55 protein-coding genes and 2 other annotated features (1 of these 57 cut by a window edge) are annotated in these 57,671 nt (G+C 43.4%); of the genes, 11 read left to right on the plus strand and 44 right to left on the minus strand.

The window, feature by feature from the left end; all coding sequences use genetic code 11:
• Together nadC and nadB are read right to left on the minus strand one after the other, a co-directional pair.
• Window positions 1–335, minus strand: the 5' portion of a protein-coding gene (gene nadC, locus AB685_RS05545; protein ID WP_047969480.1) for a carboxylating nicotinate-nucleotide diphosphorylase. It extends 508 nt beyond the left edge of the window; 335 of the gene's 843 nt are visible here — the first part of the coding sequence; the start codon lies at window positions 333–335; the stop codon falls past the left edge of the window.
• Complete coding sequence (gene nadB, locus AB685_RS05550; protein WP_047969775.1) at window positions 292–1,917, minus strand: L-aspartate oxidase; 1,626 nt, start codon at window positions 1,915–1,917, stop codon at window positions 292–294. The genes nadC and nadB overlap by 44 nt, the downstream gene beginning before the upstream one ends.
• A gap of 155 nt (window positions 1,918–2,072) precedes the next feature.
• On the opposite strand from nadB, the gene AB685_RS05555 reads away from it, so the two are divergent.
• Together AB685_RS05555 and AB685_RS05560 are read left to right on the plus strand one after the other, a co-directional pair.
• On the plus strand, window positions 2,073–3,218 hold the full coding sequence (locus AB685_RS05555; protein ID WP_198530467.1) for an IscS subfamily cysteine desulfurase: 1,146 nt from the start codon (window positions 2,073–2,075) through the stop codon (window positions 3,216–3,218).
• A gap of 3 nt (window positions 3,219–3,221) precedes the next feature.
• Window positions 3,222–3,758, plus strand: a complete 537-nt coding sequence (locus AB685_RS05560; RefSeq protein ID WP_047969482.1) for a transcription repressor NadR — start codon at window positions 3,222–3,224, stop codon at window positions 3,756–3,758.
• A gap of 319 nt (window positions 3,759–4,077) precedes the next feature.
• On the opposite strand, the gene pheA is transcribed toward AB685_RS05560, so the two are convergent.
• From pheA to AB685_RS05610, 10 genes are all read right to left on the minus strand, one after another.
• Window positions 4,078–4,950, minus strand: a complete 873-nt coding sequence (gene pheA, locus AB685_RS05565) for a prephenate dehydratase (RefSeq protein ID WP_047969483.1) — start codon at window positions 4,948–4,950, stop codon at window positions 4,078–4,080.
• Window positions 4,951–5,014: 64 nt separating this feature from the next.
• Window positions 5,015–5,458, minus strand: a complete 444-nt coding sequence (locus tag AB685_RS05570) for an ACT domain-containing protein (RefSeq protein WP_047969484.1) — start codon at window positions 5,456–5,458, stop codon at window positions 5,015–5,017.
• A gap of 218 nt (window positions 5,459–5,676) precedes the next feature.
• Window positions 5,677–6,960 (minus strand): GTPase ObgE, encoded by a 1,284-nt coding sequence (gene obgE, locus AB685_RS05575; RefSeq protein ID WP_047969485.1) that lies wholly within the window; start codon window positions 6,958–6,960, stop codon window positions 5,677–5,679.
• Between the two features lie 70 nt (window positions 6,961–7,030).
• The gene (locus AB685_RS05580; protein WP_047969486.1) at window positions 7,031–7,561 is read right to left on the minus strand and encodes a Spo0B C-terminal domain-containing protein; all 531 of its coding nucleotides are present in this window, start codon (window positions 7,559–7,561) and stop codon (window positions 7,031–7,033) included.
• A 224-nt stretch (window positions 7,562–7,785) separates the two neighbouring features.
• Entirely contained in the window at window positions 7,786–8,076 is a 291-nt protein-coding gene (gene rpmA / locus AB685_RS05585; protein ID WP_047969487.1) for a 50S ribosomal protein L27, read from the minus strand.
• Between the two features lie 12 nt (window positions 8,077–8,088).
• Window positions 8,089–8,415, minus strand: coding sequence for a ribosomal-processing cysteine protease Prp (locus tag AB685_RS05590; RefSeq protein ID WP_047969488.1), 327 nt, complete (start codon window positions 8,413–8,415; stop codon window positions 8,089–8,091).
• A gap of 15 nt (window positions 8,416–8,430) precedes the next feature.
• Entirely contained in the window at window positions 8,431–8,739 is a 309-nt protein-coding gene (gene rplU / locus AB685_RS05595) for a 50S ribosomal protein L21 (protein ID WP_047969489.1), read from the minus strand.
• Between the two features lie 15 nt (window positions 8,740–8,754).
• Window positions 8,755–8,843: a sequence feature (ribosomal protein L21 leader region), on the minus strand.
• Window positions 8,844–8,901: 58 nt separating this feature from the next.
• Complete coding sequence (locus tag AB685_RS05600) at window positions 8,902–10,350, minus strand: Rne/Rng family ribonuclease (protein ID WP_053073733.1); 1,449 nt, start codon at window positions 10,348–10,350, stop codon at window positions 8,902–8,904.
• 82 nt (window positions 10,351–10,432) lie between these two features.
• Complete coding sequence (locus tag AB685_RS05605; protein ID WP_241773243.1) at window positions 10,433–11,302, minus strand: M50 family metallopeptidase; 870 nt, start codon at window positions 11,300–11,302, stop codon at window positions 10,433–10,435.
• Complete coding sequence (locus tag AB685_RS05610) at window positions 11,295–12,077, minus strand: M23 family metallopeptidase (RefSeq protein WP_047969490.1); 783 nt, start codon at window positions 12,075–12,077, stop codon at window positions 11,295–11,297. The genes AB685_RS05605 and AB685_RS05610 overlap by 8 nt, the downstream gene beginning before the upstream one ends.
• A 194-nt stretch (window positions 12,078–12,271) precedes the next feature.
• On the opposite strand from AB685_RS05610, the gene AB685_RS05615 reads away from it, so the two are divergent.
• From AB685_RS05615 to AB685_RS05625, 3 genes are all read left to right on the plus strand, one after another.
• Window positions 12,272–12,646: a type II secretion system protein gene (locus AB685_RS05615; protein WP_047969491.1), complete on the plus strand. Its 375-nt coding sequence runs from the start codon at window positions 12,272–12,274 to the stop codon at window positions 12,644–12,646.
• 91 nt (window positions 12,647–12,737) lie between these two features.
• Window positions 12,738–13,172: a hypothetical protein gene (locus AB685_RS05620; protein WP_198530455.1), complete on the plus strand. Its 435-nt coding sequence runs from the start codon at window positions 12,738–12,740 to the stop codon at window positions 13,170–13,172.
• 13 nt (window positions 13,173–13,185) lie between these two features.
• Window positions 13,186–14,550, plus strand: a complete 1,365-nt coding sequence (locus tag AB685_RS05625; protein ID WP_047969493.1) for a prepilin-type N-terminal cleavage/methylation domain-containing protein — start codon at window positions 13,186–13,188, stop codon at window positions 14,548–14,550.
• A 35-nt stretch (window positions 14,551–14,585) separates the two neighbouring features.
• Here AB685_RS05625 and AB685_RS05630 read toward each other — a convergent pair whose 3' ends face one another.
• The 20 genes from AB685_RS05630 to AB685_RS05735 form a co-directional block, all read right to left on the minus strand.
• Entirely contained in the window at window positions 14,586–15,560 is a 975-nt protein-coding gene (locus AB685_RS05630; RefSeq protein WP_047969494.1) for a glycerophosphodiester phosphodiesterase family protein, read from the minus strand.
• A 65-nt stretch (window positions 15,561–15,625) separates the two neighbouring features.
• Window positions 15,626–16,426, minus strand: coding sequence for a septum site-determining protein MinD (gene minD / locus AB685_RS05635; protein ID WP_047969495.1), 801 nt, complete (start codon window positions 16,424–16,426; stop codon window positions 15,626–15,628).
• 3 nt (window positions 16,427–16,429) lie between these two features.
• Window positions 16,430–17,149 (minus strand): septum site-determining protein MinC, encoded by a 720-nt coding sequence (gene minC, locus AB685_RS05640; protein ID WP_047969496.1) that lies wholly within the window; start codon window positions 17,147–17,149, stop codon window positions 16,430–16,432.
• A gap of 287 nt (window positions 17,150–17,436) precedes the next feature.
• Entirely contained in the window at window positions 17,437–17,958 is a 522-nt protein-coding gene (gene mreD, locus AB685_RS05650; RefSeq protein ID WP_047969498.1) for a rod shape-determining protein MreD, read from the minus strand.
• Window positions 17,955–18,839, minus strand: coding sequence for a rod shape-determining protein MreC (mreC, locus tag AB685_RS05655; RefSeq protein ID WP_047969499.1), 885 nt, complete (start codon window positions 18,837–18,839; stop codon window positions 17,955–17,957). The genes mreD and mreC overlap by 4 nt, the downstream gene beginning before the upstream one ends.
• Window positions 18,840–18,853: 14 nt before the next feature.
• Entirely contained in the window at window positions 18,854–19,870 is a 1,017-nt protein-coding gene (locus AB685_RS05660) for a rod shape-determining protein (RefSeq protein WP_047969500.1), read from the minus strand.
• A gap of 194 nt (window positions 19,871–20,064) precedes the next feature.
• The gene (radC, locus tag AB685_RS05665) at window positions 20,065–20,736 is read right to left on the minus strand and encodes a DNA repair protein RadC (RefSeq protein WP_047969778.1); all 672 of its coding nucleotides are present in this window, start codon (window positions 20,734–20,736) and stop codon (window positions 20,065–20,067) included.
• 76 nt (window positions 20,737–20,812) lie between these two features.
• Window positions 20,813–21,370 carry a Maf family protein gene (locus tag AB685_RS05670; protein WP_047969501.1) on the minus strand — a complete coding sequence of 186 codons (558 nt, stop codon included), beginning with the start codon at window positions 21,368–21,370 and terminating at the stop codon, window positions 20,813–20,815.
• Window positions 21,371–21,948: 578 nt separating this feature from the next.
• Window positions 21,949–23,049, minus strand: coding sequence for a hypothetical protein (locus AB685_RS05675; RefSeq protein WP_047969502.1), 1,101 nt, complete (start codon window positions 23,047–23,049; stop codon window positions 21,949–21,951).
• 165 nt (window positions 23,050–23,214) lie between these two features.
• On the minus strand, window positions 23,215–23,925 hold the full coding sequence (locus AB685_RS05680) for a hypothetical protein (protein WP_047969503.1): 711 nt from the start codon (window positions 23,923–23,925) through the stop codon (window positions 23,215–23,217).
• The gene (locus AB685_RS05685; RefSeq protein WP_128755800.1) at window positions 23,922–24,554 is read right to left on the minus strand and encodes a PilN domain-containing protein; all 633 of its coding nucleotides are present in this window, start codon (window positions 24,552–24,554) and stop codon (window positions 23,922–23,924) included. The genes AB685_RS05680 and AB685_RS05685 overlap by 4 nt, the downstream gene beginning before the upstream one ends.
• Window positions 24,551–25,534 carry a pilus assembly protein PilM gene (pilM, locus tag AB685_RS05690; protein WP_047969505.1) on the minus strand — a complete coding sequence of 328 codons (984 nt, stop codon included), beginning with the start codon at window positions 25,532–25,534 and terminating at the stop codon, window positions 24,551–24,553. Before pilM ends, AB685_RS05685 begins: the two co-directional genes overlap by 4 nt.
• Window positions 25,535–25,563: 29 nt before the next feature.
• A complete protein-coding gene (locus AB685_RS05695; RefSeq protein WP_047969506.1) occupies window positions 25,564–26,313 on the minus strand; it encodes an A24 family peptidase in 750 nt (249 codons plus the stop codon).
• A 20-nt stretch (window positions 26,314–26,333) separates the two neighbouring features.
• Window positions 26,334–26,828: a prepilin-type N-terminal cleavage/methylation domain-containing protein gene (locus tag AB685_RS29680; protein WP_053073734.1), complete on the minus strand. Its 495-nt coding sequence runs from the start codon at window positions 26,826–26,828 to the stop codon at window positions 26,334–26,336.
• Between the two features lie 95 nt (window positions 26,829–26,923).
• Entirely contained in the window at window positions 26,924–28,132 is a 1,209-nt protein-coding gene (locus tag AB685_RS05705) for a type II secretion system F family protein (protein WP_047969507.1), read from the minus strand.
• Complete coding sequence (locus AB685_RS05710; protein ID WP_047969780.1) at window positions 28,125–29,171, minus strand: type IV pilus twitching motility protein PilT; 1,047 nt, start codon at window positions 29,169–29,171, stop codon at window positions 28,125–28,127. The genes AB685_RS05705 and AB685_RS05710 overlap by 8 nt, the downstream gene beginning before the upstream one ends.
• A gap of 9 nt (window positions 29,172–29,180) precedes the next feature.
• Window positions 29,181–30,848 carry an ATPase, T2SS/T4P/T4SS family gene (locus tag AB685_RS05715; RefSeq protein WP_047969508.1) on the minus strand — a complete coding sequence of 556 codons (1,668 nt, stop codon included), beginning with the start codon at window positions 30,846–30,848 and terminating at the stop codon, window positions 29,181–29,183.
• A 24-nt stretch (window positions 30,849–30,872) separates the two neighbouring features.
• Window positions 30,873–32,351: a VanW family protein gene (locus tag AB685_RS05720; RefSeq protein ID WP_047969509.1), complete on the minus strand. Its 1,479-nt coding sequence runs from the start codon at window positions 32,349–32,351 to the stop codon at window positions 30,873–30,875.
• A gap of 802 nt (window positions 32,352–33,153) precedes the next feature.
• Window positions 33,154–34,890 carry a sensor domain-containing diguanylate cyclase gene (locus AB685_RS05730; RefSeq protein WP_053073735.1) on the minus strand — a complete coding sequence of 579 codons (1,737 nt, stop codon included), beginning with the start codon at window positions 34,888–34,890 and terminating at the stop codon, window positions 33,154–33,156.
• Window positions 34,891–34,994: 104 nt separating this feature from the next.
• Window positions 34,995–36,290 (minus strand): folylpolyglutamate synthase/dihydrofolate synthase family protein, encoded by a 1,296-nt coding sequence (locus AB685_RS05735; protein ID WP_047969511.1) that lies wholly within the window; start codon window positions 36,288–36,290, stop codon window positions 34,995–34,997.
• Window positions 36,291–36,446: 156 nt separating this feature from the next.
• Between AB685_RS05735 and AB685_RS05740 the strand changes: the two genes are divergently transcribed.
• From AB685_RS05740 to AB685_RS05750, 3 genes are read left to right on the plus strand one after another with little or no spacing between them, the layout of a single operon-like run.
• Window positions 36,447–37,346, plus strand: coding sequence for a RimK family alpha-L-glutamate ligase (locus AB685_RS05740; protein ID WP_047969512.1), 900 nt, complete (start codon window positions 36,447–36,449; stop codon window positions 37,344–37,346).
• Window positions 37,343–38,224: a RimK family alpha-L-glutamate ligase gene (locus AB685_RS05745; RefSeq protein ID WP_157860701.1), complete on the plus strand. Its 882-nt coding sequence runs from the start codon at window positions 37,343–37,345 to the stop codon at window positions 38,222–38,224. The genes AB685_RS05740 and AB685_RS05745 overlap by 4 nt, the downstream gene beginning before the upstream one ends.
• Window positions 38,221–39,555 (plus strand): Mur ligase family protein, encoded by a 1,335-nt coding sequence (locus AB685_RS05750; protein WP_047969514.1) that lies wholly within the window; start codon window positions 38,221–38,223, stop codon window positions 39,553–39,555. The genes AB685_RS05745 and AB685_RS05750 overlap by 4 nt, the downstream gene beginning before the upstream one ends.
• Window positions 39,556–39,882: 327 nt before the next feature.
• Here the strand turns inward: AB685_RS05750 and AB685_RS05755 are convergent, their stop codons facing one another.
• Entirely contained in the window at window positions 39,883–42,531 is a 2,649-nt protein-coding gene (locus AB685_RS05755; RefSeq protein ID WP_047969515.1) for a valine--tRNA ligase, read from the minus strand.
• A 231-nt stretch (window positions 42,532–42,762) separates the two neighbouring features.
• Window positions 42,763–43,008 (minus strand) — a binding site (T-box leader).
• Window positions 43,009–43,192: 184 nt separating this feature from the next.
• Between AB685_RS05755 and AB685_RS30165 the strand changes: the two genes are divergently transcribed.
• Entirely contained in the window at window positions 43,193–43,381 is a 189-nt protein-coding gene (locus tag AB685_RS30165) for a hypothetical protein (RefSeq protein WP_010195840.1), read from the plus strand.
• Window positions 43,382–43,525: 144 nt separating this feature from the next.
• On the plus strand, window positions 43,526–44,830 hold the full coding sequence (locus tag AB685_RS32340; RefSeq protein ID WP_047969517.1) for a globin-coupled sensor protein: 1,305 nt from the start codon (window positions 43,526–43,528) through the stop codon (window positions 44,828–44,830).
• Window positions 44,831–44,867: 37 nt separating this feature from the next.
• On the opposite strand, the gene ysxE is transcribed toward AB685_RS32340, so the two are convergent.
• The 8 genes from ysxE to hemA form a co-directional block, all read right to left on the minus strand.
• Window positions 44,868–45,908: a spore coat protein YsxE gene (gene ysxE / locus AB685_RS05770; RefSeq protein WP_047969518.1), complete on the minus strand. Its 1,041-nt coding sequence runs from the start codon at window positions 45,906–45,908 to the stop codon at window positions 44,868–44,870.
• Window positions 45,909–45,991: 83 nt separating this feature from the next.
• Window positions 45,992–47,224, minus strand: a complete 1,233-nt coding sequence (gene spoVID, locus AB685_RS05775) for a stage VI sporulation protein D (protein ID WP_047969519.1) — start codon at window positions 47,222–47,224, stop codon at window positions 45,992–45,994.
• Window positions 47,225–47,750: 526 nt separating this feature from the next.
• The gene (hemL, locus tag AB685_RS05780) at window positions 47,751–49,040 is read right to left on the minus strand and encodes a glutamate-1-semialdehyde 2,1-aminomutase (RefSeq protein WP_047969520.1); all 1,290 of its coding nucleotides are present in this window, start codon (window positions 49,038–49,040) and stop codon (window positions 47,751–47,753) included.
• A gap of 323 nt (window positions 49,041–49,363) precedes the next feature.
• Complete coding sequence (gene hemB, locus AB685_RS05785; RefSeq protein WP_047969521.1) at window positions 49,364–50,344, minus strand: porphobilinogen synthase; 981 nt, start codon at window positions 50,342–50,344, stop codon at window positions 49,364–49,366.
• Between the two features lies 1 nt (window position 50,345).
• A complete protein-coding gene (locus AB685_RS05790; RefSeq protein ID WP_047969522.1) occupies window positions 50,346–51,092 on the minus strand; it encodes a uroporphyrinogen-III synthase in 747 nt (248 codons plus the stop codon).
• The gene (hemC, locus tag AB685_RS05795; protein ID WP_047969523.1) at window positions 51,092–52,024 is read right to left on the minus strand and encodes a hydroxymethylbilane synthase; all 933 of its coding nucleotides are present in this window, start codon (window positions 52,022–52,024) and stop codon (window positions 51,092–51,094) included. The genes AB685_RS05790 and hemC overlap by 1 nt, the downstream gene beginning before the upstream one ends.
• 41 nt (window positions 52,025–52,065) lie before the next feature.
• Window positions 52,066–52,899 (minus strand): cytochrome c biogenesis protein, encoded by an 834-nt coding sequence (locus AB685_RS05800; RefSeq protein WP_047969524.1) that lies wholly within the window; start codon window positions 52,897–52,899, stop codon window positions 52,066–52,068.
• A gap of 15 nt (window positions 52,900–52,914) precedes the next feature.
• Entirely contained in the window at window positions 52,915–54,285 is a 1,371-nt protein-coding gene (hemA, locus tag AB685_RS05805; RefSeq protein ID WP_047969525.1) for a glutamyl-tRNA reductase, read from the minus strand.
• Window positions 54,286–54,536: 251 nt separating this feature from the next.
• Between hemA and AB685_RS05810 the strand changes: the two genes are divergently transcribed.
• Window positions 54,537–55,019: a DUF5668 domain-containing protein gene (locus AB685_RS05810; protein WP_047969526.1), complete on the plus strand. Its 483-nt coding sequence runs from the start codon at window positions 54,537–54,539 to the stop codon at window positions 55,017–55,019.
• 228 nt (window positions 55,020–55,247) lie between these two features.
• On the opposite strand, the gene AB685_RS05815 is transcribed toward AB685_RS05810, so the two are convergent.
• The 3 genes from AB685_RS05815 to AB685_RS05825 all read right to left on the minus strand — a co-directional run bounded on the left by AB685_RS05815 (window position 55,248) and on the right by AB685_RS05825 (window position 57,561).
• Window positions 55,248–55,979 carry an amino acid ABC transporter ATP-binding protein gene (locus AB685_RS05815; protein WP_047969527.1) on the minus strand — a complete coding sequence of 244 codons (732 nt, stop codon included), beginning with the start codon at window positions 55,977–55,979 and terminating at the stop codon, window positions 55,248–55,250.
• An 11-nt stretch (window positions 55,980–55,990) separates the two neighbouring features.
• The gene (locus AB685_RS05820) at window positions 55,991–56,653 is read right to left on the minus strand and encodes an amino acid ABC transporter permease (protein ID WP_047969528.1); all 663 of its coding nucleotides are present in this window, start codon (window positions 56,651–56,653) and stop codon (window positions 55,991–55,993) included.
• 128 nt (window positions 56,654–56,781) lie between these two features.
• The gene (locus tag AB685_RS05825; protein ID WP_047969529.1) at window positions 56,782–57,561 is read right to left on the minus strand and encodes a transporter substrate-binding domain-containing protein; all 780 of its coding nucleotides are present in this window, start codon (window positions 57,559–57,561) and stop codon (window positions 56,782–56,784) included.
• Between the last annotated feature and the right edge of the window lie 110 nt (window positions 57,562–57,671).

The raw sequence follows: 57,671 nt of genomic DNA on the forward strand, positions 1-57,671 counted from the left end.
AGAGTGGCAATCCCGCTGAGTCTCTGAATTAGGTTCAGCGTCACTCTCTCAGCTCCCAATAAAGCTCTCATATTACCTTCCACCGTTCCGAGTACATCCCCTTTCTCTATCCACTCTCCATCATTTTTGAAAAGTGTTACCTTACTGGCAGGATCTAGGATGCTAAAAGCTTGTTTCACTATTTGCTGTCCTACAAATATCCCGCTCTCTTTTGCCAGGAACGTACCTGCCCCCATCTCATTTTCATCAAAAAGCGCCTCCGAGGTTACATCTCTTTCTCCGATATCTTCTTTATAGAAATGACGCAGCATCTCTTGCAACATGATTGTATTCATCTGTAACCCTCTCCTCTATCCCCACGTTTTTTTCCATCTGTACATGCATGATTCTGTTTTGTCTCCACACTTCCTTGGATAACGGATGGTCAGATCGATAATGAGCACCTCTGCTTTCCTGTCTTTGGAGAGCTGCCTCAGTAATCAAATAGCATAGATGAAGCATGTGGATTTTTTCTATTTCTTCTATATCAAAAATTTCTGTTAGATGATCAATTGCTATCCAATAAGGTTGAAAGATTTGCAACCAGCATTTCAATTCCATTAAACCTTCCTCATTGCGGACAATTCCCGCATGCTTCATCATCATTTGTTGTATATCTGCTTTTGTCGGGAGTGGCATCGCCCGTTGCTGCAGCACATCCGTATCCTTTATAACATTTGCTCTTCGGCTCCAGAGCAGTAGCTGGTCAGTTGGTTTTAAAGTTAAAAGATGATCGGCAAGCGTTTTGGAAAATACGATAGTCTCCAACAGGGAATTGCTTGCGAGTCTATTGGCTCCGTGTACCCCATTGCAAGCGGCCTCCCCAACAGCGTACAGTCCAGGAAGAGTCGTATCACCGTGAATGGTTGTATGAATACCTCCCATATAAAAATGTGCGCCAGGGACAACAGGAATACGATTTGTTTTCAAATTGATACCATTCTTTTTGCAAAGGCTTGTAATTGCAGGAAACCGCTCTTCAAAATTTTCAACGTCTTTAATATTCAAGTAGACAGTTTCTCCCATGTCCAGCTCATGGAAAATCGCCCTTGAGACCACATCTCTTGGTGCCAAATCTTTTAATGGATGATTCGTTTCCATAAAACGGTCACCCTTGCCGTTTTGGAGGTAAGCACCCTCTCCCCGCACCGCTTCCGAGATAAGCCCTACCGCTTTTCCTTCCACCGAAAGCATTGTCGGATGAAACTGCATGAACTCAAGATCCGTCAGTGCCGCTCCGGCCTGATATGCCAGGGACAGGGCCATGCCGGTAATACTCTCATTATTCGATGTGTATGGGTAAAGAGCACCGGCTCCACCAGTGGCCAAAACCACATACGATGCAGAGTAATCTGTTCTCTCCCCGCTTCTGTTCATCGTTTGAACGCCATAACAGGTGTTGTTATCAACCAGAAGCCTGATAACGGTTTCATGCTCCACCATAAGTACTTTCTCTGAAAGCGTCGATTGAAGCCACTCCATCAGCTCTTTACCAGTTTGATCTCCCCCGGCATGTAGGATTCTCCTTTTTGAATGGGCCCCCTCCATTCCCAGGGAAAATTCTCCCTGCGAGTTTTGATCAAATTTCATACCTTTATGAATTAACGTTTGCAACTCTTTTGGACCAAGCTTTGTAAGGACTTCCACAGCCTCCTCGGCATTGTGGTAGCAGCCCGCCGAAAGGGTATCCTCATAATGCAATTGCCAAGAATCTGTATGTTCTATCGCACAAGCAACTCCACCTTGTGCCAGAAAAGAATTATTATCATTCTTGCTGGACTTTGTGAAAATAATCACATTCATATGCTCACTTAAATAATTTGCAGTCAGCAATGCGGACAGTCCGCTCCCGACTACAATGACATTGGGCTGTAAAATAGACACAAAAAAACCTCCTGTGTATATAAGTGTCTTGACACCTATATTTACATATTTCTATACTAATGACAAGAGATTTTTTTAAAGCTCTTTTAAAGAACAGAAGATTGCTAGATTAACCAGTTTGGCACACTTCTATGGGGAAGGGAGTTTATATTATGATTTATTTGGATTATGCAGCTACTACCCCAATGAGTAATGAAGCCTTGGAGGCTTATCAACAGGTGGCACGCCAATATTACGGCAACAGCAGCAGTTTACATGATTACGGGAGTACCTCTTCCAATATTCTTGAAACATGCAGAACTGAACTTGCCCGGATGATCTCTGGAAAAGCAGAGGGAATTTACTTTACAAGCGGTGGAAGTGAAGCTAACTACCTGGCTATCCGCTCTCTCCTGAGGGGAAACGAACATAAAGGAAAGCATATCATCACCACAGAGACAGAACACGCTTCTATCCATGCGCTTTGCAAGGCTCTTGAAAAAGAGGACTATGAAGTAACCTGGCTCCCTGTAGACTCGAATGGAATCATTGCTTTATCTCAATTAAAAGCGGCACTTCGGGAGGATACCTGCCTAGTCAGTATCCAACATGCCAATTCGGAAACAGGGATCCTGCAGCCGCTTGAAGCGATTGGCTCCCTTTTAAAGGAGAAAAACATTCTCTTTAATAGCGATTGTGTACAGACATTTGGTAAAATACCAATAGATGTTGAAAAGCTTCAACTGACAAGCCTGTCCATATCCGCCCATAAAATCTACGGTCCCAAGGGTGTGGGGGCATTATATATCAATCCAAAAGCAACCTGGAAATCGCCATACGAAGAAGCCAGCCATGAAAATGGTATGCGTCCTGGAACTGTAAACGTTCCAGGTATCGCTTCATTTGTGACTGCCGCTCAGGTGATGGAATCAATGATGTTGGATACGAAAGAAAAGTACGAGATGCTCCGGATCTATTTTTTGAGACAGATTCAGCAGCTATGGCTTCCGATTACCGTTGAAGGTGAACATGCCAAAGGTCTCCCGCATATTCTCGGCCTGAGACTTTCAGGGATGGAGGGGCAACATGTGATGCTTGAATGCAATAGAAAAGGCATCGCAATTTCTACAGGAAGCGCGTGTCAGGTCGGATCCCAATCCCCCTCACGCACCATGCTTGCTTCTGGGAAAACAGAGGATGAAGCACGGGAATTCATTCGCATCTCATTTGGTAAACATACTACTTTAAAAGATCTAGAGCTTGCTGTGCAGGCTTTGAAAGAAATCATAGAAGAATGGATGAAAAGGAGCGGCTGATTGATGACCCAAGAAAAAAAAGTACTAGGGGAAGAACGAAGAAACCTGCTGTTGCACTGGCTGCAGACGGAAGATAAGCCACTGACCGGCGGAGAATTGGCTGGACGGACCAATGTAAGCAGACAGGTTATTGTCCAGGACATCTCCCTTTTGAAAGCAAAAAACGAACCAATTTTGGCAACAAGCCAGGGCTACGTGTATATGAAGCCTTTTGGAGAACAGGTTAAAAAGGAGCGCATCATCGTCTCCTTTCATGAACCACACCACACAAAAGAAGAACTGTATATCCTGGTCGATCACGGTGTGACGGTGAAGGACGTGCGGATTGAGCATCCGGTCTACGGTGATTTGAACGCTTCTGTCATGGTTAGCAGCCGCGCCGAAGTTGATGCTTTCATCCGTAAGATTAAGCAGACCAACGCCTCCTATCTTTCACAGCTAACAGACGGAACACACCTGCATACCATAGAGGCGGATTCCGAGGAAAAGCTCGATGCGGCGTGCGCTGCTTTGAAGGAAGCTGGGATGATTGTGGAATGAAAGTGGGAGGGACTCAAAGCTCCTTTTTTTAGCTTTTTTCACGTGATGCCATTCATATACTATCGATCGCGGAGCTAAATACTGTCCAAACTTAGGAGCTAAAGCTAGTTTTTTTCCAAACTCCCATTTTTATTTTCGGTTACATTGATATTCGTGCCGAAATCGACTATTTATTTTCCGTAAAACGATAATAGGATCCAAACGGCAATAAATACGTGCCGTTCGACAAAAAACACCAAAGCTGAAACCCTACTTATCCAAAACAAAGGCCTGCCTAAACATGCACACATCTGCATCCTAGACAGGCCTTTCTATTGTCCTATTTTAATAAATAACTATTATATCTCCCCAACACCTTCACCGAACAGCCCAGCGCCTCCAGCTCCTCAATGGCTGGCGGGATCAGGGGGTGGTCCATTTCTTCATTCACATCAATGATGAAAAAATAATTACCTAAACCCGTTTTCATCGGTCTTGATTCAATCTTGGACAGGTTCAATTTTCTCCAAGCAAACACGGACAACACCTGATGTAGTGCACCGGATTGGTCGGTCGGAAGCGTCACCGTCATGGTGGTCTTCTCCCCTGCACTTTTGTATTCCCCATTATAAAGGTTCACCGTTTCATCCCGATGGAGAATGATGAACTTCGTATGGTTGTTTTCATAATCATGAATGTTTTCTTGAAGGATTTTCAGGTTGTATTCCTTTGCGGCAAGTGAGTTGGCAATACATGCAGCCTTTTTGGAAACCCTGTGATCAGAAATCAGTTTAGCCGCGGCAGCTGTGGACGATGTCGTTTCATAGACCGCATTTGGGTAATTCTTATGTAAAAATTTATGACATTGTGCAATGGCATGGGAATGCGAGTAAATCACTTCCAACTCTTCGCCATTATGAATATTTTCAGGGTGTACTAAAAGGTGCTGACTAATCGGAATCGTCAGTTCCCCCACTATTGGAAGAGGGCAATCATGAATCAGATAATCTAGTGTTACATTAACCGATCCTTCGATGGCATTTTCTAATGGAACCACCGCAAATTCAACCTTCCCCTCGAGCACCGCATCCATGCATTCCGGTATGGTGGAAAAGGCTTTTTTAGTTGATTTCGGGAAAAACTTCGTTACTGCCATATCAGTAAAAGTTGCTTTCGGTCCTAAAAACCCAATTCTTTGCTGTAATGGTGTCATTCTCTCTACTCCCCTATCTAAACTATGCTTACTCAGGGTAGCACCTTCCAGAAGGAATCCGGTATTAAGCGCCTGTCCCTAAGATCTCTACTTTATCTACAAATTCTAATCGCTTCAGCATCGAAAGTAAAGCGTTGATATCACCTTTTAATCCGGACATATCAAGGGAAAGTGTAACGTTTGCCTTACCTTGGAGCGGGATGGTCTGGTGAATAGTCAAGACGTTACATCCAACAGAAGCAACGGTTGCAAGAAGCTGCGACAACGCACCTGTCTGATCTTCGAGGTGAAAAAACAAGGTCATGATTTTTTCTTTTACCATGGTATGGAACGGAAAGACGGTGTCGCGGTATTTGTAAAAAGCACTGCGGCTGAGATCGACTTTCTGGACTGCTTCGGCAATGGAATCAACTTTCCCTCGAGCAAGCATTTCTTTCACTTCAAGCGACTTCTTCATCGCTTCGGGCAGTACATCTTCTCGCACTAAAAAGAACTTCTCCTCTAACATCGGATATCTCTCCTTTTTATAAGTATTCTATCTGTTGAATGGAGCATAGGGCGAAGACTCCTACGGGAGGTAGTGCTTAGCGGAGACCCCGCAGGATTGCCGAGGAGGCTCCGCAAGCGCCCCGTGGAAAGCGAAGCCCAGTGCGGAATTTAACAGCGGTGTTAAAAGAGCTATATGTAAAGAAGAGAGGATAAAATGAATTATCCCCTCCGGCCAATCTATTCTACAAATTCGAATTCGTATTTTTGAAGACGTACGATGTCGCCGTCTTTGGCGCCACGTGCACGCAATGCTTCATCGACACCCATTCCTCGAAGCTGACGGGCAAAGCGTTTGATGGACTCTTCATGATTGAAGTTGGTCATAACAAACAGCTTTTCAAGGTTTTCACCAGAAAGTACATATGCACCATCCGGATCTCTTGTGATTCTGAAATCCGCTTCTTCTTTTTCATGCTTGTACACAACACGTTGCTCAATCGCTTCTTCTTCATAAAGCGGATATTCTGGTGCATGCTCGAGCTCATCCGCCACTGCATACAATAGGTCGCGAAGACCGCTGCGAGTAAGGGCGGAAATAGGGAAAACCTTAACATCTTCGCCAAGTTGCTGCTTGAATGTTTCAAGATTTTCTTCTGCATCCGGCATGTCCATTTTATTCGCTACTACAATTTGGGCACGCTCTGTCAGACGCAGATTGTATTCCTTCAGCTCTTCATTGATCGTTTTGTAATCCTCGTAAGGATCACGGCCTTCCAATCCGCCCATATCTACCACATGGATGATAACTCTTGTACGCTCGATATGACGAAGGAATTGATGCCCTAGTCCTACACCTTCATGCGCGCCTTGAATCAATCCCGGTAGATCGGCCATGACAAAGCTTCGGCCGTCTTCCGTTTCTACTACACCAAGGTTAGGTACAATGGTTGTAAAATGGTATTCGGCAATCTTAGGTTTAGCAGCAGATACAACAGAAAGAAGTGTGGATTTTCCTACGCTTGGGAATCCAACAAGTCCTACATCAGCAAGCACTTTCAGCTCAAGTACAACATAGCGCTCCTGACCTGGTTCACCATTTTCGGCAACTTCCGGAGCCGGGTTTCTAGGTGTTGCAAAGCGCGTGTTACCGCGGCCTCCACGACCACCTTTTGCCACTACATATTGCTGACCATGCTCTGTTAGGTCTGCCAATGTTTCTTTTGTATCATCGTCCATGACCACTGTTCCTGGTGGAACCTTTACAATCATAGCTTCTGAATTTCTTCCGTGTTGGTTTTTGGACATTCCGTGCTCGCCACGGTTTGCTTTAAAGTGACGTTTGTAACGGAAATCCATCAGTGTACGCAGTCCTTCTTCTACTTGAAGAATGACGTTCGCACCTTTTCCACCATCACCACCGGCTGGTCCACCATCCGGAACATATTTTTCACGACGGAAAGCAACCATTCCGTTCCCACCGTCGCCACCTTTTACATAAATCTTGACCTGATCGACAAACATTGATTATTCACTCCGATATGTCAAAAGGCGTTATGACATTATTTGATTCCTCGCCTTTTGCGCTCATTTTTTATAGCTTGTAAGACACCTGGAGGGTACTCTCATCGGGCGTTATTTCTTGTCCCACCACTGAGAATCCATCCGGCTGTGTTTGCAGCCACTCCGTTAAAAAGTCTGTATCTTCTAGTATTCCATTTATATCAAAAAAGAAACGAACTTCCGCCTCTTCTACATTCAAACTTAAAAACAAATGGTTATCTGCTTTTTTGTTTACCGCATTTTCCAGGTCGGTAAACAAAGAAGAAATCCATTTGTACAATATCTCATCCACTTTTGACAAGTTCACAGGTTGCCCAATGACTTCGTATTCCATTGAAAACAGTCTCGGTTCCCAGTGGAAGGTGATTAAGAATTCCGCAAATGTCGGGGCGTGCAAATTTGTCAAGTTGGATTCATGATTGGCTTCCAGCACAATCTCATCTATCAAGTTATTCACCCGGTCAATACGCCCAAGCGACATATTCGCCTTAATCAACTGAATACTATTAAGCCAATCATGCCTCGAATGGCGCAACACATCCAACGTCCCTCTTTTTCTCATAATACCGTACTCCTAGTCCAAACTTTAGTTCCAAATCCTTTTTAACTATGTCGATTATAGCACAAAAAAGAGGAAAAAGGGCGAAAAAGGGGGTCAGACCCCTAAAGGATTTTGCTTGAGAACGTCGAATAGTATAGAGTTTTTCTTTTACAATAGTTCAGTACATTTGTCTGTTCCCAATAAAAAAACCCTAACCTAAAACTTAGGCTAGAGTTCCTTTGGAATTATGCTTCTTGAGCAACAGGATATACGCTAACTTGTTTGCGGTCACGGCCTAGACGCTCGAAACGAACGATTCCGTCAACCTTCGCGAACAATGTATCGTCTCCACCACGTCCAACGTTTGCTCCTGGGTAAATTTTAGTACCGCGTTGACGGTATAAAATTGAACCACCAGTTACTTGTTGACCGTCTGCACGCTTAGCGCCAAGACGCTTAGAGATAGAGTCACGACCGTTTTTAGTACTACCTACTCCCTTTTTGGAAGCAAAGAACTGAAGATCTAATCTTAACATGTATTCCACCTCCTACTTAGAAATGGTTATATAATTTCCATAGTCACGTTCAATCGTCTCTAAAGACACAACCATACCTTCTAGCAACAGCTGTACCTTCTCATGTGTCGATTCATCCAGGCTGGATGGTACCGAACACCTTAAAAATCCATCTGCACCCTGCTCAATATCAGGAGTGACCTGACATAATGACATGACCGCGTTTAAAGCACCGAATGATACGGCAGAAACTCCGGCACACACAATGTCCGCACCCTTTTTGGCAAAGTTAGCATGTCCAGTTATGGTAAACGATTGGATCAGCTTTTGATCGTCTCGCTTAATTGTAACTTTAATCATCTAATCACCTTAAGATTACAGGTTGATAGCATCAACAGTAACTTTTGTGAAAGGTTGACGATGACCTTGTTTTTTACGGTAGTTTTTCTTCGCTTTGTACTTGAATACAGTAATCTTCTTCGCACGACCTTGTTGTTCAACTTTAGCCGTTACAGTTGCTCCCGCTACTAGTGGGCTACCGACTTTAACATCGTCGCCACCAACGAAAAGAACTTTGTCGAAAGTTACTACATCTCCAGCAGCACCATCAAGTTTTTCGATGTAGATCGATTGACCTGCTTCAACCTTGATTTGCTTACCACCTGTTTCAATAATTGCGTACATTCTCTTGCACCTCCTCAATAGACTCAGACTCGCCAGTGTCAGGTATATGTAACGAATTCACGCCCATATTTAATGGAACCTGGACTGTGCGGTTGTAGCACGGGTGCTACAAACTAACAAAGAACATCTTAGCATATTCCAAACCCTTATGTCAATAAGGTTTCAGAGCGTTTTTAACCTTTCTGTCGCGTCCTCGACAGACCCGGCAAATCTCACCTCAAAACGGGGCACCCCGTCTTTTTTTACAAAATAAACCTCGAGACCCGTTCTTTCCATTATACCAGAAAAACTCATCAGTTTGTCGACAACTTCCTTACTTGCTTCCACTACCACTGCCTCGACATCGCTTCCCTTGTACTCCAGAAGTTCCCGCTCCAGCTGATAGGTGACTGTATCTAATGAGAACACCACACCTTTCCCGTCACAAGGTTGGCATGGCTGCAACAGCATTTTTGTTAACGGCTCTCGCACCTTTTTACGTGTCAGCTGCAGTAGATTCAATTCGGTAAAACCAATCACCCTCAAATGAGAACGGTCTTTTCGAACCGACTCTTGCACCGTGCGCAATACCTGCTCGCGCTCCACGTCATTTGCCATATCGATGAAATCAACAATAATGATTCCGCCGATCTGCCTTAGACGTAGCTGCCTTGCAATCTCGACTGCCGCCTCTAGATTGGTTTTCAGCACCGTTTCCTGCTGGCCCGTCTTTCCTATGTATTTTCCGGTATTCACATCAATCACCGTCATCGCTTCGGTGTGTTCAATGATGATGTAGCCTCCGCTTGGCAGCCACACTATCCGCTTCAATGCTTTCTCAAGCTCCTGCTCCATGCCCCTTCTTTTGAAGATGCCTTCCTTCCCTTGATAAAAACGGACAGGATAGCCTTTTCTTTTCATAAGTTGGGAGGTGTTGACCTCATCCACCTCAACGAGCTTCACCTCGTCAGGAGAGATCTCCCGGAGTATTTTGGATAAAAAATGATCTTCTTCATGAACTAGAGAAGGTACCTTGCCCGTGGCGAGTTTCTCCTGTACCTCTAGAAACTGTCTCTGCAGTTCAAGCAATTCCTCCTCCACCACCTCAGCCGGAACGTGCTCACTAGCCGTTCGTAAAATAACTCCCTCTTCTGAAGTCATCCATTCTTGGAGAAGCTTACGCCATTCCTGCCTTTTGGGTTCCGACATCTTTTTAGAAATTGCTTTGTATTTTCCGTAAGGCTGATACACGATATGTGTACCAGGAAACTCTAGAAGTCCAGTCAACTTTGCCCCTTTTGTTCCTTCCCCTTCCTTCACCACCTGCACAAGAATTGCTTCTCCCTGGTGGACAAAATGAGATATTCCTTTTTGCTCCTTTTCCGCTTTAGAAAGCTTGGAGGTTTGATAAGAACACAAATGGTCGCGGTGAAGATATCCTGGTTTCTTTTGCCCAAAATCAACAAAAGCGGCTTGCATGCCTGGCAGAACATTCACAACGCGACCCACATATATATTTCCTTCTATTGGATGAGATGTCGGCCTGTCAATCAGCAGCTCGACGATTTTATCATCCTCTTTTATCGCAACCCGTTTCTCGGTCGCTTTCATATCCATAATTAATTCTAACAATGAATTAGCCTCAGCTTTCGAAGTGAAGTTTTAGTAAGGCTCTTTTCTCAAACATTGTTGATACACCGTGTACGAAAAGAACCTAGTATGAATAAAGGATATCTCCTATATCAATTGTCGTCAACTTCTCCTTGAAATAAGCATGCAATAGCTCATTTTCATCAAGTGGGGGCTGTTTAGTGGTCCCCTTCATGACAATAATATTATGCTTGCAATCGCGCTTGAACTTTTGAAGAACCTGATGGATTTTCTCTTTCTCATCAACGATAATCGGAGTAATGGTCGAGAAAGAATTATTTTTTCCATAATACCGCTCCATCAGGAATCGCATAAACAAGAAATGCCTCTGCTTCCATTCCGTATAGAGAGAGAAAAATAAAAACACGGTAATAATCCAGACATTTATGTGTAATGGATCAATGAATAAATAAGTCGCAGTAAAAAGCGCCAAAAAGACAAAGGAAACCTTCAAAGTTCGCTCATGAGCCCCTGCAAAAGCGGAAAACCTGCTAAATAAGATCCCCATAATCTTCCCACCATCTAGTGGCCAGATCGGCAAAAGGTTCACAAGGAAAATCATCACATTGAAAGTAAAAAATAATTCCCACATCCCGACTGACAAATAACCAAGCTTAAAAAGAAGGAATCCCCCTGCTCCAAGCCATACGTGCTGTAACGGCCCCGCAAGTGTTACAACGAGTTCTTCTTTTAAGGGACGGTTCCCATGCTCCTCCATCTCGGCCACCCCACCAAACGGCAATAGCAGTACCTGTTTGATTCGCCAATTATAGTGTGTAGCCGCAATGCCATGGCCAAGTTCATGGACCAGCACAATGAAAAATAGAATCAGGAGCTCTCGGAAGTTTGCTGTCAGGATGGCCAGTCCAACCAAAAACCACATAAGTGGATGTACATGTATTTTTTGAAATAGAACCAGCCATTTATTATTCAAATGAAATCACCTGCATAGGGTCGATAAATTCATTGTCCTTCTGGATGGCAAAATAGAACATCCCTTTCGAACCATCTTCGAGCGCCGTCGTTTTTCCAAGCACATCGCCCGTCTCAATAAAATCAAAGAGCTTCACTTCTACTTCCCCAAGCTGCCCATACCACGTGTAGCTGTTATCCGAGTGCTGAATGATCACCGTCTTTCCTGTATCCTCCTTGTTCCCAACGAACGACACAAACCCTCCATTCATAGCTTCAACACTGGAATGAGCCTGCGTTTCCACCATTATTCCCTGCCCGTTTACTTCAAAGCTTTCGAACACTCTTCCGGAAGCTGGGATGACATAGTCCTCGGAATTCACATTTGGCTGTCCGCTATTGTTCGGTAATGGCAAAAGTGCCAATGACTTTCCGAACTGCTCCTCATACCAGTTGGAGAAAGCTGCGAACTGAAAGCTCTGCTCCATCGTTTTTGAGACAAATTGACGCGGCTTTTCAAACGAACTGGAAGGATTTTGAAACATGATCGCCACCACCAACACAAGAATGGCAGAGGCCAAAATCTTGAACAGGAACAGCTCCTTGTTGAATAGCGGATGTCCCCCATTCCCATCCGGTCCGCCTTCATAGGAGGTATAGCTTGAACCTCCATACCGCTCTTCATCGCGCATAATGTGTTGTGTTGACCCCAAGTTGCTACGTTTTGGCAGCTGATTCTGACGCTGCCGTCTTCTTTTTGCGGCTCTCCTTTTTATCTCCGCTATCCGATCATTCATACAAACACCCTTCCCGCAAATAGGTTTGTACCAGTTTATGACTTGTCCGGGGAGGATATGACGGGTTAACCAATTGCTTTTAAAATCTATTATTTTTAGGAAAAGATATATTAACTTTTACAAGTTTTAGTATAATAGGATGTAGTAATAAAGTAGGGGTATAAAAAACTCCGTTTGAAAAGAAGGGGAATTTAGTGAAAACAAAACAAAACATACATAATCAAAAAGGACTGACTCTGATAGAAATTCTGGCTTCCATTGTTATTTTAGGCATCATTCTTACTGGTATGCTAGGATTTTTCTCTCAAATGGTAAAGTACTCCTCTCATGCTGATAATAAAATCACTTCTATAAATTTGGCTGAAAAAATGTTATCTGAATACAAAACGACCAATTCGTATGGCTCAGAGCACACTATAAACGGGAAAAACTATTACGTTGAAATTACTGATCTCTCCGCTCATCAATCTATGGAGTTGATGCCACTGGTTGTTAAAGTGTATACCGATCCCTCTTTTTCACCTGCGTCTTTAACTACGGAGATCTATAGTTATAGGGAGGGAAATTAATTTGATGCTACCCAATTACTCCCAAAGAGGTTATGCACTTCTATACGTCTTAATAACTATTGTACTGATCGGGCTGTTTATCCCACCTTTAATGAATTCTATACTTACAAGTAATGTCCAATACAAAAAAACAGAAGAAAATCTTCAGCATGAAAAGCTAGCAGAAATGGGAACCGTATATTTTGAAAGAATCGTAATTGATATACTGGAAGATTGGGAGTTTCCTGAAGATTGGACTCCTGAAGATAGAGAAGGTTGGGAAACAAAGTCCCCTGCGGAGAAAAATGACAATCTAAACGATTATGTCCTGCTAAATGTAAAAAGCAAAATAGAGAAAGAACACAACTCCATTTTTTTGGAAACAGATGGATATAAAATTGAGCTTACTAATATTCGTGTCATGCAAGCAACCGGAACCATTAGCTATCAAATTACTACTTCCCTAAATAGAGGATCAGTGAAAGATTTTTCAAAAGAAATGTCTATTCCCGTAATAAATTTTGACCTAGAAGAAAATTCTTTATAGGAGATTATTACTCATGAAAAGAAAAATAATTTTAAATCAATCCGGAGTCACTCTATTAGAAGTACTTGTCTCACTTGCTATTCTTGCATTCTTAGGAACTTTAACTTTCAGTGTTCTTATTACAACAATAAATCATGAAAAAACAACAAGTTCACATATTAATTTAAGACAAGAATCCAATATCATTATCTCAACCATAAGACAAGATCATCAGAAACCTTCGCCTACCTATTCCTTATGCCCTGGAAACTTAGTATCCAACAACGAGTTGGGATTCATGGATTTCTCTATTAATCAAACCATTATAGAAGAAAATGATTGTATGGAAGTTAATACGTCTGAACAAATAGATGTTGATTTTACACTAGTTGATACATTCAACAAAACTTTTAATGTAAGTACGACGCTAGAACCCAGCCAGGTTCACAGTGCAATCAATAATATATACAAAGACGCACCAAGTTTCGAAGAACCTCCACCTACAATATACGATTCTTTTTTATATGAAAATATTTTTATATTCGGCTCTGATTTCGGTATATACGGCTCAACACCTGTAAACGGTGTACCAAAAGAAAAGCTTGGTACTATTCTAATTAACAATTACAATAAAAAGGATTTAAGATTTACCGGAAACAACCAAGTAGTGGTACATAGAATTATAATTGATAAAAAAGGGAATGCCGTTACGTTCGATAGTAGTACCAAACTTGGGAGAATGGGAACAACTGAGATTATTCATATTAATGGAAATGTGAACTTAAATAACGGTGGATCGGAAATCAATGCAGATACCGTTGTTATTAATGGTAGCGTGCACTTTGGAAGTAGTGGAAAAATCACTGCAAAAAAAGTATTTATAAGTGGGGATGTTAATTTCGGAAACTGGTCCGCGCTTATACAAGCAGATGAGGTTTATATTGCAGGAAAGATTACTGAGCGGCATAGCGGGAATGTTGTAGGAAATATAAAAACATACAATGCAGGTGAAGTACCTTCTAATGAAGATCTATTTGATAATGTCATGCCTGTGTTAAAAGAAGATAGTTGGTATCAAAACAACAGCTATGTTTCTGGTGGAGTCCTACAAGAAAACACAAAAATCTTTACTAATAATTACTATTCCACTGCCTACAACCACAACAACCTCAATAATGTTGTTGTGGTAAGTAAAGGAGACATTACTATTACAGGATTAGGCGCAAAAGGTTTAAAAGGAATTCTTATAGCCCCTTACGGAAAAGTAACATTTGGTGGTGCATCATTCGAAGGAATTGTTATTGCTAGAGACGGTTTCTATACACAAACAAACCCATCAATTACATTCAACAATATTGAGAACTTTTTCCCAAATGAAAATGCACTTCCGTTTGAATAGTAAAAGCTGCTCACTAAACCTGAGCAGCTTTTACTTTATTCATTAAATACTACATCTATCCGGTTCGTCCAAATATATCCCGAGAAATTATCCGGAATCCTCTTCAGGTCCGCAATCGAATCAAAACCTTCCGAGAATCCCCCATTTCCAGCAACTATGATGACCTTTGTGTCCACCTTTTCCATACGTTCCTGAAATTTACCGGACCATCCCCATAGAAACGGGCCAATCTTTTCTGGGATATGGAGCTGGGTCCCTTCGCAGGCTTCTGGAACAAAGCCTGTCCAACCAATAGCCAGGTACGGAATGAGGCAGCTCTTCATCGTCACTTTGGACATTACCTTCAATTCAGGCATTCTATCTTTCAGTACAGAGATTGGTAGATCTCCCCCATATACTGCCAATTGATCAATGTTTTTAATTGGGTAGCTTTCCAAGTAATTCGCTAGTAGCTCCCCTTCTTCCGGATCATCACTTTTAATATGAATTAGCAGCTCCTGTTCTTGGTCCGGAAATTGTTCCAGTACTTCGGCAAGCGTCGGAATTAACCCGACTCCTTTACCATGGAATGGGTAGGTCTTTCCTCCATCCGTCGTATAGCCATACCCGACATCCAATTGTCGGAGCTCTTCCATGGAGTGTTCACGTGTTACTCCTTCACCGTCCGTTCGACATTCCAATGTCCAGTCATGAAATACTGCGAATTCTCCGTCTGTGGTGGGATGCACGTCTAGCTCCACCACAGACGCTCCTAGTCGGAAGGCCTCTTCCATGGATGCAATGGTGTTTTCTATGTAAGAATGCTCTGGCTCGTAGATTTGTTCTGCAGTACAGGATTCGCCCGTGATCATTTCCATTGAGAAGGTTTGATGTACTCCTCGATGGGCGAGGAATGACGCCTTTCCACTCTCCTTCGACATGAAAAGCGATGTGTTGTTGAGAAACATGAATCCTAGTAAAATTATCAAAACCCCTCCGGCATACCTTAGGACCATTTTAACTTTTTTCATATGGTTTATCTCCTTTTCATCCAAAACAAAGCCGTCCCTATTTAAGAGACGGCTGAATTAATTCTTTAGCGTACACCAAAGAATTTTTTAATTTTAAACATAACGCCCTTGTTTTCATCTTCAAGGGATTGCAATGGAACGGATTCACCAAGGATGCGTCGCGCGATGTTTCGGTATGCGATGGACGCTTTGCTCGTTGGATCCATGACGATTGGTTCCCCGCTATTGGAGGCACGGATGACACTGTCATCATCCGCAACAATACCGATAATATCGATTGCCAGGATGGATACGATTTCATCCACATCGAGCATTTCCCCGTTTTTCACCATATGGTTTCTAATACGGTTGACAACCAGTCTTGGTGGTTGGATGTTTTCCTCTTTTTCAAGCAGTCCGATAATACGGTCTGCGTCACGTACGGAGGATACTTCAGGTGTTGTGACGACGATGGCTCTGTCTGCACCGGCGATGGCATTTTGGAAGCCTTGCTCGATTCCTGCAGGGCAATCTATGATGATATAATCATAGTCTTGCTTCAGCTCCATGATGAGCTTCTTCATCTGTGCAGGATTCACAGCCGACTTGTCACTCGTTTGGGCAGCCGGCAGGAGCTTTAAGCATTCAAAGCGTTTATCATTGATCAAGGCCTGATGCGTTTTGCAACGTCCTTCAACAACGTCGACTAAGTCATAAATGATACGGTTTTCGAGTCCCATGACAACATCGAGGTTTCTAAGCCCGATATCTGTATCTACTAAACATACTCTTTTTCCTTGTAAAGCAAGAGCCGTCCCTATATTTGCAGAAGTTGTCGTTTTGCCGACTCCACCTTTACCGGAAGTAATTACGATAGCTTCTCCCACTTGTTACATTCTCCTTTCAAGCCGTGTTAACATCGGTCTTAGATGTGAAAGCAATTGTAAGCGGTCTATGACAATTTGATCTTGGTCATCTATATAGGCGCATTCCATTTCACTGCTTCCTTCTAGTTGCTCACTTAAATCTGGAGCGCGGTTTATCGTGTTATCTATTGAAAGCAAAGAAGGCTTCATCAGACTTGCTGCAATGATGGCATCCTTTTTCCCTTGGAGCCCGGCGTAGGCGCTTCCTCGCAATGCACCCATAACAAACACATTGCCACCAGCTTTTACCGTGCCACCAGGGTTGACATCCCCTATCAGTAGGAGATCTCCCTCCACCTCAAGCACCTGTCCGGAACGAATCATCCGTGCAACCGGAACGATCTCAGATTCCTTTTTCCACTGGTTTGCCTGTTCTTTTGTGACCACATTGCTCTCAATGTCCTCCACAATAAAGTTTTTCTTGCTTCGTATTACATTTCGTAATTTTTCCTGCTGCTTATTGGTTAAATAACGATTCCCGACTCTTAGACGGACTCCCAAGAGTGGCGTTTCGTCAGGATTGCTATTCGACGTTAATTTTGCTTCTATTTCAGCTAAAAGCTCTGGAAACGAGCATGTATCATCGAGATGCAGGGTTAGGCCCTCTTTTGTGCCCTTAATGGTTACATACTGTTGTTTTTGTCTATTCACGGCGTTCACCTCAACAAGTATATAATTCGACATCGTCCTTGTATTTCCTTTTTCCTATATCCATAAAATATAAAAAGATTGCTAGATTTTTTATGTAATGGAAAAGCCCGTCCCTTGGTTGGGGATGGGGCTTTTGAATAGTTAAATATCTCTTACAGCTCCGCTGTTGGTTTACGCTGCAGGTATTCGCTTTCCGCGGGGCGGTGCTTGAGCCTCCTCGGCAAGCCTGCGGGGTCTCAAGTCTACCGCTACCTCCCGCAGGAGTCTCATACCTTCCGCTCCAACCAACAGCTAGAGACAGAATAGTCTTCCGGTTGTTTTTAAAGTTCATCCTTCTGTTCGATTGCTAGGCGTTCCATGAACAGCTTGATTGGAAATAACAGCAGTAATGCAATGATGGCATTAAAGGCTAGTGTCGGCACTACTCGCATGGATAAAAAGTCGGAATGTGTCATCTGAGTTGTTCCGATTAGGGAATGGATTCCAAATACGAGGTGCTCCATGATGGTAATGGACAGCAGCACCATTAAAAAGGATATTAGGTAATTCGTGTTCACAAATCTTAGGATTCCGGAGATGATATAAACCGACACTCCGAATGCAAACAGATAGACACCAAGAATTTCTGTATAGACTACATCATATAGAAAGCCGAATAGCATGGCGCAGATCAGTCCTACAAATGGGCTCGTGTAGATGGCACATAGGACGATGACGATCAGCATATACCTTGGCACGATAATCCAGTCTTCCCGTATTCCGTGAAGTCCAAAGAAATCGATGCTCATACTTTCCAGTATAAACAAGAAAAGAAGCAGGACTGGTAAGACATATTTTCTCACTCAGAGCCCCCCTCTTCGGAAGCTTCTGTCGTTTCCTCTTCTTCAGATATAATTGTTCGTTTTACAATCATCACCTGACTGATATTATAGAAGTTGGCTGCAGGTTTGACATAGGCCATCTGCGTCAAGCCATATTCATCGGCTACAACCTCTGTGACTTCCCCGATCATCAAGCCTTCAGGGAATACACCACCTAGCCCGGAGGACAATACGGTTTCCCCTTCTTTCACTTCCGCTTGGTGAGGGATACGCTTTAACAGCAGGGCACCCTTCTCTTCGTCATATCCTTCGATCAGCCCGAATATATCCTCTTCCCCTTGTATGTATGCAGAGATACGGTTCTTAGGATCCAATGAGCTTAGAAGCTGCACGGTGGAGGTGAATGCATTGGCATGCTTGACCTTTCCGATCAGTCCACCTGACGTGATAACTGCCATGTCCTTTTCCACGCCGTTTTGCTTACCCTTATTTACTGTAATCTGCTCAACCCATTGATCAGGATTTCTGCCAATGACAGTGGCTGGCTTTGGTTCATAGTCACGAAGCGAATCGAGCTCCCCGATCACTTCACGAAATTCTTCATTTTCTTGTTCCAGCTTCTGGACTTTTGTTTCTAAAAGAGCATATTCTTCTAGTCTAGCACGCAACAATTTATTCTCTTCATACGTATCTTTTAGATATCCTACATTATCAAAGAAGCCCGCGACAAAATGTGCGGGCCTATAAAAGATAGATTGGACAAAACCTGTCGAGTCCTTTACAAACTGTTCAGGCCATGTCAAATCGTCCCGTTCTTTTAAAGAGAAACCAATCAATGCCACTAGAAAAATCAAGCTCACCAACAAAATAATCAACCTTTTATTGAGGAAAAATTGTGGCATGACTTAACACCTACTTAGCGATAATCTCTTGATTTCTTTTTAAACTCATCAATATAATCCAATGCTTTACCTGTTCCGATTGCTACACAATCCAAAGGATTTTCGGCGATAATTACTGGCATTTTTGTTTCATCACTGATTACTTTATCAAGGTTACGCAATAAAGCTCCGCCACCTGTCAGCACAATGCCTCTGTCCATAATATCAGAAGCCAGTTCCGGCGGTGTGCGCTCCAATGTCGCCTTAACAGAATCTACAATGGCTGTTACCGTATCCTTCAGAGCTTCTCCCACTTCTTTGGCAGTGATTTCCACCGTTTTCGGGAGTCCTGTCAGTAGGTCACGGCCACGGATATCCATTGGCTCAATGCCTTCCGGATCTCCTGCAGAACCGACCTCAAGCTTCAACGCCTCAGCTGTACGTTCCCCAATCATCAGGTTGTAGTTCTTGCGAATATAGGCAATGATTGCATCGTCCATTTCGTCCCCTGCAACACGGATGGATTGGCTTGTAACAATCCCTCCAAGTGAAATGATGGCAACTTCCGTCGTACCGCCTCCAATATCCACAACCATGCTCCCAGTCGGTTCCCATACAGGAAGATTGGCACCGATAGCTGCCGCAAATGGCTCTTCAATCGGATAAGCATCGCGTGCACCGGCTTGACGTGTTGCATCAATTACCGCTCTCTCTTCGACCGCAGTGATTCCCGATGGAACACATACCATCACATATGGCTTGCGTGAGAAGTAGCTTTTGTTTTTCAATGCTTGTTTAATATAATATTTCATCATAATTGCGGTTGTTTCATAGTCCGCAATGACCCCATCTTTCATCGGACGCAGTGCGACAACATTCCCCGGAGTACGACCGATCATGTTTTTGGCATCGTTACCTACAGCGACAATCTGCCTGTTATCTGTCTGCAATGCCACAACGGATGGCTCACGCACCACAATTCCTTTTCCTTTAATAAAAACTAATGTATTGGCTGTTCCCAAGTCAATACCAAGATCTCTCGTTCCAAACATATAAGTGTATCTCCCTTTCTGATACTAATGCGTAATAGTGGTAAATGAAAAGTGATAAAACGGACGAAGCATGCCCATATATTTTCATCAACAAGTGGATAATATTTTTTTGTAGAAATTTGATGGATTAGGAAGGTTGGCCTTCCAAACTCATGAGTAATATTATAGCGTAGGATAAGAAAAATGCCTAGTACTTACACATAGCCTTTTTCTTTTAAACTGATGAATTTCTGATCACCGATGATCAAATGGTCCAAAAGCTCTATGCCTATTAGCTTTCCACATTCACTTAACCGTTTGGTCACATCGATATCCTCACGGCTCGGCGCAGGGTCTCCGGATGGGTGATTATGGATGCAAATGAACGATGCGGCAGAACGCCTGAAAGCTTCCTTGAAGACCTCGCGTGGGTGTACGATGCTAGCATTCAGGCTCCCGATGAAGATGGTCTGTTGATGGAGAACCTGATTTTTCGTATTCAAGTAGAGGCAGACAAAATGCTCTTGAGATAAAAAGCGCATGTCTTCCATCACGAAATTCGCAGCATCTTCGGGAGAACGGATTACATAGCGATCTTCATATTGCAGGCGGTGAATTCTTCTACCGAGTTCCACAGCTGCCATTATTTGGACCGCTTTTACCTTTCCAATCCCTTTCGTATCCGTAATCTCTTCGATGGAAGCATCCTTTAGCAGGCGCAGCCCTTCAAAATTTATCAGGAGCTTATTTGCCTGCTGGAGGACCGATTCCTCCTTGGATCCTGTGCGAAGCAGAATGGCGAGCAATTCATGGTTGGACAGGCTTTTCGGTCCGTCCTGTATCATTCGTTCTCTTGGCCGTTGATCTTCTGGGTAGTCTTTGATCATCAATGTGGTGGTTTTGGTGGATTCCAATTTTTTCTTCCTCCTCTTTTTACGGATGGAGGGTCATGCAACGACCATTCTATTGAAAACTTTTCAATTCACGAATCGTTCTTGAAAGCGGAAGCCCCACAATAGAAAAATAGTCTCCTTTAATCTCTTTTACAAACAACGCTCCGACTTCTTGGATACCATAGGAACCAGCTTTGTCCATCGGTTCTCCTGACTTAATATAGAACTCGATATCCTCGTCGGTCAGTTCCCAGAATGTGACTGAAGTTTTTTCAAAAAAAGTCACCTGTTTTTCTTCACTTAGAATGGCAACGCCACTTATTACATGGTGTGTGTTCCCGCTTAGAGTCCGAAGAGTAGCCCTTGCCTCATCTTCGTCTTTTGGTTTTCCAAGCACTTGGTCACCCAGGACAACGATGGTATCGGAACCTATGACAATTGCATCCTGATTTTCCTGAAAAACATTCTGGGCTTTCTGGTAGGCAAGGGTAGTTGCTATTTCCTCCGGTACCAGGGCTGGGTCGAAGGTTTCTTCGATGTTGCTCACCTTCACTGTAAAGGGGAGATGGACTTGTTGGAGAAGTTCCTTTCTTCTGGGGGATCCTGAGGCTAAGATAAGAGGTTTCATGTTTTATCACCTTCCGCTAGTAGTCTTAAAATGAGAGATACATTTTAATCCTATCACATAGGAAGTGGGCTGACCAAACATCTTCCCACGAACTGGGAAAATTGTTTTTCGAACAGAAAAAAGGTCCTAAAATCTTGTTTTAGGACCTTTATCTATTGAATATTGGTAATAAGTTTGACGTTGCTTTTCGCTTTCGCTACAGTCACTTGCTTTCCGCTGGCGGTCCTGGAGCCTCCTCGGCAAGCCTGCGGGGCACTGAAAAACTGAAAACGAATTGTTTTTAATGGTTTCTAGCTGTGGATTGGAGCAAATAGCGTAGACTCCTGCAGGGGAGTAGCGACAATCTTGAGACCCCGCAGGGCGCAGCCCGAGGAGGCTCAAGGTCGCCCCGCGGAAAGCGAAGCTATTTGCGGAAATCAACAGCGGTGTTTACCCAAGAACTAAAATTCAGTACTTTTTCAGTTGCCTCCACGCTTCAGGGGTCTCCCCTGTCCCTTCCTCCCGCAGGAGTCAAGTGACTTTCGCTTCAATCCACTAATCTACATCAATTTCAAAACTATAAGGACACAACCCTTGAATTAATACAAGAATTTGGTCGCATCTAAAAGTTTTTGTTGGGCATCCCATAAAGCTTGGTTGTTATTGGACTGCTGATGGGATTGTAGGCTTTCATAGGCTCCAGAGAGTGAGGCCTTCCACTCTTTAATAGATTCGGTCAGTTCTGAGTCTTGGATGGCGGCTACTTTGTCGAAGGATGCTCCAAGCGTTTCAGCGGTTGCAGCATCCAAAGTGCTACCCTGTAACAGAAGTGCCGTTGCAACGGTAAGCTGCTTGTACAGTACCTGTCCGTCCTGAAGCAATTGAATATCCTGTTCCGTGAGGGAGTTCACCGTTTTATCTGATAGAGAGAGTTCTTTTGCATAAGGTTCAAATCCCTTTGCTTGTGCTTCTCCTGCAATCTGCTTCATCCCCTCTACGTTCTGTCCGACTGCCATGAAGACATAAGTAGGATCAGAACTTACAGCTACTGCTGGGAAACCGGCAGCCTTTAGACGTTCGATTTCAGCGCTTGCTCCTTCTGCCGTTGTAAAGGCACCAGCTTGGAGGACTGAAATTGTTTGAGCGGAAACGGTAGCACTTCCGTCACCACTTACTGCCGGAGTTTCTGGTGTTTCAGTCGTTTCGTTTGTAACTGGGGCAGACGCTGGCACTTCTGGATTAACTGGTGTACCGGACATATTCATGACTGCAAGGATAAGAAAGCCTAAACATGTACCGATACCTATAGCCATTCCTATGGATAATAGCAGTTGCTTTGAGAAAGACGGTGGTGCAAGTTTTTTCTTTTTTCCAAAAGGGGTTGGACGAACTTTTGTTCCTTTGTCCTTATTCAGCTGACGAAGATCTTCAATGTATGTGGTATTCTCTGTTGACTCTTTAGCATCTTTAGGGGGCTCTTTCGGTAGCACCCATTCAAACTCGTCTTCTTTTTTCTCGGCTGCTGCGGCTGACTCGTCCACAATAATGATAGGCAGATCATCTTCCGGAAAATTATCCTTTATTGGCGTATTGTTTTGCTGGGACGACACATTTTCCTTGGCGTTCTTTTTTCTCTTCTTTCCATTACCGTACGATTTTTCTTTCCCATTTATCTTTATCTTCACTTGGTGATTGTCCACTTTCCCCACCTCCGTTTACGTTTGACAAATTTTGTCTTGGTTAGATTTGTTTTAGCCTATCATAGGCAACAAAAAAAAGAACAAGACTTTTGTCGTCTTGTCCTAATTCTTTTCCGACACATTATCTAACTCATAGATAAATTCGACTATTTCCACGGAAATAAACTAATTGTTGTCGATAAATGGATTGGTTCTATTACTTGGCTCAGGGACGGACAATGGTGGGAGATCTTCCATCAGATCATTCAGTTCTGGGTGATAAAATGCAGACAGGGTTACCGAATAAGTCAAAGGTCCCATTTCCTGCTCAGTGGAAGTCACTTCCGGTTGACCGGAAAAACTAACAGATTCAATCTGTGTGATACGTGTCAGCTTTTCTAAGGAAGAAAGGAATGTAGTCAGGTCTTCATATACATCCGATTCAACAGACAGGTTGACTGTAAGCTTTTTCAGGCCTTCTGGTAGATATGCTTCCTCCTGTACCGTTCCTTCTTCCTCTTCGTGTATGTTCTCATATTCTTCCAAGGTATTGCTAGCAGGGAGGAATTCCCCCTCCCCGAAAGACATGCTTAAAATTCTACTATCAGCAAGGACTTCCGCCTTCTCCAATTCCAGAATAAGCTGCTCCAAATAAGGGGTAACAGGAATCTTTCGCTGAAGTTCAACTGTTGTATTTCCAGTTGCATTAGCTGTTTCTTCCTGCTGCTCCAACACTTGGATTAGCTGTTCCTCAATCCTTTTTTCTTCCTGAAGCTGTTCTGCTCTAGCCTCTTTTGGTGCATAGGATAAATAATAGAAGCCGGCAATGCCCAATACGATAAGGAGGACACAAGAGCTAAGCAGGATGTAGTGTTTCTTTTCCAGTTCAATCATCATAGCTCTTCGTCCTCCTCCTCTTCAGTAACGGTACCGTCTTCCTCTTCAGCTTCTTCTTCATCGACTGCCTGGAATGCATTACGGTCAAAGCCAAGTGTATATTGTCCGATATACCTTGGCAGCACACCGACCGTTTCTTCCGTTCCAACGTCTACAGTGGATATCGATGAAAGATCGATAGAATGGTAGAGTGGAGATTCATTCAAATGATAAAGAAAATAGGCAGCATCCCTGGATTCGTCGAATTGGACCGATAAATTCAAAAGTCCTGTTTCGTCATAGGTGAAGCTTTGAATGAATCCTCTTTCTGGCAACAGCCTGATAAGGTCTTGCATGACCGGTACCATCTCTAGAGGATATTCCTCCGCCCACACTACCGTATCCTCGAGGCGCTGTGCAGAAGAAGAATTTTGCGGTCGATTCATCGCCTCTTCTTTTGCAATCCGCAACTGCTGGACCATTTCCAGATCCTGTTCCGCCGTCTGGACATCGTTTTTAACCATATTGGTGAACGTAAGGAGAATAATGGCAACAAATAAAAGAAAGAACGCACAGATGCCATACACAAGAGGCGTTGTAATATTTCGAGATTTCCTTTTCGGTAATAAATCAATATCTACTAACATCATTGCACCTCTTTTAACGCCAACCCTATGGAGTAGAAATATTTCGGGTCAACCACCTCTTGGTCTTGTGTATAGACATCCTGTTCGAACGTATCCACTTTCACAGTAGTCTTCTCTTTCAACTTTGCTAGTATCATCGGCAAGTTCGGATGGTCACCGTATAAAAGAATCCGGTTAATCTCCTCATTCCCCTGGTTTAAGGAATAACGGAAAAAGTTCATGATGCGTTCCACTTCAATGATGAAGTCTTCCAAAAACACATTGAACTGTACAATATCCCCCGCCCACTCAAGCTGAGTGTTTGTAACAGATACTTCCCATACCTTCATGTCCTGCGGAAACGCAACGGTACGCATGAAGACAGGAACATGATTCATAAAGATGCTCAGGGTGATACAGCTCACATCAAAATGGATCACTAATAGGTGGTCCTGTTCATTCCGCTGACCAAATTCATAGTATAGGCGATATAAACAAAGGGACGAGACATCAGCTGCCGCCGGTTTGAGTTTGTTCTCTTCAAGTATTGTGGACATCTCGGTGACCACCTCCTCCGGTGAAGCAAAGAGCACGAGCTCCGTCTTTTCCGAGCGATGGAGTACATGTACATCAAACACCGGATCCTCAAACGGCAGATGGATGGTCGATCCTAATTCCAAATACAAATGACCGATGATTTCGTCATCCATGATGTTGGAAGGGATCATTAGTTTTCGGGTGACAACGTACTGATCCGGTACGACAAAGCGGACATGCTTCCGTTTCAATCCCCAGTCTTCTACACATTCTTCTAAAATGAGACGAAAAATATTTTCATCGACAATTTTACCATCCCGAATGATATTTGGCGGCAAATATCGCTCATTTGTGCGTTTGACGGTCAGTGGATTCAAACTCTTCAACTCTACCATTCGAATGACATGGTCACGGATAATCAAATTTATGAAATTGTTTTGCTTTGGTTGCAGAAACGAAAATTCCATCCAGAAAGCTCCTTATGTAAAATGATTTGCTAAAAGAGTAAGGAAAAATACCAGTTCAGTACCTGCTCCCCTTTAAAATAAGTAATAAGTGCAGCAAGTGCGATAGAAGGTCCGAATGGAAACGGTACTCCCCTTTTTACTTTTCCTAGCAGCATTCCGATGAGGGCTGCAATCATGCCGATGAGTGCTGCAAGGAAAAACGTCAATATGACAAGCTCCCATCCAAGAACAAACCCCAGTACGGCAAAAAGCTTCACATCTCCCCCACCCATTCCGCCTTTTGAAATGATAGCAACTAAAAAGGGGATGAGAAACCCTACTGCCATGCCTATCAGGTGGTCCTGTATAGATTGGTAGGGAATGAAAAATCGTTCGATAATGAATAGGCCAAAGAAGAAAAGCAGGATTTTGTTCGGGATAATCATATAATGCAAGTCCGATATGACAATGATAATGAGCATGGAAATGAAGGTCCAAGCGACAATCAATTCATAGGACCAACCTATCAGAAATGGAGCTAGTACAAAAAGCACAGCCGTCAAAAGCTCGAATAATGGATAAATAGGAGACACGGACTTTTGACAGTGCCGACATCTCCCTCTAAGAAATACATATGAAAGGACGGGAACTAAATCTAGCCCCGTCAATGTGGTCTTGCAATTCGTACAATGTGATCTAGGTGTGACTATTGATTCACCCTTTGGAATCCGAAGGCCTACTACGTTGTAGAAGGAGCCTAGGAGGAGGGCGAAGATTCCAATAAATAAGTAATTTATCATATCAATATTATACAAATCTATTAGGGATTAGCTGTTACTGCAGTATTATTGATATTCAGATTACCATTAGAAGCTGTAGCTTCAACCTTTTTCTTAGAAGCAAATATTTTAACCTCAGTAGGTTTACCTTCAGTTAATTGCACATAAGAACTAGTAGGGGCTGAATTAAGAGCACTAGTAAGCTCCAGAGTATTGGCACCACCAGTAGTATAACTATTTGACTTATCATCCGGGTCTTGAATTTTCTCTAAGTACCCTGCTTGGAGTAAAAACTCTAAAGATATATACTTTGTACCAACACTTAGTGAAGATTCGCTTGTAGCCGCTAGCCTTGCAGCATTCACAACTTGTTGCGCATTCGCAACATGTGCATCATTTCTACTCTTTTCAATAATATTCCCAATACTCGGTATAGCAATCGCAGCAATAATCCCCAAAATAACAACAACAGCAAGTAACTCGATAAGCGTTAATCCTTTTTCGTTCCGAAGCATTTTTCTACATTTTTGTAACATCGTAATTTTCCTCCCATTATGGAAATATGTAGTAATCTATCTACATATCATTCTATTATACTATCTTTCAAAACTCAATAAGATTTTACATGATTCTACATTTGGATGTGGTTAAAAATATCAAACATTGGAACTAGTATAGATGTGACTATAGTCCCGACTATGACAGCGAGCACGACAATCATTAGTGGCTCGATTAAACTCTTCAGCCGATCGGTTGCATAGTCGACTTCTTTTTCATAGAATTCGGCTATTTTGTCCAGCATGGAATCAAGCGAACCTGTGCTTTCCCCGATAGTAATCATCTGTGTGACAAGTGGTGGGAAGGCCCAATGCTCTTTCATTGGTCCAGTAAGTGATTCGCCTTTTTCTAGTTCTATTTTACTACGAGCCAATACTCGTGCTATGACTTCGTTTTCGACAATTTTTTCCACAATGGAGATGGCCTGTAATATCGGTACGGAACTTGAAAATAAAGAGCTGAGTGTCCTGGTCAGCCTCGCAATGACCGCCTTCTGCAATAATGGTCCGAAGATTGGCATCCGCAATAAAGCATAGTCGATGTAATATTTCGTATGCTTCTGCTTGTTCATTGCCATCAGTCCCATTATCGCTCCCAAAACTATGAGAAGAAACAGCCACCAGAAGCTTTGCATCCATTCACTTGCACCGAGTACGAATCTGGTAATCAATGGCAAGTCCGCTCCAAAGTCGCTGAACATAGACACGAATGTTGGAACCACCCCTACAAGTAGAAAGATGACAACTCCGATTGCGATGACTCCAAGCACCAATGGATAGGTCAAAGCGGAAACAATTTTCTGTCTAGTCTCGTTCTGCTTTTCAAATTGTGTGGCAAGGCGGTCCAGCGTGTCGTCCAGCGCTCCACTTGCCTCCCCTGCCTTAATCATGTTAATGAACATGGTGGAAAAAACCTTTGGATGCTTGGCAGCCGCCTCTGAAAGCGGATTCCCTTGTTTCAATTCTTCCTCGACATCAAATAGTACGCGTTTCAATGCCTTACTCGTTGTCTGCTGTGCCAGGACATTAGTTGCTTCTACCACTGAAATTCCAGCGCGGATTAGAGTAGAGAATTGGCGAAGAAAGATAACGAAATCCCTCAACTTGACCGGGTTCCCGATAGTTATTTCCTTTGTAAATATGGATTCCGGGACTTCCTCCAGGTTCATCACCCGAATCCCTTTTTCCTTCAGCATCACAAACGCTTCACGGCGGGAGCTGCTTGTGATATTTCCTGTTTGCTTGCCTGCCGTATTTCTGCCAGTATAGGTGAACCTAGGCATTTTGCATCGACTCCTGTAGGAAGCTCTCGGCGGATATCCTGCTTATAACGCCTTGTTGGATGAGCTGTTTAATACTCATTTCCAGCGTATGCATACCAAGCGCACGGCTTGTCTGCATAACATTCTGGATTTGATGGATCTTTTCATTGCGGATCAGGTTGGCCACTGCCGGTGTATTGACGAGAATCTCTGTCGCCACCTTTCGTCCTTGTCTATCGATAGTCGGAAACAGTCTTTGTGAGACAATGGAAACCAAGACGGAAGCAAGCTGAATCCGAATCTGTGCCTGTTGAGGCCCAGGAAACACATCAATAATCCGGTCAATGGTGGATGGTGCACTTGTCGTATGTAAGGTACCTAATACTAGATGTCCTGTTTCCGCTGCAGTGATGGCAGTCTGTATCGTTTCCAGATCGCGTAGCTCTCCCACCAGAATAATGTCGGGATCCTGTCGCAACGAAGCGCGTAAGCCTGTGGCAAAGGTTTTTGTATCAAAGCCGACTTCACGCTGGTCAATGATGCACTGATTATGGCGGTGCAAATATTCAATCGGATCTTCAAGCGTGATGATATGCTTTTTTTGAGATCTGTTCATAAAATCGATCATTGATGCAAGAGTCGTTGATTTCCCACTCCCTGTAGGGCCGGTAACGAGTATCAATCCTTGAGGCTTGTCCATCATTTTCTGAAGAATGGATGGTAGCTGCAGCTCCTCCAGTGATGGTATCCTTGTTGGAATGATCCGTATCGCAATCGCAACTGAATTTCGTTGCCTGTATGCATTAACACGGAAACGCGAGATACCGGGGACACTATAGGAGAAGTCCAGTTCGCCTTTTTCTTCAAATCTGTTCCACATAAATTCAGGAATCATCTGCTTGGCAAGTGTTTCCGTATCTTCTGGGGTCAGAATGTCCTCCCCGTATCGTTTCAGTTCCCCATTGATACGGAAAACAGGGGTCACTCCGACGGATAGATGGATATCGGATGCTTTGTATTCGTAAGCTGCATGAAGCCAATCATTTATTTTTTCAATCATCACATTCACCTACTCCAATAAAGCGACACGCAAGATTTCCTCGGTCGTCGTCAATCCTTTTTTCACTTTTTCCAATCCATCGTCTATTAAAAAGACGGTGTCCTGTTCGTACGCTAGTTCACGAATGGTGGATACGGGTTCATTGTTCATGATGAGCTTTTTCATCTTGTCATTGATGACCAAAAGCTCGTGGATGGCAAGACGGCCCTTATATCCCGTCATATTGCAAGTTCCACAGCCCTTTCCTCTTGGTACCTTTTCCACCGTCAAGCCGCGCTTTGCAAAGATCTCGATCTCTCTCGCTGTCGGCTCTTCCATTTTGGAGCAGTCACGGCACACTTTTCTGACGAGACGCTGTGCAAGCACTCCATTGATGGAGGAAGCGACAAGGAAAGGTTCGACCTTCATATCAATCAATCTCGTAATTGTACTAATAGAATCATTGGTATGTAGTGTACTGAGAACAAGGTGACCTGTTAAGGACGCACGTATGGCCACTTCCGCCGTTTCCCTGTCACGGATCTCCCCTACCATGATGACGTTCGGGTCCTGTCGGAGAATGGCACGAAGTCCCTTGGCAAAAGTCATCCCGACATTTGTGTTCACTTGGATCTGGTTGATTCCCTCTAGCTGATATTCCACGGGATCCTCAACGGTAATGATGTTAACCTCTTCACTGTTTAAATGATTGAGGGCAGCATAAAGGGTCGAGGATTTACCAGAACCGGTTGGACCGGTTATCAGAATAATCCCTGTCGGTCGATGGATCAGATCCATGAACCGCTCGCTGTTTTTTTGGTTGAAGCCTAGCTGGGCAATATCGTTCAATGCACTGCTCATATCAAGGATACGCATAACGATTTTTTCGCCGAAGACCGTTGGCAATGTGGATACACGGACATCAATAGGATGAAAGTCGATATTGGTCTTGATCCGGCCGTCCTGTGGAACTCGGTGCTCGGTAATATCCATTTTGCCTAAAATCTTGATTCTGGCGATTAGCACGTTTTGAGTATGCTTAGGCAATGTCCGTTCTGTCCTAAGTACCCCGTCAATACGGTAGCGCACGACCACCTTTGTTTCATGAGGGTCGATATGGATATCACTTGCCCGCTGTTGTACGGCATTTTGAAGAAGCTGGTTCACAATCCGCACAATTGGAGAGTCATCTTCTGTGATGCTCTCTTCCTGCACCTTCACTTCCACATTCGGTTCAAAGCCATCCAAAAGCTCGTCCATGGAATCGGTCGTTTCATAATATTTATTGATGGATCGCAGAATATCGTCCTTTGTAGCGATCACTGGCTCCACTTCGAATCCAGTGGATAGACGAAGGTCATCCATGGCAAAAAAGTCCATCGGATCTGCCATGGCAACAAACAGCTTATCCTGTTCTTTTTTGAGCGGAATAATCAAGTTTCTTTTTGCAAAATTCTTGGAAATCAGATGTACCAGCTTCTCATCAAGCGGATATCGGTATAGGCTCACATGGGGAATACCCAGTTGGAATTCGAGCACTTCTATCAGCTGTTGCTCAGTTATATAGCCTTTTTGAAGCAATACATCTCCAATCTTCTGTTCACGTGTTTTCTCTTTTAAAGCGCTTTGCAATTGGCTTTCTGTGATGATCCCGGCATCTACAAGCAGGTCACCAAGTCTCTTTCTAGTTTGAACCATATTGAGATCATCCTTTTACTTCACTTATTTGCCTGTACTCCCAGAACCAGTCCCCGGACCTTTGTCATCATCGTCATCATTATTGCCGTTTCCTGTGCCTGGGTTCGTCGTGTTATTGGACCCACCGTTGTTATTGTTTTCCCCTCCGGTTGTATTGGATGGGTTGGTATTGTTATTCGTACCTGTGTTGGTGTTTGTATTCGTATTTGAACCGGTATTTGTGTTAGTACCTGTATTAGTGTTGTTTCCTGTATTGACATTGGTATTTGTACCAGTATTTATACCAGTATTTGTCCCTGTATTCGTACCCGTATTAGTTCCAGGTGTATTGGTATTGTTATTATCTACAACAACTGGAGGCTTGGTCAGAGCGTGCAGTTCGACACGCTGGATAGGGGCATAGAAATCCTCACTGTACACGAGTGTTTCCATGACTTTGCCTGCAACGTCAGTAGATGTGCGGACCATCTGGATATAGGAGCCGTTTTTACCCGCTTCCTTTACCTGCTTTCCAGTACCAGGGACCGTTGCAGAATACTGAACGACCGTTTTGGGTGAAAGTGTCTGCGTCTCCACCTGTTTCACGTCATACACATAAGGTAGTGGCCCGCCATTCAACTCTCCGGATAGGGAGCTTGAATCAGCGGATAGTGTGATAATAAAATCGCTGCTATTTGGATTGGTAAAAGCGAAATCCATCTTTTCCATTTGAAAGCGTGCTTCATATCCAGCAGTTGCCCAGGCAGGTAATTCCTTTGAAATATGACGCTCCACGATTCCAAAGTTGGTTGGCGCTATAAGCTCGAACAACATCGAGGCAAACATGCTTGCCGCCTCATCCGATAATGTCACCTCTTCATTGGTCAACCATGTTTCCACGGAAAACATTTCATTGCCTCGAAGCTTTATCTCTTTTCCGTTCAATGCTGCATTCAGTTCCGCTCCGGCAGTCTGTCCGAATAGATTCAGTTTCACTTGGAGAGCGGTCTGATTCATTACTTCTTCATCGACGAGATAGTTGGAAAAGGAAAAAGTATGATCGCCCTCTTTCAGTTGGGACGCCACTTCCTCCAGATCCTTTTTTAATTTTTCCGTATCCATGGCAGAAAAAATGTCACTTGTCTGGGAGAGCGCTTCAATCTGCTCCAGCAGCGTTCCATTAGGAAGTTCCACTTTTAACTTGTTCTGGGAGCCATCCACGGCATATTCCACCGATTCGGATATGTAATAAGTAAAGGCATCTTTAGGAAAGGGCTGTATTTCCCCCGCCCATTCAAAATAGATGGTTCCAGTGGTTAACCATGTGTTTTTAGCTGCCTCCATTTTTTCCGTCGCATCCGGTTTGGATGTGTTGCTCACCTCTTCATTCGCAATAAGTGTCGCCTCCGCGAACGAATTGGTGTGTGGAAGCCACTGATTGGTTACCAAGGTTCCAACCTGGGAAAATCCAAATATAAATACTGTACATACGAGCAAAGCAACTAGCAGCTTCAGACTTTGCATCCTGTTCCCTCCAAATTTTCGATCAGCTCATCGGACAGTTCTTCAAGTGCAGGCTTGCTTCTTGAAGCTTTTGAAGAATGGGCTGATTAGGTGATTCTATTTTTTTGTTCCATTGTATTCTGAGATTGAATAGTTTCTGTTTCTTTTGAAGTAATGAATAATGGTAATCGTTGAAGTAGGATAGCGGTTAGCAGTAGAAGAAGTACCATTGATAGTATGCTATGCCATAAAGTGAGAAGTTCAAATATGTATATTCCTAATACGCTGACTAGAAAAGCGATCACTGGAATGACCCATTTTCCTATTTTAGAAAATTTCATTGGAAACAAAAAGAAGAGTGCCGTCAGTAAGAGAAGTGCCAGTCCGGCAAATAGATAATCCCCCAAAGTCTCACCGCTTTCTATGTATTTTTTACGGAATTTGTAGAGCGAAGTAGACTATTATTATTGTATAATAAAGCCAGGTAATTTGAAATAGTAGATTACAAGATAAGACATTTTATTAAAAAAATGTTTTTCCTCTCTATTACTTTTCCTTCCCTTAAATCCCCTTTTATAAAGAGAGTTTTCCCGTCGAACTCCCTGTTTTCTTCCGTTCCAGGTGTTCGCTTTCCGAGGGGCGGTGCTTGAGCCTCCTCGCTTTGCTGTGGGGTCTCAAGCTACCGCTATCTCCCTCCGGAGTCTCACACCTTGCACTCCAGTCAACAGGGGGACATAGTTTTCAACCAAGGCAAAAGAAGAAAGATTTTTACAGACCTCATACAAAAACTCCCGCCACCTTTGACGGGAGTTTTCGTTTTCCATTATGATGTCTTCCTATACTCCGCAACCTTATTCCTTCCAGCCTGTTTTGCCCCGACATACATCGCGCGATCGGCATGGCGGATCAGGTCGAGCGTGTCTTCCGCATCATCTGGCGCAGTTGCAAATCCGATGCTTGCCGTTACTTTTACAAGCTGGGCACCTTGGGTATCACGGATGTGCTGCTTGAGCGGGAACGACCTTGTGGCCAGATGGACCCTGATGCGTTCGGCCAGTTCAAAGCATTGTCCTCGCTCCACATTCGGAAGCAGGATGACGAATTCCTCGCCGCCATATCTTGCCACCGTCCCTTTGTTGCCTACAAGGGCTGTTAGTCGATCAGCGACCTGCATGAGGATTTCATTTCCGCTCTGATGTCCGTACACATCATTGATTTTTTTGAAATGATCTAGATCCAGCATGATGAGTGAGAGAGATTTAGATTGGCCATTGTTCAGCTTATCATACTCTTTATCAAGTACACTTTCGAAAAATCGGTAATTATATAGCTTGGTCAACGCACAACGTTCGCTCTTTCGTTTGGTCTCTTGGTAATGTCGTGCTTTTTCCATTGCCACCCCGAAATAGGAGCAAAGAATATCGACTATCATCAATTGTGATTTATCGTAGGTACGTTTAGAGGAGCTTGCGAGCAGTAAAAGCCCTTCAATTTTATGATTCCGGATGACCGGGACACACATCAGACTCTGTATGGAAGCCGGAAGATGTGTTTTAGACATCTGCTTCCATTCTTTCTTCGTTAAATAGCAGACGCTTTTTCCGCGTTTCAATACATAGGCTAGGAGTTCTTCATCATCTGTATGAAGGATGGTATTGGCCTCGATGCTGTTCTCCTTGTCCATCACACGGAGGACCTTCATGATTTTTTCCCCGTTTACGTCAATGATGGCAGCGTAATCAACCTTAAAGAGAGTGGAGATCTTTTCAAGGAAAACATCCAATACCCCTTGTGTATCAAGCCTTTCGGTTAACTGATGTCCGACATCCGCTGCTTGTTGGAGGTGGACGTTAACCTTCTGACTGGAATGATAGAGTTGAAGGATCAAGGTGAGAATGACAAATGGCAAACCGACATATAACAATGCAACCGCTCCGACTTGTTCATAGAGGGTGTAGAGGATCAACCCTACCGGTAGAACCATGATGCTTGTAATTCCATCCCACTTTGTGTCGGAAGTGATGAATTTACTTTTTCGTTCATAAATGGATACCTGTATAAAATATAGGCCAACTGTGTTTAGTGTGAAATAAACCATTTCATGTGCAAGAATCGGTGTAAGGACGCCAATATTCAATAACCTCGTATCCCCGTGTGTGCCACCAAGAGAGTAGAAAACAAAACCGGCAACCAATGATATGCTTGAAAACATAAGCACATTAATGGGAATACGGACTAGATTCTGCCTGTTCACACGCATATAGACCATCAGTGCAAGAACGGAGATGAGCGTCACTACCATCTCGATAAATAAACCAAAGGACAGAAGGGCAGCAAGCGACACACCTTGTGCAAGAAATAGTGGTACCTCTCCAACCACTATCGGAATAAGAGCAAGTATTATCGCTAACGCTATAAATCCAACAAGGTGCCACACTGGCAAATCTTCCAAAACAACGGGAGAAAGCTGATATCCTAGCCATAAAAAGATGGGGACCAATACAACAAAGCTTGTCCATATCACCATTTCCTTTTGGCGATTCACTGCCTGAGCTACCAAACTAACCCCTCCCTTCTCTATCCATTTTTCGACGCACTTTTGCAATAATTAAATATTATCAAATTTTCTAACATTTGTCACAACAAAAATAGGATAAATATCCCTTATTCCTTTTCCCCACTTTGTGTGAGATAAGACCTAGTTTCGGAAATAAAATATAAACTCCCCGTAACAAGCAGCATAAAATCATCATCCAGCCTTGATACAGCAGCATCCATGGCTGTTTTCCAATTCTCTTCAAACTGTTTAGTATGGTGATGACTTAGATGGAAAATATCTTCTGCCCGAGCAGCTCTAGAAAAATCAAAGGAAGTAAAAATAATTTCAGATGCAAGCTTTTCCAACTGTCTCACCATCGATTCAATCGGTTTATCTTTTAATGCACTAAATAAAACGACTATCTTCCTTTTGGCATATCTTCTTTCGACAGAACGCACCAATGCTTCCATTGCCTCGTCATTATGTGCCCCATCGATGATAATTAGCGGGTTACGGCTAACCACTTCAAACCTTCCCGGATGCTTTGCTTTTAAGAGACCTGCTTTTAGATGTTCCTCCTCATATTCGGTTAGCCCCATCTTTGCTAATGTCAAGTAAGCCTTAATTGCAAGTGAAGCGTTAGCTACCTGATGTTCTCCCTGCATCGAAATTCTTACGTTCTCTATCAATCTTTTTTTACCATTAAAAGTAAACTCCTCACTTACCTGCTCCCTTTCTACTAGTGAATAGGCAAAATCCTCTCCACTGAAATAAGCAGGACTTTCGTTGAGTACTGCTTCCTTTTTGATTACTTCCTTTGCTTCCTGTTTTTGTTCACCACTAATAATCGGAATGCCTTTTTTAATGATACCAGCTTTTTGATAGGCAATTTCTCCGATGGTGGTCCCCAAGAAACCGATATGGTCAAACCCTACATTGGTAATGATGGAAAGCACCGGTTTTATGACATTTGTTGAATCTCCTCTCCCACCTAGGCCAACCTCGATCAGAGCAAAATCTACTTTTTTCAGGCAGGCAAAGTAATAGAATGCCATGACAGTCTGCAATTCAAACTCGGTCAATCCGGCTTCTTCCAACCCACTCTCATTAAAAATCTCTATTATCTCCACCATTTCCTTATCCGATATGTAGTGTCCATCCACGGAAATCTGGTCATTTATGTATTGATAGGCAGGGGAATGGAAAGTACCAACCCTATGCCCCCCCTCTTTCAGCATACTTTCCAAAAGTCTTAGTGTAGAGCCCTTGCCGTTCGTTCCTCCAATGTGCACTATTTTTATTTGATCCTGAGGATTACCGATCTTCTCCAAAAAACGGACCATCCGTTCCAACCCCAGGTTAATCTCGCTTTTCATTGTAAAACTAATATGCTCTTGAAGCTCCTTAAATGAGGTAAACATATTGTACTCCTTTTTGATTTGTTTTTTCTATCATAGTATAGAAACCAATAGTAGAAGTCGGGATAGCCTTAGGTTAAAATAATGGATGTTACCACTTTTTATCATTCCATAATTATTGTTATAGCAAACTTTATCATAGAAAACGAGGGCTTTACCATGTCAAATTACCTTTGCTGGATCATTTATAACGGAAACCTGCCTGAAGAGAAATTTATTGAGATGGCTACTTGGATCAATAATGTGGCAATGGAGCATTCCATCTCAAGCAAACTCGTGAAAAACAATCAACTGATTCCAGCTATTGTGGACGGAAAGCCAGATCTGATACGTGCTCATGACGAACCACTTCCGGATTTCATCATATTTTTTGATAAAGATGTGATTCTTGCCAAACATCTTGAACTGATGGGCATACCTGTCTATAACAGCGCCGCTTGCATTGAGACTTGTGATAATAAATCTCTCACCTTCCAAGCGCTTGCAGGAAATGGTATTCCTATGCCTAAAACACTGTTGGCTCCCTTGGTTTTTCACGTCCACCAAGACTATGAGACCTTTGATCGAGCTGGAGAAGTTCTAGGCTTTCCGTTGGTAGTGAAGGAAGCCTATGGTTCATTCGGCATGCAAGTGTATCTAGTGCATAACATGGAAGAACTGCTTGGGAAAGTGAAGGAAATGGGGAACCGCCCGTTTCTGCTACAGGAATTCATTGCATCAAGCAAAGGCAAGGATATTCGCTTGAATGTCGTGGGTGATCAAGTTGTTGCGTCCGTGATGCGTATCTCAGAGACTGACTTTCGAGCAAACGTCGGCAATGGCGGAAGAATGATCAAGTATAATCCCACAGAGTATGAAAAAGAATTAGCCATAAGAAGCTCGAATCTGGTCGGAGCGGACTTTGCCGGAGTTGACCTGCTGATCGGAGAAGACGGCTCGCCGCTTTTATGTGAAATCAACTCCAACGCCCACTTCAAAGCTGTCCATAGCTACACCGGGATTAATGTCGCTACCTATATTGTCTCCCATATTATAAAAAAATGGAAAGAGTCGAGATGATGAGAAAAAGAGGCTGGCTTATATACGAGGAGAAACATTCCAAAAAGAACAAATCCTTTATTCAATGGTTTGTGGAAGAATCCGAAGAGTTAGATATAGACTTGACGTTCCTGCTACAATCCCAGATATTCTTTGGTATAAGGGATAGTCAGTTGGAAATAATGATCGATGGGCAAAAATCTGAAGCTCCAGACTTCGTCGTCATGCGAAACATTTCCCCCTTGTTCAGTGAGCAATTGGAGCGCATGAACATTCCATGCTTCAATTCCCATCAAGTAGCCGCTATTTGTAATGACAAGGCAAAAACGCATCAATTTTTGGCAGGGAAAGGCATCCCGATGCTGGATACTTATTTTGTTACGTCCGATGAACTTCAACCTGGAAACCTTCCCCTTCCTTACCCGTTTGTGGTGAAGTCATCAGCAGGCAGAGGTGGAGTCGAGGTGTTTTTAGTAGAAAATGAGGAGCAGTTGGAGACAACCAAAGAAGAGCTTTCCTCCCTCCCACTCGTTGTTCAACCACTAGCCGAGGTACCCGGAAAAGATCTACGTGTATATGTGCTCGGCAAAGAGATTGTAGCAGCTGTCCTGCGTACCAATGAAAATAGTTTCAAAGCGAACTACTCCCTAGGGGGCTCGGCTGAAGTTTACACGTTAAGTGATGTGGAGCGGGAATTGGTGGAGAAGATCATGGATCAATTCGATTTCGGCCTCGTTGGCGTTGATTTCTTATTTAACGAAAAAGGGCAACTTCTTTTTAATGAAATAGAAGATGTGGTCGGCTGCCGGATGCTGTGTCAGACAACCGATATCAATATTGTGAGGCGTTACCTGGAATTCATTTTGGGGAAGCTTGATGCAACCGGGGGTAAATCATGAAATTTCAATACATGAAGGAAGCCCTCCCCTACGTGTACGCTTCCTATCTAAAAGCAAAGCCCCACCAGAGAGAGTTAGATGATGCAATTATCCGGTCACCACATTTAACGAAGGAGCTGTTGGCAAGCTTAGGCCTGCTCCTCCCAAAGGAGAAAGTCATCCTGGTTACCGGAAGTAAAGGTAAAGGCTCCACATCGAGAATGATCGCTGCCATCCTCCGCCAAAAAGGGTACAAAGTCGGCCTATACACCTCCCCTCACCTTGTCGATTATAACGAGCGAATCAGAGTGAACGGAAAAGCCATTTCAGATGAAGCGTTTTTAAGCCATCTTAATGATCAATTACCTGCTATTGAAAAGATACTGGCATCTATAACAAATCCCCAGCAATACCTTGGTCCGACAGGTATTCTGCTCTCTATCGCTCTTGCCCATTTTATAAAAGAAGAGACCGATATCAATGTCATAGAAATAGGTAGAGGCGGTACATACGATGACACGAATGTTCTTGAAAACAATTGGGCTGTCTTATCGAGAGTGATGGAGGAGCACATAGGTTACCTGGGAAATTCGCTCGAGGAGATTGTCGGACATAAAATCGGGATTGTGAAGGAATCTACGGAACATGTGATAGTTGGAAGGCAAACGGAACAGGTAAGGCAAATAATGATGAAAAAAATTGTCCAGCATCCATTGTTTTTTGATGAAGATTTTTCCTCCACCTTAAAGAGTGCAATTTTGAAAGGAAGCATATTTTCCTTACAGACCAAGCTGAGTACATATGGAGAAATCTCCCTTCCGTTGCTTGGCTCGTTCCAGGTCGAAAACGCCGCACTTGCCATACAGGCCTGTGAAACGATAGTTGGCGAACCAATAGATGAAGCCTTATTAAATAATTGTTTTCGAGAGTTAAGGTGGCCAGGCAGATTGGAAGTGGTGGAGGAGCATCCTACCGTCGTGTTGGACGGCTCCATTAATCGGGTTTCTGCTGCTTATCTAAAGGAAGTACTTCCCCTTGTGGACGCAACTAAAGTAGCTACGATCATTGCTATCCCGGAAAATAAAGATTATGAAGGGGTCATAAACGTATGCAGTGAGTTTTCAGATATACTCGTTGTTACCAAACCTGACCACTCCCATAAAAGCTTTCCAGCGGATGCATTAACGGTTGCACGTAGATATCATAAGGGAGCAATGGAGGTAAGCTTGCTATCAGAGGCTGTTCCGCTGGTGCGAAGCTTTGAACCTACCCTCATCTTTATCGTTGGTACTCAGTCGATGATCGGCAGTGCCAAGGAGATTTGGAAGGATTCTTTGAATGATATTGGATAATTAAATGCTTCGGCCACCTCTTGAACTTGGGAAAGAGGATAGCCGGAGCGTTTTTTAGTTAGTTTGAATTTTAGGATTACTGGATTTCTAGTTTCTACATTTCCCAGACCCACTTGTACATTTCCCAAACATACTTCTACCGTTTAGCTTAATACTTCTACCTTTCGCAGGCGAGATTCTACTGTTCACCGGCTCTCTTCTACCTTTCAACAATTTTCGACACACGCACTCAGCCACTAGATCCCCCCACCTAACTCCAATAAAAAAATCCTAGGCGACTACCCCTTACTTAGGACAGCCACCCAGGATCTATTTTACAAAAAGCACTTATCCCTTCAACTCATCAATGCGAGCTTGAACAGCATCACGCTTTTCTACATAATCTTGCTCTTTTGCTTTCTCTTCTTCAATTACATTTGCTGGTGCTTTCGCGATGAAACCTTGGTTGGAAAGCTTCTTCTGAACCCGCTCCACTTCCTTATCAAGCTTCGCAAGCTCCTTGTTAAGTCGAGCAATCTCTTCGTCAATGTTGATCAGCCCTTGCAACGGAAGAATCAATTCCGCTCCCGTTATAACAGCTGTCATCGCCTTCTCGCCGCCATCTAAAGCAACATCCGTCCCGATCAACAACTCACTTGGGTTACAGAAACGCTCAAGATATGATCGGTTTCGTTCAAGCTTGCCGGAGATCTCGGAAGTCTTTGCTTTCACAAGCAGTTTAACCTGCTTGCTCATTGGTGTGTTCACTTCAGCACGTACGTTACGAACGCTGCGGATGATGTCCACTAGCAGACGCATATCGGACGCTGCTTCCTTGTCTGTCAGCTCATCGCGAACTTCCGGCCATTTTGCAACCGTGATGGACTCGCCTTCGTGAGGAAGCTGTTGCCAGATTTCCTCTGTGATGAATGGCATGAACGGATGCAATAGACGCATCGTGTTATCTAGTACATAAGCGAGAATCGAACGGGTTGTCTTTTTCGCCGCTTCATCTTCACCGTACAATGGAATTTTCGCCATTTCGATATACCAGTCACAGAAATCATCCCAGATGAAGTTGTAAAGGGCACGGCCCACTTCTCCGAATTCATACTTCTCGGCAAGCTTCGTAACTGTCTCAATCGTTTCATTCAAACGAGTCAGGATCCACTTGTCTGCAACAGATTTTTCACCGCTCAAGTCAATATCCTCAAACTTCATATCACCCATGTTCATCAATGCAAAACGGGATGCGTTCCAGATCTTGTTGGCAAAGTTCCAAGTGGATTCCACTTTTTCATAGCTGAAGCGCAGGTCCTGACCTGGTGAGCTTCCTGTAGATAGGAAGTAACGCAGGGAATCCGCTCCGTACTTCTCAATAACATCCATTGGATCCACACCGTTTCCAAGGGATTTACTCATCTTACGGCCTTCCTCATCACGAACAAGTCCGTGAATCAATACGTCTTTGAATGGACGCTCACCAGTGAACTCCAACCCTTGGAAAATCATTCGGGAAACCCAGAATGCAATGATGTCATAGCCGGTTACTAAAGCATCTGTTGGGTAAAAGCGTTGGAAATCAGGTGATTCCGTTTCAGGCCAGCCCATTGTGGAGAACGGCCATAATGCGGAACTGAACCATGTATCAAGAACGTCCGTATCCTGCTCCCACTTTTCGATATCTTCCGGAGGGTTATGGTCAACATGGATTTCTCCTGTTTCTTTGTTATACCAAGCCGGAATTCGGTGGCCCCACCATAGTTGACGTGAGATACACCAATCGCGAATATTTTCCATCCAGCGCATGTATGTGTTCTCAAATCGATTTGGTACAAAATTAACCTTGTCTTCTTGGGACTGAAGGTCGATTGCCTTGTCCGCAAGCGGCTGCATTTTAACGAACCATTGTGTAGAAAGATACGGTTCTACCACCGCTCCACTACGTTCACTGTGCCCAACAGAATGCAAGTGCTCTTCTATTTTGAAAAGAACGCCGCTTTCCTGAAGGTCTTTAACAAGCTGCTTACGGCACTCAAAGCGGTCCATGTCTTTGTACTTGCCTGCTTTTTCGTTCATGCTGCCATCTTCATTCATAACAAGGATACGCTCTAGGTTATGACGGTTCCCGATTTCGAAATCATTCGGGTCATGGGCAGGGGTGATTTTCACTGCACCAGAACCAAATTCCATGTCAACGTAATCGTCTGCAACAATCGGAATCTCACGGCCTGTGATAGGTAGTGTCACCATTTTACCAATCAAGTGCTTGTAACGCTCATCTTCTGGATGAACAGCAACAGCTGTATCCCCAAGCATTGTTTCAGGACGGGTTGTTGCAATTTCAATATGTCCAGAACCATCAGTAAGTGGATATCTCATATGGTAGAACGCACCTTGAACATCCTGGTGGATTACTTCAATATCAGAAAGGGCCGTTTTAGTTGCCGGATCCCAGTTGATGATGTATTCACCGCGATAGATAAGACCTTTTTTGAAAAGTGTAACAAAAACCTCATTAACTGCTTTGGAAAGCCCTTCGTCCAAAGTGAAGCGCTCGCGGCTATAATCAAGGCCAAGGCCAAGCTTGGACCATTGTTCTCGGATATGCTTTGCATATTCGTCTTTCCATTTCCATGATTCTTCCATGAATTTTTCACGGCCGAGTTTATAGCGGTTAATCCCTTGGTTGCGAAGCTTTTCATCCACTTTCGCCTGTGTGGCAATTCCAGCGTGGTCCATTCCAGGTAACCATAGAACGTCAAAGCCTTGCATGCGCTTCATACGGGTGATGATGTCCTGTAGGGTTGTGTCCCATGCGTGACCCAAGTGAAGCCGTCCTGTTACGTTCGGTGGTGGGATAACGATGGTGTATGGTGTTTTGTCCTGGTCGTTCGTCGCTTCAAAGAAACGGCCGTCCAACCAATATTGGTATCGGTTTTTTTCAATTGTTTGTGGATCGTATTTTGTCGGAAGGTTTACTTCATTCATTTCCATCCTAATTCCTCCTATTCTCTTTTAGAAAATGGCTCTGTTAACACCGCTGTTGATTTCCGCGCTAGGCTTCGCTTTCCGCGGGGCGATGCTTGAGCCTCCTCACTTCGTTGCGGGGTCTCAAGCTACCGCTACCTCCCGCCGGAGTCTGCGCCTTTCGCTCCAATCACCAGCTATGGAACTTTTCAAAGACTAATATAACAGAACCAAAATAAAAAACTCCCTTCATCCAAATAAAAGGACGAAAGGAGTTAAGTTTCGCGGTACCACCTTTTTTTACAGGGTGAAAATAGATAAACTATCCCCTGTACACTCAAATCTGTTAACGGCTCTCCACCGGTTTCAACTACTCACAAATTGCGTTCGCTGAAACTACTCGAGGGCGACCTTCCAATCCGACGATCCTGAGAAACCTTTCAGCTGATGGTTTCCCTCTCTAAAGGAGCCTGGCATTGTACTCTTCCCTGTCACTGTATTTACTCGTTATCTTATTACCTTACTATGTTACATAATGGATATGCTAATAGTCAATAAGCTTCTCCAATTTTTTATTAAGTTATGCACAAAAATAAATATTTGTTCCGAATTGGGCACTATTTTCCGCTCCGAATCATATCTTAGGTATATATACTTCGAGAAAAGTGTGCTTTAAAGGAGGTACCTTATGCGAAAATACAACCCCTATTCCCTGCCGCCATGGCTCAGACAGGTTCGAGGTGTATGTGCGCAATTTATTATTCCTATTTGTGTATTTCAAGGAATACGTACCATCTTTCTTCCCACAACCTTTGACGTTCTGATCTTAGCCATCTGTATTGTTGTCGCAATCTGTTTTCATCTGGAATGGATCTAGCAAAAAAACTGCCCACTTCATCAAGTGGCAGTTTTTTTATTTTTTCTAACGACACATTACATATAGCATATTTCCCTATTTTCCTCCATAATAATACATAAAGATATGAATATTCTACCAATTTCGATTCAAAAGGAGATACACATGATTTCATTTATGCAAAAAAACAAAAAGGCCCCTTATACTACCGACATGCAGTTTCCAGACAGACAGGCTGTCATCACCCACCCTAAAGATGCCGATTTGGCGAGCCGCCTTTATTATATGGGATTCACAAAAGAACACCTGCAAGCTTTACAGAATGCCAAACCTATTGTTTTTGATTTATTAGATGAAGTTCTAGAAAAAGTTCTCGAACATCTATATAAACAACCGCCTATGAAGCGTGTTGCCACAACCAATTCCAGTAGGGATAGGCTTAAGGCCGTATTCGTTCAGTATTTCCAAAGCTTATTGAGTGGAAAACTTGATGAGGTTTTTTTCAAAATGCGAAAACGAATTGGACAAACACATAACGGTGTCCACCTTCCTGTTACTTGGTTTTTGGCAACCTATTCAGCCATGCAGACGCTCCTGCTTCCAAAAGTAGTGGAGGAGCTTCAAGATTCCCCTAAAGACCTTGTGACAACCTTAACTGCATTGACGCATATCATCAATCTTGACTCTCAGCTAGTGGTGGAAGAGTATATCCATGTGCGAATCGACCTGCTTGAACAGGCCAACGAAGCAAATCGTACCCTGCAGGCTGAGCTGACCAAAATCAGTGAAGAGGTTGCAGGCACTGTCACAGAAACCGAGGAGACCATCCAAACGGTTACACTGAAGGCTGAAGAGGTGCTGAAAGACACGGATTTGACACAAAAGAGTAGCCAGAATCTTTTAAATCTGACAAATGATAATGAAATGCAGATGGAGAAAATGGTTGGTAATTTTGAAAAAGTCATGAAAGAGGTTAGTCAATCTTTAGAAGAGATGCACACATTAAAATCCGTTTCTGAGGATATCATCACCATGACCCAGGGGATTGATAATATTGCCGATCAGACGAATCTACTTGCTTTGAACGCTTCTATTGAAGCAGCTCGTGCCGGTGATGAAGGCCGTGGTTTCGCCGTGGTTGCGAGTGAAGTACGAAAACTTGCGGAAAGCTCGAAGGATCTCAGTAGTAAAATTAAAGTACTGATCGACAAAAGTGACCAGCAGATTACCAACGTAACGAGCATGATGTCCTCCATGCACAAAGTGACCGCCCAGTCCCAGCAGAACATCGTCCAAGTAAAGGGCGGTATTGTCACAGTGAAAATGGAAATGGACAACTATCTCGACCGCTTCAATAAAAATAAAGCCGACCTTGATATCATCGTTAACTCTTTTAAGAAAATCAATCAATCGACTGTGAGCCTGTCCTTGTTAACCGAGACGTTGTTGCAGAAGGCTGTTCACAAATAAAATTTTGCTTTTTGCTAAATTAAAGGCCCATACCAGCTTAACTGGTTTGGGCCTCTTTGTTTTTGTTCTGCTCTTCAATCTGGTTGATTCTTCCTGCCACATACTCAATGTTCTTGGCGAGCCAGTAGCTTCCCTGAACCTTTTTCACCAATTCCCGTTCTGATAATGAGCGTCTTTGATTGGGGTTAGGAGGCTGTTGGAACTGATCGACCGCCTGCATAAAGGAGGAGGGGTGCGAGAGATAGCTCAACGTCAGGTCCTTTTCATACTCCTGAAGAGCGAAGCCCTTTTGATAATCATAGAACCAATCGATACAGTCATCACAGAAAAGCGGATAAGTTCTTAAATATCGATTATAAAAAGAGATGATGTCGTTCGCAGGTGCTGCCTGCTTTGCTCTTTCCCAGCTTATGAAGTAGCCCCTGCCTTCGGTATCCTTGACGAAATGGTGGAATGATACCCTTCCATGTGTCATAGCTACTCGATGCTTCTTTGTCTCTTTTACCGCCTCTTGCCAGCTCTCTAGTTTTTGGAGAGAAAACTTCTGAGCAAGCGAAATTTCATGGGCGTAGGTGCACACCTGAAGCTCAAAAGGGGACATATACAGCTTCTTTTCACAAACATCCACAAATTTCTCCAGATCCTCCTGCTCTTTTGTCCACTCCTCAGAAACCCTGCTATGAAAGGCTGTAATCTCCTCTTCAGGATACTCTTTCTCCTTTACCGTCATGCTATGGAGCTTGGCAAGTTCTTTGAACATTAAGCTGTCCTTGAAGTCCAATTCCCGCTCTTCATTATCCTCGATCCAGGGCATCAAATAGTAGGCATCTGTATAACTTTCAATAAAATAATAGCCCTGTTTCGTCTGGTAAATAGGTACCACTGTCTTGATGCCTCGCTGAAAAAGAGAATGAATATTCCGGAACAACGGATATGCATGTTCCTTCCTTATTTTCTTCAATGCATAAGCACCATTTTTGGTCGCGATTCGCCATACTCCCCCATGCTGTTCAACGAATTCCGGGGTTATGCCATATTGATATACCAACTCTTCGATGCTTTGCTCGTTCGTCTGCATAGCAATAACTCACTTCCTCTGATATTTTCAGGTAAAAAAGAAGTGAGAAAGGTTACCCCTCCCTCACATTCCTCAACAGCCGGTTATAGACTTTTAGAGGAAGCTTTTACCGGAATATATAGCAACTGCCCTTCACTGACATGATCATCCGTGGAAAGCCTGTTGACCCGGATCAGCTGCTGAATTGTCACATCATAGCGATCGGCAATATGATCCATTGATTCCCCCTGTTGGACAATACAAATTTTCAACTTGGTGAAGTTTTCGCCTTCTTCATCAGCAAAAATTTTGGTCAAGGATAAATCATTTTCATCTCTTGGTTCATCCGAATAATTGTCATATTCATGCTCATCTACATCTGCGACAGCCTGTTGCCCTTTCCGTTTATCAAAGAAAGAAACAATATTTGATGCTTCTTCTTCTGTTTGTGTATGATGGCCGGCATGTAACGAATGCAACGGTGCATAAGCATCTTCCGCTTTATCCTGATAAATATAGTCTGCTGGATTGTATGGCGCTTCCTCCTCTGTCGCCGGAGCTTTTCTCGCCTCCACTTCAAACGGAGCATACTCCCCATCATCGTTATAATTGTATTGCACGTTCGCATCGATTTCATGCTGATTGAGGATTTCCTCTTCCTCATCATCTTCTGTATAGTACTTGTAGGTATCTTCTTCATACTCATTATCGGAATTTGCACTGCGGTACATCGGTTCGAATTCGAGCGCCACTTCTTCCTCTTCTATCTCTTCCTCTTCTACCTCTTCCTCTGCTTGCTCGTAAGATTGTTCTTGATTTTGTGAAGCGTATGCCTCTTCATGGTCCCTGTTAGGTTCCACTTCATAAGCTTCTTCCTGGTTCTCTTCCCAAGCAGGACTGCTCTGTTGATGACCATAAATGCCGGAGATGGACAATTCTGCATCCAACTGCAAACACCCACGGGTAGGAACACTGTAATCGAATGATTCGATTGCCACGTAAATATCGTCTAGACTTTGAATCCTGTTTTTCGGGATCGTAATGTCCACTGGAAAACGATGATTCAAGACGCAAACGCCATCTTCCCGTTCCTCCACTTCTTGCACAACGCGGGCCTGTGGATGATATTCCTCTTCCTCAGCATCCGATTCTGCATTCACCTGGTATTCCCCCGTTAACAATAAAGCTCCCCTTATGGAAACATATTGATCTTGCTCATAAATTTGTATATCTGGATCTAACGCAATAGAAATGAGCTCAGATACTTCCTGTCCTTTTTGAAACCAAATCGATTCCTCTACTGAAAACCGTAAGCACGATTGTTGTTCTGAAGACAAAGTGGTTCCTCCCTTCACACCTAAAAAAATTTACTATATCAATAAAGATGTATGATTGGATTGAGAGGAATATGAATGAAAAAAGAAATTTGGGGTGAGGGGTCAGACCCCTACAGGAGATTTTGAATGCATGTCGAAGGGGCCGCTTTTCTATGGTATCTTGATTTGATCTTGATCTTGACCTTGTTGGTAAATTAGAGGAGGTTAGTAGATATTATGATTTCAGTGTAAGTTTGATACCTGGGAGATGTTAAGTTTATTGATTTGTTATTTTTGATTTGGGTGACTTTTGGTCTTAATGGTAGGACATTGGTGCTGAACGGTAGAAGCGAGCTTGGGAAATGTAGACGTTGACTTGGGAAATGTACAAGCTGACTTGGGAAATGTAGGACCAACTCCGGGAAATGTAGAAGCACCTACCCCTGTAAACACCACGAACATATTCCATGTAGAAGCATCCAAAAAACACAAAAAACCCGTCCCAATTAATCGATCCCACTGGGGCGGGTTATAACCTATCTGTTTATTATTCTTTAATTGCTGCAAACGACTTCTCGATCGCATCCAATGTCTTTTCGATGTCTTCATCCGTATGTGCTGTGGATAAGAACAATCCTTCAAACTGGGATGGTGGCAAGAACACGCCGTTGTTCGCCATCTCGCGGAAGAACTTCGCGAAATAACCCAAGTCCGAGGATTTGGCAACATCATAGTTTACGACTTCTTCGGAATTGAAGAAGAAACCGATCATGGAACCAGCACGGTTCACAGATACAGGTACATCATACTTCTCGCCAAGAGCGACAATGCCCTCTTCCAGACGGTCGGCTTTCTTAGCAAACTCTTTATAAGTTTCCGGTGTTAACTGAGACAATGTCTCATAACCTGCTGTCATCGCAAGCGGGTTTCCAGAAAGTGTTCCAGCTTGATAAATCGGCCCGCTCGGAGCGATTTGAGCCATGATTTCCGCTTTTCCTCCATATGCTCCAACAGGCAGACCACCACCGATTACTTTACCAAGACAGGTCAAGTCAGGTGTCACACCATAGTAACCTTGTGCACAATTGTAATCCACTCTGAAACCGGTCATTACCTCATCAAAGATCAATAGTGCACCGAATTCTGAAGTCACATCACGCAATCCTTCCAGGAATCCCGGCTGTGGAGGTACAACTCCCATGTTTCCGGCAACAGGCTCAACAATGACACCAGCAATATCGTCACCGAACTCTTTGAACGCATAACGGATGCTTTCTAGGTCATTGTAAGGCACTGTGATGGTGTTTTGTGCGACACCTTCAGGAACACCAGGGCTGTCCGGCAATCCGAGGGTAGCGACCCCAGAACCGGCTTTAATCAATAGGGAATCCCCATGGCCATGGTAGCAGCCTTCAAACTTAACGATTTTGTTGCGTCCAGTGTAACCACGCGCCAAGCGAAGTGCACTCATCGTTGCTTCTGTACCGGAGCTTACCATACGCACCACTTCGATGGAAGGTACGCGATCGATCACAAGCTTTGCCAGTTCATTTTCAATGAGGGTAGGAGCACCGAAACTTGTTCCGGATTCCGTTACCTTTTTGATTGCTTCCACTACTCGATCGTTGGAGTGACCGTGTATCAGGGGTCCCCAAGAAAGTACGTAATCTATGTATTCGTTTCCATCCACATCGTATATTTTGGAGCCTTTTCCACGTTCCATGAAGATTGGGTCCATGTCCACTGATTTAAATGCACGAACTGGACTATTTACCCCACCTGGCATCAATTTCGATGCTTCTACAAAAGCTTCTTTAGACTTTTCATAACTTCTCATTTTTTATCATCCTTTCTTTTATCTCGAATGGATTTCACCTTACATTAAAGCTGTTTTCTAAGAGATTTTTGTTATTTGTTATCAAGTTTGACCGTTCCTTTTCGCTGCAGTCACTCGCTTTCCGCGGGGAGGGCCGGGAGCCTCCTCGGCAAGCCTGCGGGGTCTCCCGTTTCCCTCTACCTCCCTCTTGAGTCGAGTGCCTTCCGCTCCATTCCACTCGGTTTGTCTAACCTCTTCTCAACAACAAACTTTGCGAAAAACAGCCTTCCTTAAAGCGAAGCGGCCCCACCATTTCTCCAGCAGAACCGCCCCTCATCAAAAAATCACTTCTCGTCCAACCAGCGTGCTACATCTTTCGCATAGTATGTAATGATCAAGTCTACACCTGCACGCTTCATGCCGATCAATTTCTCCATTACGATTTCCCGCTCATTGATCCAGCCGTTCATGGCAGCCGCTTTGATCATGGAATACTCACCACTCACATTGTAAGCCACGACAGGAACATTGAAGTTGTTTTTTACATCACGGATGATATCCAGGTATGCCATTGCAGGCTTTACAATTAGGAAGTCTGCTCCTTCAAGCATATCGGATTCCGCTTCCCGAAGTGCCTCCTGTCGGTTCGCCGGATCCATCTGATATGTTTTTCTGTCCCCGAATTGTGGAGAGCTGTGTGCAGCATCTCGGAAAGGTCCGTAGAAAGCGGAGGAATACTTGACTGCATAAGACATGATTGGCACATCTTCAAAGCCGTTCTCATCCAACCCTGCTCTGATTGCCGCTACAAAGCCGTCCATCATGTTTGATGGGGCAATGATATCCGCACCTGCACGTGCCTGGCTGACAGCAGTGCGTGCCAACAGATCTAGTGTCGGATCATTTAAGATCCGTCCCTCTTCCACGATGCCACAGTGACCGTGAGAAGTGTATTGGCATAGGCAAGTGTCTGCAATTACCACAAGTTCAGGGAAGTTAACTTTAATTTGGGTAATCGCCTGTTGCACAATCCCGTGTTCATGATATGCCTGAGTTCCCACCTCATCCTTCTCTTTTGGTACACCGAAAACAATAACCGATTTGATGCCAAGCTCTGAAACCTCGGCCATTTCGGCATTCAACAGGTTTAGGGAAAGGTGGTACACCCCTGGCATAGAAGGTACTTCGTTGCGGATGTTTTCTCCTTCTACCACGAAGATAGGGTAAATGAAATCTTCCTTATGTAAATATGTTTCACGCACCAAGGAACGCAAGTTATCGGAATTTCTTAATCTGCGATGACGATTAAATTGCAAGTCTTTCATATTATGTATCCTCCCTTTTAAAATATTGCACGATTTCTTCCAGCAATCCATCCATTGTATATTCAGATGGGCTGATGGCCACTTCAACACCAGCCTGTTCAGCAGCTTGCCTTGTGATGGGACCTATTGCTGCCACAGGGCCAGCAGGAAGTCCAAATAACTCGATAAAATTATGTACAGTAGAAGGACTGGTAAAGGTGTAGAGGTCAACCTTCCCCTTCTTCAAATAGTTCATTTCCTTCTCATCAGGTTTTCGGAGCTTATTTTCATAGACTACTATCTGCTTAACATTGTACCCTATTCTCCCCAGTTCTTCACGCAAAAGGGGTCGGGCCAGATTGCCCTGAATCAGTAGCACAGAGGTTGGCGTCACCTTTTCAAAACTATCCACCAAGTCTTCAGCTGAAAAGCGCTCAGGTACCATTTCCACCAGACAACCTAAGGCTTCCAAAGCATCTTTTGTTTTATTGCCTACCGCTGCAATCCTGTTGGGCAGACGACCTTCAAACATTTCAAAGAAATACTTAACGCCATTGACACTTGTGAACACAATCCACTCATAGTGGGGCAGGCTCTCTTTAATCTCCGTTGAAACACTGACACTTTCGGAAACTCTCTGAAATTGAATAAGAGGGACTTCCAGTGAGGTCCCTCCGAGCGCTTGAATCTGCATGGAAAAGTACCTTGCCTGCTCTTTGCCTCTTGTAATAAGAATGCGTTTATCGGCTAACGGCAAAGTACGATCCATTACTGATCAAGCTCCTTTTTCACATCATCAATCAATTTCTTTCCACCCTGTTCCGTCAGGCTCTCTGCTGCTTCAAGCCCGACCTTCACAGGGTCTGTTCCTGTAATTCTTTCTTTATATAATACAGATCCGTCCGGCGCACCTACAAGAACGGTCAACGTAACTGTGTCTTCCTGTCCTACAGAAGCAAAGCCTGCAATCGGAACCTGGCATCCGCCCTCCATTTTATGAAGGAATGCACGTTCTGCAATAACCGCTTTTTCCGTAACTGCATCCGTAAATAATCCAAGTACCTCGAGTAGCTCAGCATCATCTTCACGGCATTCGATGGAAAGCGCACCTTGTCCGACTGCCGGTAAACACAGATCTTCATCCAAAAATTCCGTTACAACATCACTGGACCAGCCCATTCTTGCAAGACCAGCTGCTGCCAAAATAATCGCATCATAGTCTTCATTTTGTAGCTTGGCAAGTCGCGTATCAATATTGCCTCGAATCCATTTGATTTCAAGGTCCGGACGCTTTGCAAGCAGCTGTGCACCACGGCGCAGGCTGCTTGTTCCTACGATAGATCCGCTAGGAAGATCAGCAAATTTCACATGGTCTTTGGAGATGAATGCATCGCGATGATCCTCACGGAACGGGATGCAACCAATCATCAAGCCCTCAGGAAGTTCTGCCGGCATATCCTTCATGCTGTGGACTGCCATATCTATTTCCTTATCAAGCATTGCCTGCTCGATCTCTTTTACAAAAAGACCTTTTCCACCGACCTTGGATAAGGTTACATCAAGGATCTGATCACCCTTAGTCACGATCTCCTTCACTTCAAAATCAAAAGGGGCACCTAATGCCTTCAGTTGATCAATGACCCAGTTCGTTTGGGTTAGAGCTAGTTTACTTCTTCTAGAACCTACAATTATTTTTCTCATACTTCCTCCTTACCCAAAACCATTGGGATTCTCCTTTAAGATCATAAGATCCAAAAATGAAAATTTGATAATCTGCCGAAGAGGAAAAAGTTGATAAGGACGACTAGAAACGCTGCAATATTCCAGTTCGCAATTGCCCTTCCACTAATTCCTTTAGCAAGTCTTTGATAAAAATAATAGCTGTATGCGGTAATTACAATAAAGGATCCGATCACTTTCATGTCATACCACTGAAACTCGGACAGTTTTACAGAAGCCCATATACTTCCCAAAATAAGTGATAGCAGAAGCATCGGCACCCCGATGACATTCAAAACATAGGACATATGATCAAGCTTTGCCAAGTCTTGTATGCGCAATAACCGTTTACCCCACTTTTTCTCCTTCAAAAGCTTATATTGAATCACATAAAGCAAGGAGAAGGCGAAGGATAATGAAAATGCACCATATGACAAGATTGCCATCGTGATATGTATGATAAGAAGTTCGGAAACCAGAGCCTGCGCCACCACCTGCGACTCATGCTGAATCGGGGTGAACGTATGCAAGGCCAGCACTAGAAAGCCTATCACATTTGTAAAAAATACGATGAAGTCCACACGTAAAATCCTATTGATGACCAAGGAAAAGGTGATCAATACCCACGTATAGAAATACATCCCTTCATACAACGTCAATATCGGAAAACGTCCGGTATCCAGCATTCGTAAAAATAAGAAAACTGTTTGCAATACCCATACAATTGCAAGTAACCAGAAAGCCGTTTTGTTAGCCTTCTGGTTATGTTGAAGAAAATCGATAAAATATAAGAGTACGCTTAAGGCATAGATGATAATCGTTAATTCATATAGCCTTGCGATAGTCATCTCTAGCATAGTTAACAGCCTCTCTTACGACCTATATGTCGCAGCTTGAGGAAGCGGGATGCCCACAGTTACTGGCGAGCTTTTTTCCTTTTTCACAGAATAATACTGTGTTTGGACTTCTTGCTGAACCGCTTCTTCGATATTAAAGATTTTCGTGAACAGTTCTAGAGATTCTTTAGCGTCAGATTCTGCTGACAATTCTTTCGCACGTAAAATCGGGTCGCGTAGCATCTGGTTGATGATACTTTTCGTATGCTTGTTCAACACTTTGATCTCCCGTTCCGATAGGTGAGGAAGCTTTCGTTGGATACTCTGCATCGTTTCGGATTGGATATCCAGCGCTTTTTGGCGTAGAGCAGAAATGACCGGCACGACACCTAAAGTGTTAAGCCAATATTTGAACTCCACAATTTCCTCTTCAATTAACAGTTCAATCTCTTCTGCTGCTTTCTTGCGTTCTGCCAAGTTGGCATTGACGATTCCTTCGAGATCATCAATATCGTATAAGAAGACACTTTCCAGCTTTTCCAGTTCAGGATCCAAATCCCTTGGAACCGCAATATCCACCATGAAGAGTGGACGACCTTTTCTCATACGCTCGACATAGGTCATATCGTCTTTTGTAATTACATATTCTTTGGCTCCGGTAGAAGAGATAAGGATATCCGCTTCTACCAACGCACAGGAAAGCTCCTGCATCGATTTTGCCTGGCCTGCGAAACGATTCGCCAGGTTTGTTGCTTTTTCCATGGTACGGTTGATGACCGTAACCTTTTCTACCCCGTTGCTGTGAAGGTTCTGGACGGCGAGTTCTCCCATTTTCCCTGCGCCTAATATTAAAACATGCTTGTTTTTTAAATCCCCGAATATCTTTTTCGCAAGCTCCACTGCTGCATAGCTGACAGATACTGCATTTGATCCGATATCCGTTTCAGAATGCGCACGCTTTGCAAGCGTTATAGCTTGTTTGAATAATTGATTGAAAATGGTTCCGACCGTTCTATGCTCTTGTGCGGCAAGGAAGCTTGTACGGATTTGACCCAGAATCTGCGTTTCTCCAAGCACCATGGAATCCAATCCACAGGAAACCCGGTACAAATGCTCAATCGCTCCGTCATTTTCATATATGTTCAAGTAAGGAGAAAACTCTTCCTTGTCCAGACCGAACCAGTCTGCAAGGAAAGCTTTAATATAATAACGTCCAGTATGCAACTGATCGACTACTGCATAGACTTCCGTCCGATTGCAGGTAGATACAATGATGTTTTCCAAAATGGACTTACGGTCCTTTAGAGTTATCATTGCCTTGTTCAGATCAGCTGGATTAAAAGTTAATTTTTCACGTATTTCAACAGGGGCCGTTTTATAATTAACACTGACTACTATGATATGCACTTGTTCGTACACCCCCACAAAAAAATAATATCATCTACTAAAATTATAACATGACTAATGCTAGATACTTTTGTTAAAATGTGAACAAATAGTTTCCAATTAAGAAATAAAGTTGCCTAAAAGTTCACCGTTTTCATCGTTTCTCTTAGTTATATATTACAAACATTACAATTCTTTTATTCACCAACTTGTACATTAACAGAAATTCATTGTAGAATCAAGGTTTCAGCCTCGATCTCAAGGAGGAAAATATGAAGAAAAATAGCTTTCTGCCAGGTTTACTTTTATTGTTTTTTGGTTTGTATTTCCTGTTACAACAATTAAACATTGTTCTTTGGAACGGGATGTTCCATTGGTCCACCATACTCGTTATTACAGGAGTTGCACTTTTATTACAAGCTTATAAACAGAACGACCACCCTAATATTCTCCCCGGCTTCATACTGTTGGGAATCGGATCGCACTTTCAGCTGAAGGATACGGTGATTGTATGGCCGGATCATTTCGCTGTCATCATCTTGATTATTGGTATCGGGTTTATCTTACGCTCACAGAAGACGAAGGGCGGGATGTTTGAAGGAGTGCTGTTGTGTATTCTTGCAAGTTTTTTCCTTTTCTATGATACGTTTATGGAGATGCTTGGTGTTGTGGAGACTGGAGTTGCTAGTTTACATACTTTTTGGCCGGTTTTGTTGATTTTGATTGGTGCGTTTTTTGTTTTTAAGAAAAAATAAGAGAAGACCTACAAACAATGGGGAGTTATTCCGTTGTTGTAGGTCTTTTTGTTTACACTTGCATGTAACTCCCTGTTTTCTTGCGTTCCAGGTGTTCCTTTCCTAGGGGCGGTGTTTGAGCCTCCTCGCTGCGCTGCGGGGTCTCAACCTACCGCTATCTCCCTCAGGAGTCTCACACCTTGCACTCCAGAAAACAGGGGAAATCTGCATCACCCAAATGATTACTACTTACAGCACTGCTTCTAGGAAGTCTCTAGTTCTTTGATTTTTTGGATTGTTGAACAGTTCTTGTGGGGAGCCTTCTTCGACGATTTTTCCTTCATGCATGTAGATGACCCGGTCGGCGACTTCCTGGGCGAACCCCATCTCATGGGTTACAACCACCATCGTCATCCCCTCTTCAGCTAGTTCTTTCATTGTTTTCAGTACTTCTCCGACTAGTTCGGGGTCAAGGGCAGATGTCGGCTCGTCAAAAAGCATGACTTCCGGTCTCATGGCAAGGGCACGGGCAATAGCCACACGTTGTTTTTGTCCGCCGGAAAGCTTTTCGGGATAGACATTTTCCTTATCTGACAATCCTACCTTTGCCAAAAGGTCGGATGCAATTTTTCTGGCTTCCTCTTTTTTCAGCTTCTCCACCTGAACAGGAGCCTCCATGACATTTTCCAAAACTGTTTTATGTGGGAAAAGGTGAAAATGTTGAAACACCATGCCCACTTTTTGACGGACTTTATTTAAATTATCCTTATCTACGTCCACTTCCTTACCATCTATGACCACTGTCCCGCTATCCTTCACTTCAAGGAAGTTCAAGCAGCGAAGGATGGTACTCTTACCAGATCCACTGGCACCGATTAAGCAGACCACTTCTTTATTTTTTACCGTTAAGGATATATCTTTCAAAACATGTAGATCTCCAAAAGATTTATTTAAGTCTATGACTTCTATTTTGTTACTCATCATTCTACCTCCTATCTATCACTCGCTGCGAATTTACGTTCTAACAGATTAACAAAGATTCCAATCAGTCCTACTAGGAATAGGTAGTACACTGAAACTACCAAGAGATATGTCATATAGTCAAAGCTGTTCGCACCTTGTGTTTGGGCTACGTTAAACAGCTCGTAAAAACCGATAAAAGCTGCTAAGGATGAATCCTTTAAACAGATTATAAACTGATTTCCAAGTGGAGGAAGGGCTCTCCTGAAAGCCTGAGGTAAAATGATTCTTCTCATCGCCAGATTGCTGGTCATCCCCAAAGAACGGCCAGCTTCCATTTGTCCTTTGTCAATGGATTGAATGGTTCCCCTGAATATCTCTGCAATATAGGCACCATTGTGGAATGCAAGTGCCAATGTGATGGACCAGAATGCAGTGATTCCAAACTGGACTAACCCATAGTAGAAAACAAAAATTTGAACAATTAACGGTGTACCACGTACAAGATATATGTAGGTATTGGCGATCCATTCAAGGACTTTAATCTTGGATATTTTTAAAAATGCAAAAAATAAGCCAACAAATAGTGCAATAACGATCGAGATTGCTGTAATTTGGAGAGTTTTTAGCATCCCTCTTAAAAACATATCGTAAGAACTGAAAAATACATCAAAAAAATGCGCTAAACTCGGCATACTTTGCTTCACTCCCTTATGCTTCTCTGTTTTTGTGTGCTATTAGTTCAGGTACAAGCTGATAAAAAATGTGTGGTGAATGAACACCACACATTTCAGAGTCAGGATTACTTATTCACTGATCGCTATTACTCACCCGGGTCTGATGTTATGTCTTCACCAAAATATTTTTCACTTATCTCTGCTAATTTTCCGCTTTCACGTAACGCTTCCAGCGCTTCATTAACAGCTTCCAATAATGCTTCATTTCCTTTGGCTACAGCTACAGCTTGTTCACTGCGATCCAATAGTTCGCGGGCCTCAAGCTCCATCCCGGATCCGATTGCTTCACGCCCTGTAACAAAATCTGTCACCACAGCATCGTGCCGGCCATTGTTAAGCGCCTCCAATGCAACAACATCACTATCGTAGTTTACAACGTTATCAGATACATCCTTCACTAGATCTGCATAGGTAGATCCTCTTGAAACGGCGATCTCCATTCCCTCTAAATCATCCAAGGTCTGGATGTCACTGTCGGGACGTACGAAAATCTGAGCACCTGAATAGTAGTACGGTGTGGAGAAGTCCACTTCTTTTAATCTCTCTTCTGTAATGGTATGACTCGCAACCGCAGCATCAAAGCGGCCGTTTTTCACTCCTTCAACAATACTCGCAAATGTGTACTTTTCCTGCTCTGGTTCCAAGCCTAGTTCAGCTGCAATAGCTTCTCCGACCTCGATATCAAACCCGGTCATGTTTCCGGAACCATCTGTAACACTAAATGGCGCAAATTCTCCTGAAGAAGCAAATATAAACTTATCTTCCTTTACTAATTCATACCCTTCACTTGTTGTTGTCTTACCACCGCAAGCTGCTAGAATCGTAGACAACAAAAATAACGTGACTAACAATATCCTTTTTTTCAATTTCCAAAATCCCCCTTAGTGTCTATTTTTTTCGTCTCCCTTCTATGTTAACAATTACGGAAAACTACCACAAATAAGCTCTTATTCCATATTTGTAAATAATTCAGTAA

It is taken from the genome of Bacillus sp. LL01 (assembly GCF_001037965.1).

Excerpts from the sequence above, each read along its gene's own strand:
- AB685_RS05625 (WP_047969493.1), top strand. The coding sequence starts at position 13,186 with ATGAAAAGAAAAATAATTTTAAATCAATCCGGAGTCACTCTATTAGAA.
- AB685_RS05560 (WP_047969482.1), top strand. The coding sequence starts at position 3,222 with ATGACCCAAGAAAAAAAAGTACTAGGGGAAGAACGAAGAAACCTGCTG.
- hemC (WP_047969523.1), bottom strand. The coding sequence starts at position 52,024 with ATGAGAAAAATAATTGTAGGTTCTAGAAGAAGTAAACTAGCTCTAACC.
- AB685_RS05820 (WP_047969528.1), bottom strand. The coding sequence starts at position 56,653 with ATGCCGAGTTTAGCGCATTTTTTTGATGTATTTTTCAGTTCTTACGAT.
- AB685_RS05590 (WP_047969488.1), bottom strand. The coding sequence starts at position 8,415 with ATGATTAAAGTTACAATTAAGCGAGACGATCAAAAGCTGATCCAATCG.
- AB685_RS05755 (WP_047969515.1), bottom strand. The coding sequence starts at position 42,531 with ATGGAAATGAATGAAGTAAACCTTCCGACAAAATACGATCCACAAACA.
- AB685_RS05705 (WP_047969507.1), bottom strand. The coding sequence starts at position 28,132 with ATGCCTAGGTTCACCTATACTGGCAGAAATACGGCAGGCAAGCAAACA.
- AB685_RS05570 (WP_047969484.1), bottom strand. The coding sequence starts at position 5,458 with ATGTTAGAGGAGAAGTTCTTTTTAGTGCGAGAAGATGTACTGCCCGAA.
- AB685_RS05745 (WP_157860701.1), top strand. The coding sequence starts at position 37,343 with ATGATGAGAAAAAGAGGCTGGCTTATATACGAGGAGAAACATTCCAAA.
- AB685_RS05685 (WP_128755800.1), bottom strand. The coding sequence starts at position 24,554 with ATGATGTTAGTAGATATTGATTTATTACCGAAAAGGAAATCTCGAAAT.
- AB685_RS05710 (WP_047969780.1), bottom strand. The coding sequence starts at position 29,171 with ATGATTGAAAAAATAAATGATTGGCTTCATGCAGCTTACGAATACAAA.
- AB685_RS29680 (WP_053073734.1), bottom strand. The coding sequence starts at position 26,828 with ATGTTACAAAAATGTAGAAAAATGCTTCGGAACGAAAAAGGATTAACG.
- AB685_RS05715 (WP_047969508.1), bottom strand. The coding sequence starts at position 30,848 with ATGGTTCAAACTAGAAAGAGACTTGGTGACCTGCTTGTAGATGCCGGG.
- AB685_RS05720 (WP_047969509.1), bottom strand. The coding sequence starts at position 32,351 with ATGCAAAGTCTGAAGCTGCTAGTTGCTTTGCTCGTATGTACAGTATTT.
- hemL (WP_047969520.1), bottom strand. The coding sequence starts at position 49,040 with ATGAGAAGTTATGAAAAGTCTAAAGAAGCTTTTGTAGAAGCATCGAAA.
- minC (WP_047969496.1), bottom strand. The coding sequence starts at position 17,149 with ATGTCGAATTATATACTTGTTGAGGTGAACGCCGTGAATAGACAAAAA.
- AB685_RS05750 (WP_047969514.1), top strand. The coding sequence starts at position 38,221 with ATGAAATTTCAATACATGAAGGAAGCCCTCCCCTACGTGTACGCTTCC.
- mreC (WP_047969499.1), bottom strand. The coding sequence starts at position 18,839 with ATGCCACAATTTTTCCTCAATAAAAGGTTGATTATTTTGTTGGTGAGC.
- AB685_RS05680 (WP_047969503.1), bottom strand. The coding sequence starts at position 23,925 with ATGATGATTGAACTGGAAAAGAAACACTACATCCTGCTTAGCTCTTGT.
- AB685_RS05630 (WP_047969494.1), bottom strand. The coding sequence starts at position 15,560 with ATGAAAAAAGTTAAAATGGTCCTAAGGTATGCCGGAGGGGTTTTGATA.
- pheA (WP_047969483.1), bottom strand. The coding sequence starts at position 4,950 with ATGACACCATTACAGCAAAGAATTGGGTTTTTAGGACCGAAAGCAACT.
- AB685_RS05810 (WP_047969526.1), top strand. The coding sequence starts at position 54,537 with ATGAAGAAAAATAGCTTTCTGCCAGGTTTACTTTTATTGTTTTTTGGT.
- pilM (WP_047969505.1), bottom strand. The coding sequence starts at position 25,534 with ATGGAATTTTCGTTTCTGCAACCAAAGCAAAACAATTTCATAAATTTG.
- rpmA (WP_047969487.1), bottom strand. The coding sequence starts at position 8,076 with ATGTTAAGATTAGATCTTCAGTTCTTTGCTTCCAAAAAGGGAGTAGGT.
- AB685_RS05670 (WP_047969501.1), bottom strand. The coding sequence starts at position 21,370 with ATGAAACCTCTTATCTTAGCCTCAGGATCCCCCAGAAGAAAGGAACTT.
- AB685_RS30165 (WP_010195840.1), top strand. The coding sequence starts at position 43,193 with ATGCGAAAATACAACCCCTATTCCCTGCCGCCATGGCTCAGACAGGTT.
- AB685_RS05815 (WP_047969527.1), bottom strand. The coding sequence starts at position 55,979 with ATGAGTAACAAAATAGAAGTCATAGACTTAAATAAATCTTTTGGAGAT.
- AB685_RS05610 (WP_047969490.1), bottom strand. The coding sequence starts at position 12,077 with ATGAATGATCGGATAGCGGAGATAAAAAGGAGAGCCGCAAAAAGAAGA.
- AB685_RS05695 (WP_047969506.1), bottom strand. The coding sequence starts at position 26,313 with ATGATAAATTACTTATTTATTGGAATCTTCGCCCTCCTCCTAGGCTCC.
- AB685_RS05800 (WP_047969524.1), bottom strand. The coding sequence starts at position 52,899 with ATGCTAGAGATGACTATCGCAAGGCTATATGAATTAACGATTATCATC.
- ysxE (WP_047969518.1), bottom strand. The coding sequence starts at position 45,908 with ATGCAGACGAACGAGCAAAGCATCGAAGAGTTGGTATATCAATATGGC.
- obgE (WP_047969485.1), bottom strand. The coding sequence starts at position 6,960 with ATGTTTGTCGATCAGGTCAAGATTTATGTAAAAGGTGGCGACGGTGGG.
- AB685_RS05620 (WP_198530455.1), top strand. The coding sequence starts at position 12,738 with ATGAATTCTATACTTACAAGTAATGTCCAATACAAAAAAACAGAAGAA.
- AB685_RS05735 (WP_047969511.1), bottom strand. The coding sequence starts at position 36,290 with ATGTTTACCTCATTTAAGGAGCTTCAAGAGCATATTAGTTTTACAATG.
- AB685_RS05580 (WP_047969486.1), bottom strand. The coding sequence starts at position 7,561 with ATGAGAAAAAGAGGGACGTTGGATGTGTTGCGCCATTCGAGGCATGAT.
- AB685_RS05740 (WP_047969512.1), top strand. The coding sequence starts at position 36,447 with ATGTCAAATTACCTTTGCTGGATCATTTATAACGGAAACCTGCCTGAA.
- AB685_RS05790 (WP_047969522.1), bottom strand. The coding sequence starts at position 51,092 with ATGGATCGTACTTTGCCGTTAGCCGATAAACGCATTCTTATTACAAGA.
- AB685_RS32340 (WP_047969517.1), top strand. The coding sequence starts at position 43,526 with ATGATTTCATTTATGCAAAAAAACAAAAAGGCCCCTTATACTACCGAC.
- AB685_RS05660 (WP_047969500.1), bottom strand. The coding sequence starts at position 19,870 with ATGTTTGGAACGAGAGATCTTGGTATTGACTTGGGAACAGCCAATACA.
- radC (WP_047969778.1), bottom strand. The coding sequence starts at position 20,736 with ATGATCAAAGACTACCCAGAAGATCAACGGCCAAGAGAACGAATGATA.
- hemB (WP_047969521.1), bottom strand. The coding sequence starts at position 50,344 with ATGAAAGACTTGCAATTTAATCGTCATCGCAGATTAAGAAATTCCGAT.
- rplU (WP_047969489.1), bottom strand. The coding sequence starts at position 8,739 with ATGTACGCAATTATTGAAACAGGTGGTAAGCAAATCAAGGTTGAAGCA.